Here is a 56,700-nt window from a genome sequence, read left to right as displayed (position 1 = left end):
ACCACGCAGCAGAACGCCGCAGTTCTCGCCAGCACGACCTTCGTCCAGCAGCTTGCGGAACATCTCAACACCGGTGCAGGTGGTGGTGGTGGTGTCACGCAGACCAACGATTTCCAGGGCGTCTTGAACGCGGACGATACCACGCTCGATACGACCGGTAACAACGGTACCACGACCCGAGATCGAGAATACGTCTTCGATTGGCATCAGGAACGGCTGGTCGATGGCACGAACTGGCTCAGGGATGTAGGCATCCAGAGTTTCTACCAGCTTCTTGACAGCGGTAGTGCCCATTTCGTTGTCGTCTTTGCCTTCCAGCGCCATACGAGCCGAACCGATGATGATCGGGGTGTCGTCGCCTGGGAAGTCGTAGGTGGACAGCAGGTCGCGAACTTCCATCTCGACCAGTTCCAGCAGCTCAGCGTCGTCTACCAGGTCAGCCTTGTTCAGGAAGACCACGATGTACGGAACGCCAACCTGACGGGACAGCAGGATGTGCTCACGGGTTTGTGGCATCGGACCATCGGCGGCCGAGCAAACCAGGATCGCGCCGTCCATCTGGGCAGCACCGGTGATCATGTTCTTCACGTAGTCAGCGTGACCTGGGCAGTCAACGTGAGCGTAGTGACGAATGTTCGAGTTGTACTCGACGTGCGCGGTGTTGATGGTGATACCGCGAGCTTTTTCTTCCGGAGCCGAGTCGATCTTGTCGAACTCAACGACGGCCGAACCGAAAACTTCGGAGCAGACGCGGGTCAGCGCTGCAGTCAGAGTAGTCTTACCGTGGTCAACGTGGCCGATAGTGCCGACGTTAACGTGAGGTAGCGAACGATCAAACTTTTCCTTAGCCATCGATACAGTCCTCCGCAGAAGAAATAGTCATACCGCTGATAAAACAAAGGCAGATATTTTCATATCTGCCTTGTTTATATGGAGCTCTTGAGCGGACTTGAACCGCTGACCTCACCCTTACCAAGGGTGTGCTCTACCAACTGAGCTACAAGAGCGAAACACTTTGTGCAACAACAGCAAACTTGGAGCGGGTAGCGGGAATCGAACCCGCATCATCAGCTTGGAAGGCTGAGGTTCTACCACTAAACTATACCCGCGGAGCTTGCGGCTCTCGCTAAAACTGGTGGAGGGAGAAGGATTCGAACCTTCGAAGCTCTCGCAACGGATTTACAGTCCGTCCCCTTTGGCCGCTCGGGAATCCCTCCAGATGTGGCCGGCATTATATTTGTCTGCCGTCCCAGTGTCAAGCGTTTTTTCAAATTTTTTCAATCAAATCTGAAACTTAGCTGCTTTGACACTGCCTCCAGATCTACCACCTAGGTGATGTTCCCTGTGAAGCGGGCGCCATTCTATCAAGCTATTCGGCAGTTGCAATACCCTCGCACAAAATAATTTTGTGTTTTAAGTCTTTGAAATCCTTGGAAAGAGTCGAGAGCACAGCCGGGTCCAGCAAACGCTCGCTTTCCGGGGCAACCTTGAGCCAGAGCCCGTCGGCACCCGGTAGCTGACCAACCACTGGCAGGGCAGCGATATCCAGACTGACCAGCCGCTGACGCAAGGCCTCGAGCTGCTCGGGCGCAGCCATGCCCCCAACCACCAGGCATTCGTCACGGCGCCGGACGGGCGGCGCAACTCCGGTTTCACGCAACAGGCGGATTTCCTGCTGAGAACCTTTGTACAAAGCCAACGGGGCGACTTCCTTGACCTTCAGGGGAGCTTCCTGCTGATGCCACACGTAATAAAAGACGTTGAGCACAACCAACAGCAGAAACAACCAGCGCATAGTCAGTCACCTCAGTTCAATGGACAGGCCATGGCCAAACCGACGAATACCAAGTCCGGCACGATCCGAGCCTTCGGTGCCGCCTCCTGTACCAAGGGCGCATCCCCACCGGTCAGAAACACAGTGAAGTCCTCACCCCACATCGCCCTGGCCTGCTCGATCTGGGTACGGGCGAAGCCCTGGAGCATCAGCACACAACCACGCTCGACCGCCTCGACGGTCGAGCGCCCCGGCGCCAGGCTGCTCAGGGCGCGCTCGGCCGACGCATCGTCATAGCGAATACGCCGGGTATGGGTGCGCAACTGGCTACGCATCAGCGGCATGCCCGGGCAGATGTAGCCCCCCAGGTGCTCACCATTGGCCGCGACGAAATCGGCCTTGGCCGCGGTGCCGAAATCGATGACCAGGCAAGCTCGCCCGGCCAGGTGATAGGCGCCCAGCGCGCCCAGCCAGCGGTCCATGCCCAGACGCTGATAATCGTCATAGCCATTGCGCACGCCGGCCATTTCCTGCACAGGCTGGGCCACGTTTACCTCGACCCCGAACGAGGCCTGGATCAATGCGCACAGCGATGAAGTTTCCTCCTCACTGCGCACGCTGACCATGCGGCAACCAGTCAGACTCAGGCTAGAGAGCCCTGCGACAGCTGCGACCAATGCCTGATCGGAGTCCACGATGCCGCCACCGTTGATGGTGCAGTCGGCTGCATGGATGACGCGCCACTTGATAAAGCTGTTTCCACAATCGAGCTCAAGAATCATCACGCAACCTCAGGCTCAGCTCGCCGCCGCTGAAGCTCTTCTCCACACCATCGACCTCCAGACGCAAGCCGCCCTGCCCATCCACCCCCAGCGCGACACCTTCGATACGCGAAGTGCCCGCGACAAGCGAAACTTTGCGCCCCTGCCACAGGTGCGCCTGCTCCCATTCCTCTTGGAACGCAGCGAAGCCATAGCGGCGATGGCGACCAAGTTCGTGTTGCAACTGCTGGCTGAGCACCGCCACCAGGTGGTTGCGATCCACCAGCTGCCCAGCTTCACCGCGCATCGAGGCCCATTGCTGATCGATCTGTTCGTTGCCCTGCATGTTTACATTGATGCCGATACCCAGCACCACATGGCAGACGTCCGCAGGATCCCCGACCAGCTCCAGGAGTATTCCGGTGATCTTGCGCCCGTCGGCAAGGACATCATTGGGCCACTTGAGCCCCACATCCTTTAGCCCGAACGCCTGCAGTGTACGCATCACCGCCAGGCCAACCACCAGGCTCAAGCCCTCCAGCTGACGCATGCCGCCATCAATGCGCAAGACCAGGCTGTAATAGAGGTTTTCCGCAAAAGGACTGACCCACGGACGCCCACGACGACCGCGACCTGCACTCTGGCGCTCGGCCAGCACCAGAAACGGCGCCGCTTGCCCTTGCGCAATCAGCCTCAGCCCTTCGGCATTGGTGGAGTCGATGGTGTCGTGAATGAACACCGGCCACGGCTCGCCCTGCGCGAACTTGGCGATTGCCTGCGCTTCGAGCAGGTTCAACGGCGCCGCCAGCTGATAGCCGCGGCCACGTACCTTGTGAATGGTCAGGTTCAGTTCGCTCTCCAGGTGCTGCAGCTGCTTCCAAACGGCGCTGCGACTCACCCCGAGGGCGGCCCCCAGGGCTTCTCCGGAATGGAACCGGCCATCCTTGAGGAGGTTCAACAACTTCAGCATGCCAATCTCGACTCGGAATAAGGCTGGCATGATAGCCACGCCCCGAGGGCTTGCATAGGAAAAGGGCTACCGCTGCCATTACAGGCGACGGGCTCCTACAAGGGTGGGTGTTAACTTGCCAAACGCGCAAAGACAAAACCCCTACCTGCTCGCGCAGATAGGGGTTTTGCGAAATGAATCTTGACGATGACCTACTCTCACATGGGGAAACCCCACACTACCATCGGCGATGCATCGTTTCACTGCTGAGTTCGGGATGGGATCAGGTGGTTCCAATGCTCTATGGTCGTCAAGAAATTCGGTTGCCAGTACGTCCTTGCAGACATGCCAGCCAATTCGGATATGTGATTTTGTGGTTCGTCGCGAACTTTCGGTTCGTTTCGTCTTCACCACCGCAATCTGCGTGAGCAAATTGCTTGGGTGTTATATGGTCAAGCCTCACGGGCAATTAGTATTGGTTAGCTCAACGCCTCACAGCGCTTACACACCCAACCTATCAACGTCGTAGTCTTCGACGGCCCTTCAGGGAGCTCAAGGCTCCAGTGAGATCTCATCTTGAGGCAAGTTTCCCGCTTAGATGCTTTCAGCGGTTATCTCTTCCGAACATAGCTACCCGGCAATGCCACTGGCGTGACAACCGGAACACCAGAGGTTCGTCCACTCCGGTCCTCTCGTACTAGGAGCAGCCCCTCTCAAATCTCAAACGTCCACGGCAGATAGGGACCGAACTGTCTCACGACGTTCTAAACCCAGCTCGCGTACCACTTTAAATGGCGAACAGCCATACCCTTGGGACCGGCTTCAGCCCCAGGATGTGATGAGCCGACATCGAGGTGCCAAACACCGCCGTCGATATGAACTCTTGGGCGGTATCAGCCTGTTATCCCCGGAGTACCTTTTATCCGTTGAGCGATGGCCCTTCCATACAGAACCACCGGATCACTAAGACCTACTTTCGTACCTGCTCGACGTGTGTGTCTCGCAGTCAAGCGCGCTTTTGCCTTTATACTCTACGACCGATTTCCGACCGGTCTGAGCGCACCTTCGTACTCCTCCGTTACTCTTTGGGAGGAGACCGCCCCAGTCAAACTACCCACCATACACTGTCCTCGATCCGGATAACGGACCTGAGTTAGAACCTCAAGGTTGCCAGGGTGGTATTTCAAGGATGGCTCCATGAGAACTGGCGTCCCCACTTCAAAGCCTCCCACCTATCCTACACAAGCAAGCTCAAAGTCCAGTGCAAAGCTATAGTAAAGGTTCACGGGGTCTTTCCGTCTAGCCGCGGATACACTGCATCTTCACAGCGATTTCAATTTCACTGAGTCTCGGGTGGAGACAGCGCCGCCATCGTTACGCCATTCGTGCAGGTCGGAACTTACCCGACAAGGAATTTCGCTACCTTAGGACCGTTATAGTTACGGCCGCCGTTTACCGGGGCTTCGATCAAGAGCTTCGCTTGCGCTAACCCCATCAATTAACCTTCCGGCACCGGGCAGGCGTCACACCCTATACGTCCACTTTCGTGTTTGCAGAGTGCTGTGTTTTTAATAAACAGTCGCAGCGGCCTGGTATCTTCGACCGGCGTGGGCTTACGCAGCAAGTGCTTCACCCTCACCGGCGCACCTTCTCCCGAAGTTACGGTGCCATTTTGCCTAGTTCCTTCACCCGAGTTCTCTCAAGCGCCTTGGTATTCTCTACCTAACCACCTGTGTCGGTTTGGGGTACGGTTCCCAGTTATCTGAAGCTTAGGAGCTTTTCTTGGAAGCATGGCATCAACCACTTCGCGCTCTAATGAGCACTCGTCATCAGCTCTCGGCCTTGAGATCCCGGATTTGCCTAAGATCTCAGCCTACCACCTTAAACTTGGACAACCAACGCCAAGCTGGCCTAGCCTTCTCCGTCCCTCCATCGCAATAACTGGAAGTACAGGAATATTAACCTGTTTTCCATCGACTACGCTTTTCAGCCTCGCCTTAGGGACCGACTAACCCTGCGTCGATTAACGTTGCGCAGGAAACCTTGGTCTTTCGGCGTGCGAGTTTTTCACTCGCATTGTCGTTACTCATGTCAGCATTCGCACTTCTGATACCTCCAGCAAGCTTCTCAACTCACCTTCACAGGCTTACAGAACGCTCCTCTACCGCATCACCTAAAGGTGATACCCGTAGCTTCGGTGCATGGTTTGAGCCCCGTTACATCTTCCGCGCAGGCCGACTCGACTAGTGAGCTATTACGCTTTCTTTAAAGGGTGGCTGCTTCTAAGCCAACCTCCTAGCTGTCTAAGCCTTCCCACATCGTTTCCCACTTAACCATGACTTTGGGACCTTAGCTGACGGTCTGGGTTGTTTCCCTTTTCACGACGGACGTTAGCACCCGCCGTGTGTCTCCCATGCTCGGCACTTGTAGGTATTCGGAGTTTGCATCGGTTTGGTAAGTCGGGATGACCCCCTAGCCGAAACAGTGCTCTACCCCCTACAGTGATACATGAGGCGCTACCTAAATAGCTTTCGAGGAGAACCAGCTATCTCCGAGCTTGATTAGCCTTTCACTCCGATCCACAGGTCATCCGCTAACTTTTCAACGGTAGTCGGTTCGGTCCTCCAGTCAGTGTTACCTAACCTTCAACCTGCCCATGGATAGATCGCCCGGTTTCGGGTCTATACCCAGCGACTAAAGCGCCCTATTAAGACTCGCTTTCGCTACGCCTCCCCTATTCGGTTAAGCTCGCCACTGAATATAAGTCGCTGACCCATTATACAAAAGGTACGCAGTCACCTAACAAAGTAGGCTCCCACTGCTTGTACGCATACGGTTTCAGGTTCTATTTCACTCCCCTCTCCGGGGTTCTTTTCGCCTTTCCCTCACGGTACTGGTTCACTATCGGTCAGTCAGTAGTATTTAGCCTTGGAGGATGGTCCCCCCATGTTCAGACAAAGTTTCTCGTGCTCCGTCCTACTCGATTTCACTGGCAAGAGATTTTCGTGTACGGGGCTATCACCCACTATGGCCGCACTTTCCAGAGCGTTCCACTAATCTCAAACCAGCTTAAGGGCTGGTCCCCGTTCGCTCGCCACTACTAAGGGAATCTCGGTTGATTTCTTTTCCTCAGGGTACTTAGATGTTTCAGTTCCCCTGGTTCGCCTCTTGCACCTATGTATTCAGTACAAGATAACCAGCTTGTGCTGGCTGGGTTCCCCCATTCAGAGATCTCTGGATCACAGTCTGTTTGCCGACTCCCCAAAGCTTATCGCAGGCTACCACGTCTTTCATCGCCTCTGACTGCCAAGGCATCCACCGTATGCGCTTCTTCACTTGACCATATAACCCCAAGCAATCTGGTTATACTGTGAAGACGACATTCGCCGAAAATTCGCACGTCGCTCTTTCGAGCAGAACTCACAAATTTTACCTTAGCCTGATCCACCAGCAGTGAAACTGGTGTTCAGTCTATTTCTATCACATATCCGAATTTTTAAAGAACGATCTGACAAAAGTCAGAAATCAACATTCATCACCGAATGTTCATTTCTAAGTTCTGAGCAGTGCTGCGAAACCTGAAAGAGTGGTGGAGCCAAGCGGGATCGAACCGCTGACCTCCTGCGTGCAAGGCAGGCGCTCTCCCAGCTGAGCTATGGCCCCATTTGACCAGCCGCACCAAGTAATTGGTAGGTCTGGGCAGATTTGAACTGCCGACCTCACCCTTATCAGGGGTGCGCTCTAACCAACTGAGCTACAGACCTATAACAGGGTCGCGTTACAGCATCGTCTTTACACAATGAATCAAGCAATTCGTGTGGGAGCTCATCAGCAGGCTGATGTCTTCGATTAAGGAGGTGATCCAGCCGCAGGTTCCCCTACGGCTACCTTGTTACGACTTCACCCCAGTCATGAATCACACCGTGGTAACCGTCCTCCCGAAGGTTAGACTAGCTACTTCTGGTGCAACCCACTCCCATGGTGTGACGGGCGGTGTGTACAAGGCCCGGGAACGTATTCACCGCAACATTCTGATTTGCGATTACTAGCGATTCCGACTTCACGCAGTCGAGTTGCAGACTGCGATCCGGACTACGATCGGTTTTGTGAGATTAGCTCCACCTCGCGGCTTGGCAACCCTCTGTACCGACCATTGTAGCACGTGTGTAGCCCAGGCCGTAAGGGCCATGATGACTTGACGTCATCCCCACCTTCCTCCGGTTTGTCACCGGCAGTCTCCTTAGAGTGCCCACCATAACGTGCTGGTAACTAAGGACAAGGGTTGCGCTCGTTACGGGACTTAACCCAACATCTCACGACACGAGCTGACGACAGCCATGCAGCACCTGTGTCAGAGTTCCCGAAGGCACCAATCCATCTCTGGAAAGTTCTCTGCATGTCAAGGCCTGGTAAGGTTCTTCGCGTTGCTTCGAATTAAACCACATGCTCCACCGCTTGTGCGGGCCCCCGTCAATTCATTTGAGTTTTAACCTTGCGGCCGTACTCCCCAGGCGGTCAACTTAATGCGTTAGCTGCGCCACTAAAATCTCAAGGATTCCAACGGCTAGTTGACATCGTTTACGGCGTGGACTACCAGGGTATCTAATCCTGTTTGCTCCCCACGCTTTCGCACCTCAGTGTCAGTATCAGTCCAGGTGGTCGCCTTCGCCACTGGTGTTCCTTCCTATATCTACGCATTTCACCGCTACACAGGAAATTCCACCACCCTCTACCATACTCTAGCTCGCCAGTTTTGGATGCAGTTCCCAGGTTGAGCCCGGGGCTTTCACATCCAACTTAACGAACCACCTACGCGCGCTTTACGCCCAGTAATTCCGATTAACGCTTGCACCCTCTGTATTACCGCGGCTGCTGGCACAGAGTTAGCCGGTGCTTATTCTGTCGGTAACGTCAAAATTGCACGGTATTAGCGTACAACCCTTCCTCCCAACTTAAAGTGCTTTACAATCCGAAGACCTTCTTCACACACGCGGCATGGCTGGATCAGGCTTTCGCCCATTGTCCAATATTCCCCACTGCTGCCTCCCGTAGGAGTCTGGACCGTGTCTCAGTTCCAGTGTGACTGATCATCCTCTCAGACCAGTTACGGATCGTCGCCTAGGTGAGCCATTACCTCACCTACTAGCTAATCCGACCTAGGCTCATCTGATAGCGCAAGGCCCGAAGGTCCCCTGCTTTCTCCCGTAGGACGTATGCGGTATTAGCGTTCCTTTCGAAACGTTGTCCCCCACTACCAGGCAGATTCCTAGGCATTACTCACCCGTCCGCCGCTGAATCAAGGAGCAAGCTCCCGTCATCCGCTCGACTTGCATGTGTTAGGCCTGCCGCCAGCGTTCAATCTGAGCCATGATCAAACTCTTCAGTTCAATACTGCTTGGGTTTTTAAGAAACCCTAAACTTGGCTCAGCAATCTCAAATGACTATGTGATTTCTCGCATGGCCACTTGTGATGCTGATAATCTTGGCGACTATCAGTCCATACTCACAAGCACCCACACGAATTGCTTGATTCAATTTGTTAAAGAGCGTTTGGTTAAGAGCGTTTCGTCTCAACCGAGGCGCGCATTCTACGCTTTCCTCATTGGCTGTCAAGCGTTTATTTTGAAGTATTTTGCGAGAAATCCGTTCAACTTCAAACACTTGACTCGCTGCGATCTCTCGTAGCGGGAGGCGAATCATACAGCGTTACAACCTGCTGTCAACTGCCTTTTTCACCGCTGCCGATCTGGCGATCGAAGCACCTCCGCAACCCTCTTGATCGATCAACTCATTGATATTCAAGGAATTTTTCGTTCCGATGTCGCTGGAAGTGGGGCGCATTATAAGGGGTTCTGAAAGCCCGTCAACCGTTAATTTCATAAAAATCAAAAAGATCGCACCAGGTGCTCGCCGACGCCCTACCATCCTGACACCTATAGTAAGCAGCGCTAAAACAAAAGCGGGGAGGCCTACCGGCCTCCCCGCTTCTATATAGCTACACCTGCAGGCAATCACTCAGCCTTGAGGGTAACCCGAGCAAACGCCTTCTTGCCCGCCTGGCACACGTGGGTCGCGCCGAGCACAAACATGAAGTCACGGTCGATCACCTCACCATCCACCTTGACCGCGCCAGCGCCGAGCAGATCCCGCGCCTGCGCCGAGTTCTTCACCAGGCCAGCCCGGTTCAGCACGGCGGCGATAGGCAGATTTTCAGCAGCGGCCACTTCGATCTCCGGCAGGTCTTCTGGCAGCTCGCCTTCCTTCATGCGGTTACCCGCAGCACGGTGCGCATTGGCCGCGGCCTCTTCACCATGGAAACGCGCCACGATTTCCTCGGCCAGCTTGATCTTGATGTCACGCGGGTTGGCACCGTTCTCGACATCCGCCCGGAACTGATCGATCTCTTCCATCGAACGGAAGCTCAGCAGCTCGAAGTAACGCCACATCAAGGTATCGGGAATCGACACAAGCTTGCTATACATCACCCCAGGGGCTTCCTGGATGCCGACATAATTGCCCAGCGACTTGGACATCTTCTTCACGCCATCCAGCCCTTCAAGCAGCGGCATGGTGACGATGCTCTGCGCCTCCTGGCCATAGGCGCGCTGCAGCTCGCGCCCCATCAGCAGGTTGAACTTCTGGTCGGTGCCACCCAGCTCGACATCGGCCTTCAAGGCGACGGAGTCGTAACCCTGGACCAGCGGATAGAAAAACTCATGGATCGCGATTGGCTGGTTGGTGGTGTAGCGCTTGTCGAAGTCATCGCGCTCGAGCATGCGCGCCACGGTGTACTGCGAGGCCAGACGAATAAAGTCGGCAGGCGTGAGCGTGTCCATCCAGGTGGAGTTGAACGCCACCTCGGTCTTCGCCGGGTCGAGAATCTTGAAGACCTGCTGCTTGTAGGTCTCGGCGTTGTCCAGCACCTGCTCGCGGGTCAGTGGCGGGCGAGTAGCGCTCTTGCCGCTGGGGTCGCCGATCATGCCGGTGAAGTCGCCGATCAGGAAGATGACCTGGTGGCCCAACTCCTGGAACTGACGCAGCTTGTTGATCAGCACCGTGTGCCCCAGGTGCAGGTCGGGCGCGGTTGGGTCGAAGCCCGCCTTGATGCGCAGCGGCTGGCCGCGCTTGAGCTTCTCCACCAGTTCCGACTCGACCAATACCTCTTCCGCACCGCGCTTGATAAGCGCCAGCTGCTCTTCAACCGACTTCATAGACAGACCCGCAACGCTAGGATTCAAGGGGAGCCAACCATACAAGATCGGCCATCAAATACAAGTTTCGCAACGGATTGTGACCCGAACGGCGCACCGCAACGTCTATGCGCCCTTGCGTGAGAATGGATTTGGTTATATTTTATACAGTTATTTCATCTTCATCATGTCATTCATCTTTTCCATTTCACCTTTTTCAAAGTCACCTTACCTATGACCAACGAAACGCCTAAAGCGCCCCCGCTTTATCCGAAAAGCCATCTGTTGGCCGCCAGCGGCATCGCCGCCCTTCTCAGTCTGGCTTTGCTGGTATTCCCGTCCAGCGAAGTGGAAGCCAAGAAAACCACCCTCAGCCTGGAGCTGGAAAGCCCGGCCGAACAGCTCAAGGACGAGTCCCGCGGCGCCCCGCTGGTACAGGCCGAGCAGAACAGCGACTCGCCCTTCGCCCAGATCGAAGGTGCAGAACCCGAAACGGCCAAGGCGGAACCCGCTCCAGCCCCTGCGGCCAAACCGGAGGACAAGGCCCCGGGTCACCGCGAAGTGGTCGTCAGCCGCGGCGATACGCTCTCGACCTTGTTCAACAAGGTCGGCCTGCCTGCCAACGTCGTTCACGACGTGCTGGCCAGCAACAAGCAGGCCAAGCAGTTCAGCCAGCTCAAGCATGGCCAGGTGCTGCAATTCGAGCTGGACAAGGACGGTCAGCTGGCAAGCCTGCACAGCAAGGTCAGCAACCTCGAGACCATCCGCCTGAACCGCACCGACAAGGGCTTCGCCTTCGAGCGCGAGGTCAGCAAGCCGGTGGTGCGCACCGCCTACGCCCATGGCGTGATCAAGAGCTCGCTGTCCGCCTCCGCCCAGCGCGCCGGCCTGTCCCACAGCATGACCATGGACATGGCGCGTATCCTCGGCTACGACATCGATTTCGCCCAGGACATCCGCCCGGGCGACGAATTCGACGTGGTCTACGAGCAGAAGATGATGGACGGCAAGGTGGTCGGCACCGGCAACATCCTCTCCGCCCGCTTCACCAACCGCGGCAAGACCTACACCGCCGTGCGCTACACCAACAAGCAGGGCAACACCAACTACTACACCGCCGACGGCAACAGCCTGCGCAAGGCGTTCATCCGCACCCCGGTGGATTTCGCCCGCATCAGCTCGCGGTTCTCCGCCGGCCGCAAGCACCCAATCCTCAACAAGATCCGCGCGCACAAGGGCGTGGACTACGCCGCGCCACGCGGCACGCCGATCAAGGCTGCAGGCGATGGTCGCATCGAGCTCGCCGGCCGCCGTGGCGGCTACGGTAACACCGTGATCATCGCCCACGGCAATTCTTACAAGACGCTCTATGGCCACATGCAGGGCTTCGCCAAGGGCATCAAGACCGGCTCCAGCGTCAAGCAGGGGCAGATCATCGGGTACATCGGCACCACCGGCCTTTCGACCGGTCCGCACCTGCACTACGAGTTCCAGGTCAATGGCGTGCACGTCGACCCACTGAGCCAGAAGGTGCCGATGGCCGATCCGATCGCCAAGGCCGAGCGCCAGCGCTTCAACCAGCAGAGCCAGCCCCTGATCGCCCGCATGGATCAGGAAAAGGCCACTCTGCTCGCAGCCAACAAGCGCTGAGCCCATGGCGCTCTACCTGGGGGTGATGTCCGGCACCAGCCTCGATGGCCTGGACATCGCCCTGATCGAGCAAGACGAGCAGCTGCGGCTGCTCGCCACCCACTACATCCCCATGCCCGTCGACCTGCGCCAGGACCTGCTCGGCCTCTGCGCCAGCGGCCCCGATGAGATCGCGCGTGCCGCCCTGGCAGAGAATCGCTGGGCCACGCTGGCCGCCCAAGGCATCAACAACTTGCTGAACGCTCAAGGGCTGGCACCCGAGGCCATTCGCGCCATCGGCAGCCACGGCCAGACCGTTCGCCATGAACCGGCTCGCGGCTTCACCGTGCAGATCGGCAACCCGGCCCTGCTGGCCGAGCTCACCGGCATCTGCGTAGTGGGCGACTTCCGCCGCCGCGACGTGGCGGCAGGCGGCCAGGGCGCCCCCCTGGTACCGGCATTTCACGAAGCCTTGTTCGGCCATCTTGGCCACAACCTGGCGATCCTCAACGTAGGCGGCTTCAGCAACCTCAGCCTGATCGAGCGGGATCAACCGGTACATGGTTTCGACTGCGGGCCGGGCAATGTGTTGCTGGATGCCTGGATCGAGCGCAAGCAAGGCCAGGCCTTTGATGCCAACGGCGCCTGGGCGGCCAGCGGCTGCGTGCAGAACGATCTGTTGAAGGCGCTGCTGAGCGATCCGTTCTTCGCTGGCAGCGGCCCGAAGAGCACCGGGCGCGAGGTATTCAACCTGCCGTGGCTGGATGCCCACCTGGCCCGGCTACCCGCTTATCGCGACGAAGACGTCCAAGCCACGCTGCTGGAGCTTACGGCCCACACCATCATCGACTCGCTACGCCAGGCTCAGTCAGGGACTGAAGCCCTGCTGGTCTGCGGTGGTGGCGCCCGCAACGGCGTCCTGATGGCTCGCCTGGCCGCCCTGCTGCCTGGGGCAAAGGTTGCCAGCACCGCCGCGCATGGCGTGGACCCCGACTGGGTAGAGGCCATGGCCTTCGCCTGGCTGGCCCACTGTTGCCTGGAAGGCATTCCCGCCAATCGGCCGAGTGTGACCGCCGCCATAGGCCTGCGCATCCTCGGCGCGATCTACCCCGCCTGAATGCAAAACGCCGCGCAAATGCGCGGCGTTTTTATGCCCGACCCGATCAGATCGAGAACGACGAACCGCAACCGCAGGTGGTGGTGGCGTTCGGATTCTTGATCACGAAGCGCGAGCCTTCCAGGCCCTCCTGGTAATCCACCTCGGCGCCGGCCAGGTACTGGTAGCTCATCGGGTCGACGACCAGCGCGACGCCTTCGCGCTCGACGATGGTGTCGTCATCGGCCACGTCCTCATCGAAGGTGAAGCCGTACTGGAAGCCCGAGCAACCGCCGCCGGTCACGAACACACGCAGCTTCAGCCGGTCGTTGCCCTCTTCGCTGACCAAGGTCTTCACCTTGTGCGCAGCCCCGGGGGTGAACTCCAAAGCCGTGGGGGTGAAGGATTCGACGCTCATGTTGATTCTCCCGGCGCAGTGCCGCCATAAAACTCGATGGGGCGTATTATCCGCTTGTCCGAGAAAATCGGTCAAGAATTGTGCGGCTTTAGTCGGCCCCACGAAAAAGGCCCGCACACGGCGGGACTTGGCAACGTACGCTGGCTTACGGCAGCAGGCCCGCGTGGGACAGGCCCATGCGTTCATCCAGGCCGAACAGGATGTTGAGGTTCTGCACCGCCTGGCCTGACGCGCCCTTGACCAGGTTATCGATCACCGACAGCACCACCACCAGGTCACCGCCCTGCGGCCGGTGCACGGCGATGCGGCAGACGTTGGCACCGCGCACGCTGCGGGTTTCCGGGTGGCTGCCGGCGGGCATCACGTCGACGAACGGTTCATTGGCATAGCGCTTCTCGAACAGCGCCTGCAGGTCGACAGAAGTGTCGGCGACCGTCGCATAGAGCGTGGCATGGATGCCGCGGATCATCGGCGTCAGGTGCGGCACGAAGGTCAGGCCGATGTCCTTGCCGGCTGCCTGGCGCAGGCCCTGGCTGATCTCCGGCAGGTGACGATGCCCCTTGACCGCGTAGGCCTTCATGCTTTCCCCAGCCTCGCAGAACAGCGAACCTACCGCAGCGCCACGCCCGGCGCCACTGACGCCCGACTTGCAGTCGGCGATCAGGCGCGACGGATCGGCCAGGCCAGCCTCCAGAAGGGGCAGGAAGCCGAGCTGGGTGGCGGTCGGGTAGCAACCCGGCACTGCGATCAGCTGCGCCTGGCGGATCTTCTCGCGATTCACCTCGGGCAAGCCGTAGACCGCATCCTTGAGCAGTTCTGGTGCACCATGGGGCTGGCCGTACCACTTGCCCCACTCGACAGCGTCCTGCAGGCGGAAGTCGGCGGACAGGTCGATGACCTTGGTCCCGGCGGCCAGCAGCTCACCGGCCAAGGCGTGGGCGACACCGTGGGGCGTGGCGAAGAACACCACATCGCAGGCCGCCAGGGTCTTGCTGTCCGGAACGCTGAACGCCAGGCCGTCGTAGTGGCCCCGCAGATTCGGATACATGTCGGCAACCGCCACGCCCGCCTCGGAGCGCGAAGTGATGACCGCCACTTCGGCCTGTGGATGCTGCGCCAGCAGACGCAGCAGTTCGACACCGGTGTAACCCGTGCCGCCGACGATACCGACCTTGATCATGACGCTTGCCCCTTATCAACGAGACCACTGGAAAGCGCACGATAATAGGGGGCCAAGGCGCCTGTAACAACTCTTGGGATGACCCTTCGGCCCCTTGGCCTCTACTATCTGACGACCGTGAAAACCTGAAGGAACTCCCCATGCTCTATCTATGGATCAAGGCGCTGCATATCGTCAGCGTGGTCTGCTGGTTCGCCGGCCTGTTCTACCTGCCACGGCTGTTCGTCTATCACGCCCAAAGCCAGGACAGCATCAGCCTCGAGCGCTTCGTCACCATGGAGCGCAAGCTGTACCGGGGCATCATGAACCCGGCGATGATCGCCACCTATGTGTTCGGCGGCTGGATGCTGTACCTGAACCCCGGCTGGCTGAGCCAGGGCTGGCTGCACGCCAAGCTCACCCTGGTCGCGCTGCTCACCGTCTACCATCACATGTGCGGCGCCCAGCGCAAACGCTTCGCCGCCGGCACCAACACCCGCAGCCACGTTTACTACCGCTGGTTCAACGAAGCACCGGTACTGATGCTGCTGGGCGTCGTAATCCTCGTGGTGGTCAAACCGTTCTGACGATATCCACCCGCCTACAGGAGTTTCGCCATGTCCCTGCCCGCCTCGCTCGCAAAACACCTGCGCTTGCCTCTGGTCGCGGCGCCGATGTTCCTGATCTCCAACCCCCGGCTTGTGCTGGCCTGCTGCGCCAATGGCGTGGTGGGCAGCTTCCCGGCCCTGAACCAGCGTGACAGTGCAGGGTTCAAGGCCTGGCTGGAGGAGATCGAAGCAGGGCTGGCCGAACTGCAGGCACCCGCTGCCTATGCGGTCAATCTCATCGTGCATCCGAGCAACCCGCGTCTACAGGCCGACCTCGCACTGTGCGTCGAGCATCGGGTCCCCATCGTCATCACCAGCCTTGGCGCGGTGAAGGAGGTGGTCGACGCGGTGCACGGCTATGGCGGCCTGGTGTTCCATGACGTGACCACCCGCCGCCACGCCGAAAAGGCCGCAGAGGCAGGTGTCGACGGGCTGATTGCCGTGGCGGCCGGCGCCGGGGGCCATGCCGGCACCTGGAGCCCGTTCGCCCTGGTTGCGGAGATCCGCCAGTTCTTCGACAAGACCCTGCTGCTGGCGGGCTGCCTCAACCATGGCCACGAACTGCTGGCCGCACAATTGCTGGGGGCGGACCTGGGCTACATGGGCACACGCTTCATCGCCACCCGCGAGAGCCAGGCCCAGGACGCCTACAAACAGATGATCCTGGGCGCGGGTGCGGCCGATATCGTGCATACCCCGGCGGTGTCCGGCATCCCCGCCAGCTTCCTGCGCCAGAGCCTCGAACAGGCCGGTTACGACCTGGCCGCGCTCAAGAGCAACCACGAGGCCGGTAAGCTCAAGCCGCTGGACGAGGAAGCCAAGGCCTGGAAGACGGTATGGTCGGCCGGCCAGGGTGTCGGCGAAATCCATGACCTGCCCACTGCCGGTGACCTGATCGCGCGCTTGCAGGACGAATACCGAGCGGCCCTCGAACGCAGCCAGCAGCTGCGCAGCAACGCCTTGTAGCAAAACGGCCACGCTGTACACTAGGCGCCCCTTTCGCCCCAGGAGCCTTGCATGACCCGTTACGCCATGATCACTGGTGCTTCCAGCGGCCTGGGCCTGGCCCTGGCGGAGGCTCTGGCGCGGCGCGGGCGCAACCTGATCCTGGTGGCACGCCAGCGTGAAACGCTGGAGCCGGTGGCCATCGAACTCACCCAACGCTTTGGCGTGGAAGTGCTGTTCCGTGCCTGCGACCTCAGCCAACCCTTGCGCCTTTCGGGCTTCGTGCTCGAGCTGGAGGAAGGCGAGCGGCGTATCGACCTTCTGGTCAACTGCGCGGGGCAGCGCACCTATGGGCCATTCCTGGCGCATGAATGGGCCGATGAGCAGGACCTGCTCGAGGTCAACATCCTCGCGCTCAGTCGCCTGTGCCATGCCATCGGCAACCTGATGGCGATCCAGGGTGGCGGGCAGATCCTCAATGTCGCGGGACTTGCCGGCGTCGCCCCCGGGCCGTGGATGGCCGCCTACGCGGCCAGCAAGGCCTATGTGCTGAGTTTTTCCGAGGCATTGCGCGAAGAGCTGAAACGCACCGGGATCAAGGTGTCGGTGCTGTGCCCGGGACCGGTGCGCTCAGCCAGACGTCGCATTCCCCGGCTGGAAGGCAACACCCGCTGCCTAAGCCCCGAGGAAATCGCCTTGTATGCGGTGCGCGCCCTGGACAAGAACCGCGCCCTGATCCTGCCCGGCAGGCGCAACCGCTGGCTGGCCTTCGCCCCACGCCTGCTACCGCGCTGGTTGGCGCGCAAGCTGGCCGGCGTTATCCATCGGCGCTACTGCCCGGTCGGCATGGAATAGCCACTGGGCGAGCAGCGTCGGGCTCAGTACACTCAGCCCCGACACTCACCATGGAGCACGTGCTGTGGACGATCTATTCCTCAAAATCATCAACCGGGAAATCCCGGCGGATATCATCTACGAAGATGACCAGATCCTGGCCTTCAAGGACATTGCCCCAGCGGCACCTGTGCATTTTCTGGTCATTCCGAAAAAACACATCCGCACCCTCAACGACCTGACCGAAGAGGACAAGGCCCTGGCCGGCCATATCCTGTTCACCGCCCAGCGCCTGGCCGTCGAGCAGGGCTGCGAGGAAGGCTTCCGCGTGGTCATGAACTGCAACCCGAAAGGCGGCCAGACCGTCTACCACATCCACATGCACGTGCTTGGCCAGCGCCAGATGAACTGGCCACCTGGCTGATCCAAGGCAAGCCCGTCCAAGGGGATTGAGGTAGACTGTCGGGCATCACTTCAGCGGAGGTGCCCGATGGCTACCGAACGTCACTACTCGCCGCTCGACCGCTTGTTGCTGCAGGCCGATACCGCCATGCGCACCTTGCTGCCCTTCAGCGGCCAACCCGCCCGCCCCTCGCCGGCCATCGTCCAGCCGGACGCCGAGCTCGATGAGCAGCAGTCCCGCCATATCGCCGGTCTGATGCGCATCAACCACACCGGCGAAGTCTGTGCCCAGGCGCTGTACCAGGGCCAAGCCCTGACCGCCAAGCTGCCCCAGGTGCGCAAGGCCATGGAGCATGCGGCCGAAGAAGAAATCGACCACCTGGCCTGGTGCGAGCAGCGTATTCGCCAGCTCAACAGCCACCCCAGCGTGCTCAACCCGGTATTCTACGGCCTGTCGTTCGGCATCGGCGCCCTCGCCGGGCTGGTCAGCGACAAGGTCAGCCTGGGCTTCGTCGCCGCCACCGAGCATCAGGTGTGCAAGCACCTGGACGAGCACCTTGAGCAGATCCCCGAGAACGACGGCAAGTCCCGCGCCATCCTCGAACAGATGCGCGTCGACGAGGAACACCATGCCGAGTCCGCGCTGGAAGCCGGCGGCTACCGCTTCCCCGCGCCCGTGCGCTTTGGCATGAGCCTGCTGGCCAAGGTCATGACCAAGAGCACCTACCGAATCTGAGACGCGCACCATGGAACGTTTCGACGCCAGGGACCTGGCACGCGCCGTAAGCGCCGGGGTGCTGCACCCGGGGCAGGACCAGGCCTTGCTGGCCTTCCTGCGCCAGCAGCCGGAAAGCCGCGCCAGCTTCCAGCTGGCCCATGTGGCGTTCTACTTCGGCGCACTGTTGATCATGGGTGCCATGGGCTGGTTGCTCACCGAGGCCTGGATGCGTATAGGCGACGGTGCACTGCTGGCCATCGCCCTGCTCTACATCGCCGGAATCACCCTGTTCGCCTTGTCGCTGCAACGACGCAACCAGCCTGTCGCCGCCGGCGTGCTGGCCGCCGTGGCGGTCAGCATCGTGCCGCTGGCGGTGTTCGCTATCGAGCGCCTGGCAGGCTGGTGGCCGCTGGACGACGCCCAGGGCGACTACCACCAGTACTACACCTACGTGCAGGGTGGCTGGTTGGCGATGGAGGCAGCGACGGTACTGGCTGGACTGCTGATGCTGCGCCTGATTCCCTTCCCTTTCATCGTCATGCCGATCGCGGTGGCCCTGTGGTTCATGTCCATGGACCTGAGCGAGTGGTTCCATGGCGACCTGTTCAGCTGGGAGCAACGGCGCACGGTCTCGCTGTGGTTCGGCCTGGGCCTGCTGCTGGTATTTCTGGTGATCGACGGACGCACCCGCCGGGACTATGCCTTCTGGGGCTATCTCGCCGGCCTGGCGGCGTTCTGGGGGGGGCTGACGCTGATGGACAGCGGCAGCGAGTGGGGCAAGGCGCTGTACTGCCTGATCAACCTGGGACTGATGGGCCTGGCCGTCCTGCTGCGCCGCCCCGTGTTCATGGTGTTCGGAGCGATGGGGGTGGCGGCCTATCTGGGCTATCTGTCCTACGAGGTGTTCGCCGATTCCCTGCTGTTCCCGGTCATACTGACCTTGATCGGCCTCGGCGTGATCGGTCTCGGCGTGCTGTACCAGAAGCGACGTGAGGCATTGAGCGAGCAGCTTCGGGCACAGCTACCCGAACGCCTGTTGCAACTGCTGCCGGCATTGCGTCGCTGAACATGGGACGATCGCTCACCCGGCTGCTGCAGGGCCTTGGCCTGATCCCGGTCGCCTATCTGTTCGTTTGTCTGATGGTCGCCAGTGTCGGGCACAGTACTTTCAGCCTGGAACTGCCGACGCTTACCGACCCTGACAGCAACAGCACCGCTGAGCTGATGCTCGGCACACTGCCCGCGCAATTGCTGTTCCTGCTGCTCAGCGTGTTTTTAGCCAGCCGCCAACTGCTGATCGGCACGTTCGTGCTCGCTGGCACGTTAGCTGCGTGGCTGCAGTGCCAGGTGTTTGCCGAACACTTCGGCACCACCTGGAGCAGCAGCGAAATCCTCATCCTGCTCGGGGTGAATACGCCCTGGCTGGTGCTTGCGCTGATCCCGGGGCTCGCGTTGCTGCTAGGTGTCGAACGCCTGCACAAGCAAAGCGCCTGACCGGCAGGCGCTGCCTTCGATCAACCGAGTTCGACGATTTCGTAACCGTGGGTGATCTCCACACCGGCACGCTCGAGCATGATCGACGCCGAGCAGTACTTCTCGGCCGACAGTTCCACTGCGCGCTTGACCTGCGCCTCTTTCAGCCCTCGCCCTTTGACCACGAAGTTCATGTGGATCTTGGTGAACACCTTGGGGTCTTCACCGGCGCGCTCGGCTTCGAGGAAGGCTTCGCAGCTTTCCACGGCCTGGCGGGATTTCTTGAGGATGCTGACCACGTCGAAGCTGCTGCAGCCACCCAGGCCAAGCAGGAGCATTTCCATCGGGCGCACGCCCAGGTTGCGGCCTCCGGCTTCGGGCGGGCCGTCCATGACCACGACGTGGCCACTCCCCGACTCGCCAAGGAACATCGCTTCACCGGCCCACTGGATGCGTGCCTTCATCTATCCGGACTCCCGATCTCGTAAAAGGGTGTCAGCTTAGACCTTGCGAGGCTGTCGGAAAAGCTCAAGCCGCGTCGCTTTTGTGCCGATTCAAGTTGAAGTGTCTGATAAGCTGGCGCCAAATGACTGGCGCGTACTGCCAGGCAGCCTCTATAAAAAGCCAATGCGTCGCATCGAACAGGATTTCGTGATGGTCTCCTCAGCCCTGCCACCCAAGATCAAGAACATCGACAAGCTGCTGGCCCACTGCCAACGCCGCCGCTACGCCGCCAAGAGCAACATCATCTGCGCCGGTGACCGGGCCGAGACCTTGTCGTTCATCATCAAGGGTTCGGTGACCATCCTGATCGAGGACGACGACGGCCACGAGATGATCATCGCCTACCTCAACAGCGGTGACTTCTTCGGCGAGCTGGGGCTGTTCGAACCCGCCGGCCAGGAGCATCAGCGCAGCGCCTGGGTCCGCGCCAAGACCGAGTGCGAAGTGGCCGAGATCAGTTACGACAAGTTCCGGGAGCTGGCGCGCCTGGAGCCGGACATCCTCTATGCCCTGGGTAGCCAGATGGCCCAGCGCCTGCGCAACACCACGCGCAAGGTCGGCGACCTGGCGTTCTTCGACGTCACCGGCCGCGTCGCCCGCTGCCTGCTCGACCTGTGCAAGCAGCCTGATGCCATGACCCACCCCGATGGCATGCAGATCAAGATCACCCGCCAGGAGATCGGTCGTATCGTCGGTTGTTCACGGGAGATGGTCGGCCGCGTCCTCAAGGACCTCGAGGAACGCAGCCTGGTGCAGGTCAAGGGTAAGACCATGGTGGTCTACGGCACCCGCTAGGCTCTGTACGTAATGTATCTGCACTCGCCCATACTGCGTTGAAACGGGGCTCGGAATGCTCATGTACTCCAGTACATTCCGCTTCCTCCCCCCGTTTCGCCTTGTCTGGCCTTCGCGCAGACACATTTCGTACAGACCCTAGTCCGTAGGTAGCGCCGCGAGCACTTGCGCATAGGCCTGGTTCAGACGCTCGAACCACGGCGCGGCGGGCGCCACTTCGTGCAGGGCGATATGGCTGTCGGCGCGGCAGCGCTGCTCCAGTTCGCAGCATTCATTGAAGCGATTGACCGCCGCCACCATCGATTCGCGTTCGTTGTCCAGCAGCAACGCTCCATGTACCAGCACCACCGGGCGCTTGCCGCCCAGGCCCTGGCGCCAGCGCTGGGCCGTGCCGACCAGCTTGCGACCGTTGAGGTTAACGTTGTAACGGCCGTCGCAGAAAGCCCCGTCGATCTCGCCCACCGACGCCACTCCACCCCATTCGCGCAGCACTTCGCACAGCGGCAGGCACAGGCGTTCGTAGGCATTTTCGATACGGCCATGGTCGCCTTCGCTACGCGGAGCCACATAGACCAGCGCGACGTTGACCGTCGAGTGCGACTGCGGCACCGGCTCGCCACCGGTTTCGCGCAGCAGTACCGGCCAACCGGCGATGGCCAGTTCCGCGCAGGCGGCTTCGAAGTTATCCAGTCGGCTCATGCGCCGGGGCATGACCAAGGCGTGGTCGGTGGGGCGCCAGAACAGCACGCCGGAATCGCGTTCGCCGCGGCAGACGGCGGCCAGCAGGTCTTGTTCGGCGTGCAGGCCCTGCTCGACGGTCAGGGCTAGAGGTTGATCGCTCATCGAGCCACCTTGCGTGTTGGATTCACCGGCCTCATCGCCGGGCAAGCCCGCTCCCACGCCAATACGGGACAACGTGGGAGCGGGCTTGCCCCGCGATGAGGCCGGTACAGGTATGAAAAAGCCGGCAAAAACGCCGGCTTTCGGTTCGATCAGTCCAGTTGCTGAACGGTCTTCTTCACTTGCTCGGGGAAGAACAGCCGCTGCAGCTCCAACCCTGGCTGCTCCGCGCGCATGAACGCCTCGCCGACCAGGAAGGAATACACCTCGTTGATTTCCATCAGCTCGACATCGGCCCGGTTGAGGATGCCGCTTTCGGTAATCGCCAGACGGTCACGCGGGATGCGCGGCAGCAGGTCGAGGGTGGTCTCCAGGCTGACCTCGAAGGTGTGCAGGTTACGGTTGTTGACCCCGACCAGCGGTGTGTCGAGGGTCTTCAGCGCACGCTCCAGTTCATCGCCGTCATGCACTTCGACCAGCACGTCGAGGCCGACGTCCTTGGCCGTGGCCGCCAACTCGGCCATTTTCACGTCGTCCAGCGCCGACACGATCAACAGCACGCAGTCGGCACCCAGGGCGCGGGCCTCGACGATCTGATAAGGATCGACCATGAAGTCCTTGCGGATCACCGGCAGCGAAACGGCGGCACGCGCCTGCTGCAGGTAGATGTCAGCGCCCTGGAAGTAGTCCACGTCGGTCAGCACCGACAGACAGGTCGCGCCACCCTTCTCGTAGCTGACGGCAATTTCCGCCGGCACGAAGTTTTCGCGGATCACGCCCTTGCTCGGCGAAGCCTTCTTGATTTCGGCGATGACCGCCGGCTGCTTGCGCCTGGCCTGCTCGATCAGGGCATTGGCAAAGCCACGCGGGGCATCGGCCACCTTGGCCAGGCGCTCGAGCTCGCCCAGGCTGACCCGCGCGCTGCGCTCGGCCACTTCCTGGAACTTGCGGGCGATGATCCTTTCCAGCACCGTCGGTACACTCATGCTTCGTTCTCCACCTTGAATACCGCGGTAAAGGCGCCCAGTTCCTGGAGTTTTTCCCAGGCCAAGCCGGTGTGCAGGACATCGTGAGCCAGCTCGACACCCTGGGCCAGGGTCATCGCGTGATCAGCGGCATACAGCGCCGCGCCAGCGTTGAGCACGATCATCTCGGCGGCCTTCTGGCCGTTCTCGGTCTTGCGTCGGCCCAGGGCATCGCGGATCAGTTCCAGCGAGGCCTGCGGGCCCTCGACCGCCAGGCCATGGAGGCTCTGGCTCTTCATGCCGAGGTCTTCCGGCTCGACCCAATACTCGGTGATCTGGCCGTTCTTCAGTTCAGCGACAAAGGTTGGCGCAGCCAGGCTGAACTCGTCCAGGCCATCCTTGGAGTGCACCACCAGCACATGCTTGCTGCCCATCCGCTGCAGCACTTCGGCCAATGGGCGGCACAGGGCCTGGGTGAACACGCCGACCACCTGGTGCTTCACACCGGCCGGATTCGTAAGCGGGCCGAGCATGTTGAACAAGGTACGCAGCCCCAGCTCGCGACGCGGGCCGGCGGCGTGCTTCATCGCGGTATGGTGGGTCTGGGCGAACATGAAGCCGATGCCGAGGCTGTCTATGCAGCGGGCCACCTGCACCGGGGTCAGGTTCAGGTAGATGCCGGCGGCTTCCAGCAGGTCGGCGCTGCCGCTCTTGCCGGAAACGGCGCGGTTGCCGTGCTTGGCCACCGTGCAGCCCGCAGCCGCCAGCACGAAGGCCGAGGCGGTGGACACGTTGAAGATGTTGGCGCCGTCGCCGCCGGTGCCGACGATGTCGACCACGCCGTCGAGGGTCTTGAGCTCGACCTTGTCGGCCAGCTCACGCATCACCGACACCGCGCCGACGATCTCGTCGATGCTCTCGCTCTTCATGCGCATGCCCATGAGGAAGGCGCCGATCTGCGCCTCGGTGCACTGGCCGGTCATGATCTGGCGCATGACGTCGCGCATTTCCTCTGTGGACAGGTCCAGGTGGCCGACAATGCGGCTCAAAGCGGTCTTGATTTCCATGATCGGTCCTTAACGGCGTCCGCCGGTCTGCTTGAGGAAGTTGGCGAACAGCTCGTGTCCCTGCTCGGTGAGGATGGATTCCGGGTGGAACTGTACCCCCTCCACGTTCAGGGTTTTATGACGCAGGCCCATGATCTCGTCGACGGAGCCGTCTTCATGCGCGGTCCAGGCGGTCACTTCCAGGCAGTCGGGCAACGTGTCGCGCTTGACCACCAAGGAGTGGTAGCGGGTCACGGTGAGCGGGTTGTTCAGGCCCGAGAACACACCCAGGTCGCGGTGGAACACCGGGCTGGTCTTGCCGTGCATCACCTGGCGGGCACGCACCACGTCACCGCCATAGGCCTGGCCGATGGACTGGTGACCCAGGCACACGCCGAGGATCGGCAGCTTGCCGGCAAAATGCAGGATGGCCTCGATGGACACACCCGCTTCGCTCGGCGTGCAGGGGCCCGGGGAGACGACGATGCGTTCGGGGTTCAGGGCTTCGATCTGGGCGATGGTCATTTCGTCATTGCGAATGACCTTGACCTCGGCACCGAGCTCGCCGAGGTACTGCACGACGTTGTAGGTGAAGGAGTCGTAATTGTCGATCATCAGTAACATCTGGAACGAACCTCTTGAATACTGACTTTTGATTCGAGCCTTCCCTGCTGCCGTGGGCGCGGGAAAATTCCGCGGTGGGCGGCGGTTAAAGCGAAGGGAAGGCAAACAGGAGCGGGCCGGGCATGCCGGCAAGAGATAAAGTCAGGCGCGCCAACGCCAACGGGCGACGGCCTTGATAACGCGCATCAAGAGTTTGCTGACGATCAACACGGGGTAGGTCTCGTTCATACGTCAGGGCACAGTAGCCTACCGGGGCGACGGGCGCAATACGCCCGTAAACACTGGGAAACCAATGCGATGGTGGGCGAAGACCGGCGATTTGCTAAGGTCATGCGGCTTGCTTCGATAAAAACAACGAAAAGGATATTCATGCATGCGCAAGACTCCCTTCCTGTACTCCGCCCTCGGCATCCTCGCCCTGGCTTGCAGCCAGGCGATGGCCGGCCCCTCCCCTTATTCATCGCTCATCGTCTTTGGCGACAGCCTCAGTGATGCCGGGCAGTTTCCCGACCTGACCGGCGGCACGCCAGGCATGCGTTTCACCAACCGCGATGCCGATGGCAACTACGCGCCCGTCTCGCCGATGATCCTGGGGGGCAGGTTGGGCTTTTCGGGAACTGCCCTGGGACCATCGACATCACTCACCAACCAGTTGCAAGGCACGCCCGACGGCAACAACTGGGCCGTGGGCGGCTACACCACCCAGCAGATCCTCGACTCGATCACCGACACCTCGAAAGCCGTCATCCCGCCCGGGCGCCCTGGCGCGGGGGTGGTCCTGCGCGAGCGTGACGGTTACCTGGCCAACGGCCTGCGCGCCGACCCCAATGCCCTGTACTACCTGACCGGTGGCGGCAACGACTTCCTCCAAGGCCTGGTCAACAGCCCCGCGACCGCAGCCGCAGCAGGTGCCCGCCTGGCGGCCAGCGCCCAGGCGCTGCAACAGGGCGGCGCGCGTTACATCATGGTCTGGCTGCTGCCAGACCTGGGACAGACACCGAACTTCAGCGGCACCCCCCAGCAAGGACCGCTGTCGCAGCTGTCCGGCGTGTTCAACCAGTCATTGGTCAGCCAGCTGGGGCAGATCAACGCCGAGATCATTCCGCTCAACATCCCAACCCTGCTGCAAGAGGCCCTCACCAGCCCCGCCCAGTTCGGCCTGGCCGCCGACCAGAACCTGGTCGGCACCTGCTACAGCGGCGACGGCTGCGTGGGCAACCCGGTCTACGGGCTGAACGGTACTACCCCGGACCCGACCCGGCTGCTGTTCAACGACTCGGTACACCCGACCATCGCCGGCCAGCAGCTGATCGCCGACTATGCCTATTCGATCCTGGCCGCGCCGTGGGAACTGACCCTGCTCCCGGAAATCGCCCACGCCAGTATCCGCGCCCACCAGGATGAACTGCGCAACCAGTGGCAAACACCCTGGCAGGCCGTCGGTCAATGGCAGGCCTTCGTCGCCACCGGCGGCCAGGACCTGGACTTCGGCAGCCAGCGCAGCGCCGCCAGTGGTGACGGGCGCGGTTACAACCTGACCCTCGGCGGCAGCTACCGGCTCGACGACGCCTGGCGCGTGGGGCTGGCGGCCGGCGTGTACCGGCAAAAACTCGAGGCGGGCCAGGATGACTCGGACTACAAGCTCGACAGCTACCTGGCCAGCGCCTTCGCCCAGTACCGCCAGGATCGCTGGTGGGCCGATGCGGCATTGACCGCCGGTCACCTGGATTACCGCGACCTCAAGCGCACCTTCGCCCTGGGTGTGAACGACCGCAGCGAGAAAGGCGACACCGATGGCGAGGCCTGGGCCGTCACCGGCCGGGTGGGCTACAACCTGGCGCCCGAGAGCAGCCACTGGCAACTGGCGCCGTTCATCAGTGCCGACTACGCGCGGGTCAAGGTCGATGGCTACGACGAGAAGAGCGGCCGCTCCACAGCGCTCGGTTTCGACGACCAGGAACGTACGTCACGCCGGCTCGGAGCCGGCCTGCTGGGTAGCGTGCAAGTGCTGCCGACGACAAAGCTGTTCGCCGAGGTGGCCCGCGAGCATGAGTTCGAGGATGACCAGCAGGACCTGCGCATGCATCTGACCAGCCTGCCGGCAAACGACTTCACCCTCACCGGCTATACACCACACAGCAACCTGACGCGGGCCAGCCTGGGGGTGAGCCATGAACTGGTGCCGGGATTGAACCTGCGGGGGAACTACAACTGGCGCAAGAGTGATGAGTTGCGCCAGCAGGGAGTGAGCGTGGCATTGAGCCTGGACTTCTGATTTGTCGGGGCCGCGTTGCGGCCCCGATCAATCTACTTGGAGCAGCTCTGCTCGGCCAGCGCCACCGCACGGAACATCGCCCGGCGCTTGTTGATGGTCTCTTCCCACTCCAGCGCCGGCACCGAGTCGGCGACAATGCCGCCACCGGCCTGCACATGCAGTTCGCCGTCCTTGATCACCGCAGTGCGGATGGCGATGGCGGTATCCATGTTGCCATTCCAGGCAAAATAGCCCACCGCGCCACCGTAGACACCGCGCTTGACCGGTTCGAGCTCATCGATGATTTCCATCGCGCGGATCTTCGGCGCACCCGACAGGGTGCCGGCCGGCAGGATCGCCCGCAGTGCGTCCATGGCGGTCAGGCCTTCCCGCAGCTGACCAGTGACGTTGGACACGATATGCATGACGTTCGAGTAACGCTCGATCACCATCTTCTCGGTCAGGCGCACACTGCCGGTGGACGATACACGGCCCACGTCGTTGCGCCCGAGGTCGATCAGCATCAGGTGCTCGGCGATTTCCTTGTCGTCCGACAGCAGGTCGTCTTCCAGGGCCCGGTCGGCTTCTTCGGTGGCGCCACGCGGGCGGGTACCGGCGATCGGGCGCACGGTCACCAGGTTGTCTTCGACCCGCACCAGCACTTCCGGCGAGCTGCCGACCACATGGAAGTCGCCGAAATTGAAGAAGTACATGTACGGCGTCGGGTTGAAGCAACGCAGCGCCCGGTAAAGGTCGATGGGCGCGGCCTTGAAGTCGATGGACATGCGCTGGGACGGCACCACCTGCATGCAGTCGCCGGCCAGGATGTATTCCTTGATCCGGCCCACCGCACTTTCGTAGTCGTCACGGGTGTAGCTGGAGCGGAACTCGGGCTCGGCCGCCTGCGGCCCGCTCAAGTCCAGGCCGCGCCGCGGGGTGATCGGCTGGCGGAGGGTGTCCAGCAAACCTTGCAGGCGGGCCTGGCCCTGCTCGAACGCTTGTTCTTCGGCCGGATCGACCAGCACGATCGCGTGCATCTTGCCGGCCAGGTTGTCGAACACCACCACCGCGTCGGAGACCATCAGCAGGATATCCGGCACGCCAAGCGGATCGGGGTTCGGGCTGGCACCCAGGCGTTTTTCCACATAGCGCACGCAGTCGTAGCCGAAGTAACCGACCAGGCCACCATTGAAGCGCGGCAAGCCTGGGATGTCAGCGACCTTGTAACGGTCCTTGAACGCCTCGACGAAAGCCAGCGGGTCTTCGACGTCGTGGCTTTCGACCTCGACGCCATCCTGCAGGATGCTCACATGGTAGCCATGCACACGCATGACGGTGCGCGACGGCAAGCCGATCATCGAGTAGCGGCCCCACTTCTCGCCACCTTGCACGGACTCGAGCAGGTAGGAGTTGGGCTGGTCAGCCAGTTTCAGGTAGATCGACAGCGGCGTGTCGAAGTCAGCCAGGGTTTCGCAGGCCAGGGGGATGCGGTTGTAGCCGGCAGCGGCCAGGCGCAGGAATTCTTCGCGGGTCATGTGTAGCCTCGGGGCAAGCAGCAATGGGGTCGGGCAAACGGATGTACCGGCAGGCGCCGGCGGGCGGGAGTCAGGCGCGCCAGCGCCAGCGGGCCAGGGCCTTGATGACTTTCATCCAGAATTTGCCAGTAACCACCACGTCGTTGTCTCTGCTTTGCGGGGCTTGAAGGTCCGCCAACGTTATCCCAGTGTCGGTGACTAAGCAACCGGGCAGCAGCAGGCGCAGGTCGCTGAGCACCAGGCTGGGCGACTCCTCGTCGATGGGGCGGCCATGGTTGTAGCCATAGCTCAGGCCGACGCACTGCACCCCCGCGGCCTTGGCGGCCAGCACGTCGCTGCGTGAATCGCCGACGAACAGCGCCTGCTCGGCGCTGACGCCGGCCATTTTCATGACAAACAGCAGCGCCGCAGGGTCGGGCTTCTTCTGTGGCAGGGTGTCGCCGCCGATGATCCAGCGGAAGTAGCGCCCGATCTTCATCTGGTCGAGCAAAGGGGCAACGAAGCGCTCGGGCTTGTTGGTGATCAGCGCCATTTCCACACCCTGCTTGCGCAACCAGCGCAGGGTGTCGCGCACACCGGGGTAGACCACGGTGAGTTCATGATTGTCGGCATAGGCCTCCATGAACAGCGCCAGCGCGCGCTCGGCCAGTTCGTCGTCCACTGCGGCGTGGTCGATACCACCGGCCAGCGCCCGGCGCACCAGCACCTGGGCACCGTTACCGACCCAGTGGCGCACGGCCTCAAGGCCTGCAGGCGGTCGCCCGAGTTCGAGCAGCGTTTGGTCGACGGCTGCGGCCAGGTCGGGTACCGAATCGATCAGGGTGCCATCCAGATCGAACATCACCAGCCTGGGCAGTGTCCCCGGGAACAGCTGCTCGAAGCCGCTCATGCGCGTGCCAGCGCCATTTCAGCACGCATCTTGTCGATGACTTCCTTGTAGTCCGGGGCATTGAAGATCGCCGAGCCGGCGACGAAGGTGTCAGCACCGGCGGCGGTGATCTCGCGGATGTTGTTGACGTTCACGCCACCGTCGATCTCCAGGCGGATGTCACGACCGCTGGCGTCGATCAGGGCACGGGCTTCGCGCAGCTTGTCGAGGGTGCCGGGGATGAACTTCTGGCCGCCGAAACCCGGGTTGACGCTCATCAGCAGGACCATGTCGATCTTGTCCATCACGTACTTCAACGCATCCAGGCTGGTGGCCGGATTGAACACCAGGCCAGCCTTGCAGCCGCCGTCCTTGATCAGTTGCAGCGAGCGGTCGATGTGCTGCGAGGCTTCCGGGTGGAAGGTGATGTAGGTGGCGCCGGCCTCGATGAAGTCACCGATGATGCGGTCGACCGGGCTAACCATCAGGTGCACGTCGATGGGTGCGGTCACGCCGTACTTGCGCAGGGCGCTGCAGACCATCGGACCGATGGTCAGGTTGGGCACGTAGTGGTTGTCCATGACATCGAAGTGGACGATGTCGGCCCCGGCGGCCAGGACCTTGTCGACGTCCTCGCCCAGGCGGGCGAAGTCGGCGGACAGAATGGAGGGGGCAATAGCGTAGGGCTGCATGGCGCACCTGTTGGGCAGAATCACGGTGGCGCGCATTGTAACTCAGGGAAGCGAATCGGGGCTGATTGGTATCAACGCCGGCGCAGCAGATGGTCGAACGGATGGCGCGGGAGCGGGTTTGCCCCGCGATTGCGATCGCGAATTCGGTATGCCATCGCGGGGCAAGCCCGCTCCTACGTCACCCGCGCCGAAGATTCAACCTGGCTGCTGGGTCCTCAGTTTTTCACTGCGCCCACGCAGCCACTCCAGGGTCAGCAGCAGGATCACCGAGAAGGCGATCAACAAGGTGGCCGCCGCCGCGATGGTCGGGCTCAGGTTCTCGCGGATGCCGCTGAACATCTGCCGTGGCAGGGTCGCCTGCTCGGGCCCGGCAAGGAACAGGGTCACCACCACCTCATCGAACGACGTGGCGAAGGCGAACAGCGCACCGGAGATCACCCCAGGGGCGATCAACGGCAAGGTCACCCGACGGAAGGCCAGTAGAGGCGAGGCCCCAAGGCTCGCCGCCGCGCGCACCAGGTTGTAGTTGAACCCCTGCAGCGTGGCCGACACGGTAATGATCACGAACGGCACACCCAGCACCGCATGCACCAGGATCAGCGAGGTGAAGCTGTTACCCATGCCCAACGGCGCGAAGAACAGGTAGCTGGCCACACCGATGATCACCACCGGCACCACCATCGGCGAGATCACCAGCGCCATCACCAGCGACTTGCCGGGGAAGTCGCCACGGGTCAGGCCGATGGCCGCCAGGGTGCCGAACACCATGGCCAGCAGCGTGGCTGCCGGGGCCACGATGATGCTGTTCTTCAGGGCGCGCATCCATTCGGCGGAGGCGAAGAAGTCCTGGTACCAGTGCAACGAAAAGCCTTGCAGGGGATAGACCAGGAAGCTTCCGCTGTTGAACGACAGCGGGATGATCACCAGCACCGGCAACACCAGGAACAGCAGGATCAGGCCGCACAGGATGCGCAGGCTGTAGAACCACACCCGCTCCACGGGCGACATGTAAGGGCTCAGCATGACAAGGCTCCTCAGCTCAGGCGCAGGCGGCTGGCGCCGACCAGCCAGCTATAGATCAGGTACAGCAGCACGGTGGCCAGCAGCAACAACCCGCCCAGGGCGGTGGCCATGCCCCAGTTGATGCTGGTGTTGGTGTAGAAGGCGACGAAGTAGCTGACCATCTGGTCGTTCGGGCTGCCCAGCAGCGCCGGGGTGATGTAGTAGCCGATGGCCAGGATGAACACCAGCAGGCAGCCGGCGCCGACACCGGCGTAGGTCTGCGGGAAGTACACCCGCCAGAAACTGGCGAACGGATGGCAGCCGAGGGAGATCGCCGCCCGCATGTAGCTGGGCGAGATGCCTTTCATCACGCTGTACAGCGGCAGGATCATGAACGGCAGCAGGATGTGCACCATGGAGATGTACACGCCGGTACGGTTGAACACCAGTTCCAGCGGCTGGTCGATGATGCCCACGGCCATCAGCGCACTGTTGATCAGCCCGCCTGACTGCAACAGCACGATCCATGCAGCCACCCGCACCAGGATGGAGGTCCAGAACGGCAGCAGCACCAGGATCATCAGCAGGTTGCTCTGCCGGGTCGGCAGGTTGGCCAGCAGGTAAGCCAGGGGATACGCCAGCACCAGGCAGATCACGGTGATCACCACCCCCATCCACAGGGTGCGAGCGAAGATGTCCAGGTAGATGGCCTGATCGGGGGTGGCCTTGGCCAATTCGCCCAGGTCGTCGATACGGTGGTCCAGCGCGGCCAGCAGGTAGAACGGCGTGACACTGCTGGTGTTGCGACGGATCGCCTGCCAGTAGGCAGGATCGCCCCAGCGCTCGTCGAGCGTCTGCAAGGCTTCTTTATAGGAGGCAGGCTCGGCCTTGAACGGCAGCGCCCGCGCGGTCTTGGCCAGCAGGCTGCGGTAGCCGGCCAGCTCCATGTTAAGGCGCTTGGAAAGGTCACCCAGGGTCTGGTTCTTGCGAGACTCGGCCAGGTCCTGACTCAGGGCCTTGTAGACCTCCTCGCCCGGCAGGCTCTTGCCATCCCACTGCGCGACTGCCTCGACGGTGCGCGGAAGGCCGGCGACAACCTCGGGGTTGCCGACGCTCTTGTACAACAGTGCCGCGATCGGCACCAGGAACACCAGCAGGAGGAACAGCGCCAGCGGCGCGATCAACGCCTGGGCCTTCCAGCGGTTGACCCGCTCGGCATGCTTGAGGCGCTGCTTGAGGCTTTTACCCGCGCCTTCGTTGAGGGGCACTGCAATGGCCATGGCGAACTCCGCGATACAGGCTGAAATTGGGGCTGCTGCGCAGCCCATCGCCGGCAAGCCGGCTCCCACAAGTACTGCACAGGTTTTATGGGAGCCGGCTTACCGGCGATGAAGGCTCCAGATGGTTTACTTCTTCGCCGCCCAGGCGTTGAAGCGTTGCTCCAGCTGTTCGCTGTTGTCGGCCCAGAAGGCCACGTCGATCTGCACCTGGTTGGCGATGTTCTCAGGGGTGGTCGGCATGTCCTTCTTCACCGCGTCGGCCAGCAGCGGGACGGCCTTGGAGTTGGCCGGGCCGTAGGCAATGTTCTCGGAGTAAGTCTTCTGCTGCTCGGGCTGGACGGTGTAGGCAATGAATTTCTTCGCCTCCTCCGCATCCTTGGCGCCTTTCGGGATGGCCCAGGCATCGAAGTCGTAGATGCCGCCGTTCCACACCACCTTGAGGTTGCTTTCCTTCTGCACCGCGGCGATACGACCGTTGTATGCCGAGCTCATGACCACGTCACCCGAGGCCAGGTACTGCGGCGGCTGGGCACCGGCTTCCCACCACTGGATGCTCGGCTTGAGTTCGTCGAGCTTCTTGAAGGCGCGGTCCTGGCCTTCCTTGGTGGCCAGCACCTTGTACACCTCTTTGGGTGCGACGCCGTCAGCCATCAGGGCGAATTCGAGGGTGTACTTGGCGCCCTTGCGCAGGCCGCGCTTGCCCGGGAATTTCTTGGTGTCCCAGAAATCGGCCCAACTGGCAGGCGCGCTCTTGAGTTTGTCGGCGTTGTAGGCCAGCACCGTGGACCAGACGAAGAAGCCCACGCCGCACGGCTGAATGGCCCCGGGCACGAAGTCGCCTTCATTACCGAACAGTGCGGGGTCAAGCTCTTCGAACATGCCTTCATCGCAACCCCGGGCCAACTCCGGCGACTCCACCTCGACCAGGTTCCAGCTGACGCTCTTGGTGTCGACCATGGCTTTGACCTTGGCCATCTCGCCGTTGTACTCCCCGGCGACAATCTTGCCCTTGCCCGCCTTTTCCCAAGGCTCGTAGAACGCCTTGGTCTGGGCCGCCTTGTTGGCGCCGCCGAAGGAAATCACGGTCAGGTCGGCCGCCATGGCCTGGCCGGCGGCGAACAGGCCAAGGGCCAGGGCGGTCAGTTTCAACTGCTTGCGCATTATTATTCTCTCCACAGTTCAGGGTTGGTGAAGCAAACCATCAATGGGCCTCGGCAATCGGATCGAGCGCGCGGGCGTGCTCCACCTCCCAGCCCAGCGGTACCACGTCGCCCACAGCCAGGGCCGGGTCGAGCTCGGCGATCGGCTGCTTGACGAAGAAATCGGCCTTGCCACAGACCTCCAGGCGTACCCGCACGTGGTCACCTAGGTAGATGAACTCGGCGACACGACCGGAGAAGCGGTTGACGCAGTTCTCGCTGTGGCCGTTCAAGCGTACCCGCTCGGGGCGGATCGACAGGGTCACCGGGTCACCGGCCTGGCCGACATTCACCGCCAGCGCATCGACCCGCTCGCCACGGGCCAGTTGCACCTGGCAACGATTACCGTCACTGGCCAGCAGGGTGCCGTTGATGCGGTTGTTCTCACCGATGAAGTTGGCGACGAAGGTGTTGCAAGGCTCTTCGTAAAGGGTGCGCGGGTCGGCGATCTGCTGGATCTCGCCCTGATGGAACACCGCCACCCGGTCGGACATGGTCAGCGCTTCGCCCTGGTCGTGGGTCACGTAGACCACGGTCACGCCCAGGCGCTGGTGGATGTGCTTGATCTCCATCTGCATGTGTTCACGCAGCTGTTTGTCGAGGGCGCCAAGCGGCTCGTCCATCAGCACCAGTTGCGGCTCGAACACCAGGGCGCGTGCCAGCGCCACGCGCTGCTGCTGGCCACCGGAAAGCTGGCCGGGATAGCGTTTGGCGAAGGCATCAAGCTGAACCATGCCGAGCACGCGCTTGACCCGCTCGCTGACGTCTGTCTTGCTGAGGTTGCGCACGGTCAGCGGGAAGGCCAGGTTCTCGGCCACGGTCATGTGCGGGAACAGTGCGTAGTTCTGGAACACCATGCCGATATCGCGCTTGTGCGGCGGCACATTGTTGATCGAGCGCCCGGCCAGCTGGATCTCACCGGCGGTGGGGGTCTCGAAACCTGCCAGCATCATCAGGCTGGTTGTCTTGCCCGAACCGGAAGGGCCGAGCAGGGTCAGGAACTCGCCCTTGCGGATGTCCAGGTTGAGGTCCTTGACGATCAGCGATTCGCCGTCGTAGCTCTTCTGCACACCTCGGAAGCTGACCAGCGTCTCGTTCGAATTCGCCTCGCTCATGCCCTGCACCTTCTTGTTGGAATGACTGCGTAGGCAAAAGCGTAGAAGACGCGTAAAGCCCCGGAAATCGGGGGCGCTGAGAGAATGCCATCATCCGGATGGAAGACTTGTTGTAGGGATCGCCCTACAAGGATGGCGTTTTCAGGTAACTCGAGCTTTGCAGAAGCGGCTTTAGCCGCTCCTGCGGTGAGATCGCGTAAAAGCCATTGTCGTAACCAGAACACTCACACTAACTTGTGCTCCATGGCGTATTTCACCAGCTCCGCCAGCGAGTTGACCTTGAGCTTCTGCATCAGCCGCGCCTTGTGGGTGCTGATGGTCTTGCTCGACAGCGCCAGTTGCAGGGCGATGTCGTTGACGTTGGCGCCTTGGGCCAGGCGCTCGAACACCGAGAACTCACGCTCGGACAGCAGGGTGTGCAGCGGCCGGGTTTCGGTCAGGCCCACCTCGAATACCATGCGGTCGGCCAGGGCCGGGTCGATGTAGCGCCCTCCCCCCGCCACTCGACGGATGGCCGTGAGCAACAGCGCCGGATCGCTGTCCTTGGTCGCATAGCCCGCCGCTCCGGCCTTGAGCGCCCGCGCCGCCATCTGCGCCTCGTCATGCATCGACAGCATCAGGATCGCCGGCGGGTTGTTCAGCGCGCGGATCCGCGGGATCGCTTCCAGGCCATTCACCCCAGGCATGGAGATATCCAGCAGCACCACCTCGCAGGGCGTGTGGCGCAGGGTCTCCAGCAACTGCTCGCCATTGCCCGCCTCGCCCGCCACCTGCATGTCCTTGGCCAGGCCGATCAATTGCTTGATGCCTTCCCGGACGATGGTGTGGTCTTCCGCCACCAGCACTCGAATCACGATTGTTTCTCCTGCTTCAAAGGAATCGCCACGCTCAGGCTGGTGCCCTCGCCCGGCTCGCTGTCCAGGCTCATGCTGCCACCGTGCATCAGCACCCGCTCACGCACACCCACCAGGCCGAACGAAGTCGGCCGCGCCGCCTCCATGGCAAACCCCACGCCGTCGTCGATCACGGTCATGCGCAACTGCCCGGCCTCGTGAACCAGCTCGATCTGCACCGTGTGCGCCTGGGCATGGCGCATGACGTTGGTCAGCGCCTCCTGCAAGATACGGAACAGGCCGATGGCCTTGGCATCGCTCAAGGGTGGCAGATTGTCCGGTACCTGCACCAGGCAGGGGATCTGCGTGCGAGCCTCGAAACGCCGCGCCTGCCACTCGATGGCCGAGGCGATGCCGGCGTCGAGGATAGGCGGGCGCAGGGCCGTAGCCACGTCGCGTACCAGCTGGAACAGCTGGGCGATCAGGCGCTTCATGCTGGCCAGGCGCTCGTTGAGGGCGGGATCCAGTTCGGCGAAGGCAAGCTCGCACATCGACACCTCAAGCTTGAGCACCGTGAGCATCTGCCCCAGTTCGTCGTGGACTTCGCGGGCAATCCGCGCCTTCTCCTCTTCGCGCACGCTTTCCAGGTGCGCCGACAACTCGCGCAATTGCTCCTGGGACCCGGCCAGCGCCAGCTCGGCCTGCTTGCCCTGGGTGATGTCCCAGACCACGCCATCCCACACCATGCGCCCATCGGCCAGGCGGCGAGTGGTCGCCTTGATGTCGGCCCAGCGCTGCTCGCCCTGGCGGGTGAGGATACGCCCCTGCCAGGACCAGTCCCGGTCGCTGGCCAAGGCCAGGTCCTGGACCCGATGGTAGTCGGCGCGATCCTCCGGGTGGACCAGGTTGCGCAGCCCCATCTGCGGGTGCTGGATCGCCGCCGGGGTGTAGCCGACCAGCGCCTCGCTGCCTTCGCTGATGTAGGGAAATTCCGGGTCGCCTTCGGCCGGATCGCGCTCCAGGCGGAACACCAGCCCCGGCACGTTGCCAGCGATCCCCTTGAGCCGCGCCTCGCTTTCGCGCAACGCGGCCAGGTCGCGCCGGCGCTCGGTGACGTCGGCGAGGAACACCACCAGGTACTCGGCATCGCGAAAACGCAGGAACGACAGCGACAACTCGACCGGGAACAGGCTGCCATCGGCGCGCCGACACTGGCTTTCGAACTGCTGTTCGCCGCCATCTCCGGTACGGGCACGCTTCCACAGTTCCAGCCAGCGATCCATCTTCAGGTTCGGCTCGATAACGACCAGTGGCAGCTCCAGCAACGCCCCCTCGGCAAAGCCCAGCATGCGCTCGGCGGCATGGTTGGCGTAGCGCACATGGCTGTCCCAGTTGACCCAGAGGATGCCCACCGTGCTCTGGTCGATGGAAAACTGACTCAGACGCAAAGCCTCCTCACGCACCTGGCGCTCGACCAGGCTCTCCCGGGCCGCCAGCAACCCACGCTCCAGGCCGCGCTGCTGACGACGCTGCCAAGCCAGGGTGGCCAAGGCGCACAGCAGCAGCAGGCCGAACAGCAAGGCCAGGTTCTGCCAGAACCCGGCGGATTCGGAGAACCGTGGATACCTGGGCTGCAACCAGCGCTGGTGCATCTGCTCCAGAGTCTTGGCCGGCAGGACCTGCAAGGCACGCTCAAGAATATCGGCCAGCATTGGCCAATCGCGCCGTGAGCCGACCCGCAGCAGTTGCGGCAGACCGATATCACCCACCACCGCGAGGTCGGCGAACTCGCCTTCGCGCGACAGCCGGCTGAGCTGCGCCTCGTCCAGCACGGCGAAGCTGGCCTGCCCGCCCAACACCAACTGCAGGGCCTCGCGCTCGTCGGGTACACCCTGCAGGTTCAGATTGCCGTAGTTGCCGCGCAGGTAATCCGCCAAGGTACCGGGCATGCGTACCGCCACGCGGTCATTGGCGTTCAGTTTTTCCAGTTCCACGGCTACCGCGCCGCTGCGCATCCCCACCACCAGCTGCGGCACACGCATGTAAGGGTCACTGAACAGCCACAGCCGCAGGCTGGTCGGCGTTTGCATAAGGCCTGGGGCGAAATCGATCTCGCCCGCCTGCAAGGCATGCTCAAGGGCGGCCTGATCGGCAAAGCCGCGCCAGGTCAAATCCAGGCCCAACGCCTGGGACAGGGCGCCGACCAGTTCGACGTTGGCCCCGTAGAATTGCTGCAGGCGGCGGTCGAACTGGGCATAGGGCGCCTGCAGTACCAGGCCGACGCGCAAGCCGCGGTGTTCGTCCAACCATTGCTGCTGGGCTGGATCCAGTACCACTGCGGGCGGCGCCGGCGGCTTGGCCAGGGCGATCAAGGGTAGACACAACCAGCCGATAACCCACAGGCAACGCACTCGCTTCATCTCTACGCTCGTCTTGGCAATGACGGCCACCTGGCGTGGCCGTCGCGGGCAAATACCATTAGGCTGCCAGTATGATTCTGGCCTTGGATTGATCGATGTTCACACTTTATCGCACGACGCTGGCAATGTTCTGCCTGGCTTCGGCCCTGCCGTTCGCGGCTCAGGCCGACGACGCCGAGAAACCCGAAGCGCCCGTCGAGGCGGCCGCCTCCGCCCCCGCTCCGCGCCCACCGCTGCTCGAGCGTAGCCAGGACGATGCACTGGCCCTCGAGCGCCAGGTACCCAAGGCAGAACAACAGACCTTGCAGGCCAATGGTGAAAACTTCCTGGCGCTGTGGAAGCCGGCCAACGACAGCGACCCGCAAGGCGCGGTGATCATTGTCCCTGGCGCGGGCGAAAGCGCCGACTGGCCGACCACCGTTGGCCCGCTGCGCCGTGGTTTCCCCGATGTCGGCTGGGGCACCTTGAGCCTGAGCATGCCCGACCTGCTGGCCGAGCGCCCGCAGGCGCGGGTCGAGGCCAAGCCTGCAGTCGAACCGAAAAAAGAGGACGGCGAGTCGGCTCCGGCCAAGGACACGCCTGCCGATGCCAACGCCAACGTCGCCCAGGCGACCGCGCCGGAAGCGGATACCGCCGAGAGCACCGACGCGGTCGAAGCCGACGAACACACCAGCGAGGAGGACGCCGAGCGTATCTTCGCCCGCCTCGACGCCGCCGTGGCCTATGCCCAGCAGCAGAAGGCGCGCAGCATCGTGCTGCTGGGCAGCGGCAGTGGCGCATACTGGGCCGCGCGCTATCTCAGCGAGAAGCAGCCGCCTCAAGTGCAGAAACTGGTGATGGTCGCCGCGCAGACACCGGCGCGGGTCGAGCATGACCTGCTGAGCCTGACGCCGACCCTCAAGGTGCCGACCGCCGACCTCTACTACGCCACCCGCACAGCCGATCGGCTCGCGGCCCAGCAGCGCCTGCAAGCTAGCAAGCGGCAGAAGAGCAGCCTGTACCGACAGCTTTCGCTGATGGCCGTGCCTGGCAACAAATCGGCGGAGCAGGAACAACTGTTGCGTCGGGTACGCGGCTGGCTGACGCCGAAGGCAGAGTAAGAGTGACCGCGCCTGCCTACTCCGGCAGGCGCGACCTTGCCCACAATGGCGTTACAAGCCCCGCCGCTTGCGGATCATGGCATAGGCCTGATGCAGCTCGCGGGTAAGCTCGGTCGCCTCGCGCACCTTCGCTTCGCTGGCGCCACTGCCCACCAGCTTGTCCGGATGATGCCGGCTGAGCAATCGCCGATAGGCCTGCTTGACCCGGTCGGCCTCGGTGTCCGGCTCCACCCCCAGCAACCTCAGCGCCGCCGCATAGGTCATGACGCCACCTTCTATCGACGACCGGCGAGGCTCATACTCCAGCGACAAGGCCTGCACCTGGTTGCGACTGAGCCCCAGTTGCTGGCCCCAGCCCAGCAACAGGTCGCGTTCCTGCCGCCCGGCCTTGCCGTCGGCCCAGACCATGCGCCAGCAGGCGCGCAAGGTACCTTCGGCGCCGTGGGGCTGCACCCTGATACGGCGCAGGTAGTGCCCCAGGCGCTCCTTGCCCGACTTCCCGCGGTTGAACGCGGCAATCGCTCGCATCCGAGCAGGTTCCGCCAGGTCCAGACGGGACATCTCCTGTCGCGCCTGCTGGATGTGACCCTCGACAACCCTGCCATCACTCTTGGCCAAGCGGCCGAGCAACACAAACAACAACTCTTCGTCACGCAGCGCCGGGCGCCCGCCCAGGCGCTCGCGCACGTCTTCCCAACCCTGCAGCCGCAGGCGCCGATCCATGGCCTGGCCCAGCAGCGCCCCCAGCAACGCGCCGGGGATGCTGGCCACGGCGAAACCGGCACCGGCACCAATCACTGTGCTCGGCCACCACATATCAGGCACGCTCCCCGATCAGGCGCTCGACATCGGCCAGACGCTCGAGGGTGCCGACATCGATCCAGTGGCCACGGTAGTGCTCACCACTCACTCGACCGTCGGCCATGGCCTTGCGCAACAACGGGGCCAGTTTGAATGCGCCGGGCTGGCAACCTGCGAACAGCGCCGGGTCCAGTACAGAGATACCACTGAAAGTCAGCGTTCCCGGGGCGTCATCGCCATCGCTCACCTGCCCGTCCGCCAGGCGGAAGTCGCCCCGGCCGTGGTGGCCGGGGTTGTCCACCAGCACCAGATGCGCCAGGCCGTGCAACGGCGCATTCAGGCCGGCGAAGTCGTAGTCGGTCCAGACATCGCCATTGACCAGGATGAACGGCGCATCACCCAGCAACGGCAGCGCCTTGAAGATCCCGCCACCGGTCTCCAGCGGTTCGCCCTCCGGCGAATAGCTGATCACCAGGCCGAAGCGGCTGCCATCGCCCAGGTGATCCTCGATCTGCTGGCCAAGCCAGGCGTGGTTGATGACCACCTCGCCAATACCGGCACGGGCCAGCGCCTCGAGGTGATACTCGATCAACGGCTTGCCGGCGGCTCGCACCAGCGGCTTGGGCGTGTGCAGGGTCAGCGGGCGCATGCGCTCGCCCTTGCCTGCCGCCAGGATCATCGCCTTCATGAACGCGCCCCGGCCTGGAGTTCGGCAATCAGCTGGCCCAGCTCGGCCAGCTCAGGCCGGCGGCTGATCACCTCATCTATATAGGCAAAGAAACGCGGCACGTCGGCCAGGTAGCGTGGCTTGCCGTCGCGGTGGCAGATGCGCGCGAAGATACCGATCACCTTGAGGTGGCGCTGCACCCCCATCAGGTCGCTGGCACGCTGGAAGGCTTCGAAGTCTGCCTGTACCGGAATCCCGGCGGCCTGCGCCTTGCGCCAGTAATCACGCAACCAGCCCTCGATGCGGGCCTGGGGCCAGCTGAGGAAAGCGTCCTTGAACAGGCAGGTGATGTCGTAGGTGACCGGGCCATAGACCGCATCCTGGAAATCCAGCACGCCTGGATTTTGCGCACTGTGCATCAGGTTGCGCGGCATGTAGTCGCGGTGCACCAGTACCTTGGGCTGGGCCAGGGCACTGTCGATCAGCAGCTGGCTGACCCGCTGCCAAATGGCCTGTTGCGCGTCGCTGAAGCTCAGGCCAAGCGCGCGGCCCACGTACCACTCGGGGAACAGCTCGACCTCACGGCGCAGCAGGGCGACATCGTAGCTGGGCAGTGCCGCGTCCATCGGCAAGCGCTGGAACGCCAGCAGCGCATCGATGGCGTCGGCGAACAGGGCATCGGCATTGCCCTGATCAATGATGTCCAGGTATGTCTGGCGGCCGAGATCCCCCAGCAGCAGGAAACCGCGCTCCAAGTCCTGGGCATGGATGACCGGCACGTTCACGCCGGCCGTGGCCAGCAAATGGTCGATGTCGACGAACGGGCGGCAGTTCTCCTGGGGCGGCGGCGCATCCATGATCACGAAGCTGTGCCCGGCGCCCTCCCAGCGGAAGTAGCGGCGGAAACTCGCATCGCTGCTGGCGGCGGTCAGGCTGCCGGCGGGCACTTCGCCCCAGGCATTGGTACGGAAGAGGTTCTCCAGTTGCCCGGCAAGCCAGGCGGTCAGTTGTTGCAGGCGTACATCGTGATCGGGCATTACAAGGGTTCTCCGACGGCCCTAGCCGTCAAGCGGGTCATGCTTTATTATCCAGCATCTTTTTCAGACCATCGAGAGGCGTGCGGCCCCCACACGCGGGCAGATGGCACGCAGGAAGCCCGGACTAATAAGATGGCATTGAAATCCCCCGCGTTTCGTAGAAAGTTTCCGTTGCTCGTGACTGGCGGTTTGCTGGCCCTGCAACCCCTGGCCACGTCGTACGTGGTAGCGGCCGAGCAGTTCGACTGCCAAGTGTCCGCTTCCGGTGGCTGGGACTGCAAGCCCAAGACCGCTGCCAACTTGCCTCCGCGCCCGGTACACCCGGGCGCTGCCGCGGCCAGCACGGGTGCCGAGGCATCCGGCGAAGTCGCCGCGACCGAGGCCGACAAGCCGATGCTGGTCACCGAGGCCAAGGGCCGCGGCCTGAAGTCGCGCAGCGAAGACTACAGCCATCTGGACTGGGTCCCGCGCGAGAAGCTCACTGCCGCGCAGCTGGCCGAGACCGGCCCGTACTGCGGCGGCGCCTACATCGAGCCGACCCGCCCGGGCATGAACGACTCCACGCCCAAGGACGAGTCGCCGACCTACATCAACGCCAAGGTCTCCAAGTACCAGCAGGAGCAGCAGATCGCCACCCTCGCCGGTGACGTGGTCATGCGCCAGGGCAGCATGCAGGCCGAAGCCGACGAAGCCAACCTGTACCAGGCCGAAAACCGCGGCGAGCTCAAGGGCAACGTCAAGATCCGCGACAACGGCTCGCTGGTGGTCGGCGACGAAGCGCAGATCCAGCTCGATACCGGCGAGGCCCGGGTCGACAACGCCGAATACGTGATGCACAAGTCGCACATCCGCGGCAACGCGCTGTACGCCAAGCGTGCGGAAAACGCCATCATCCGCCTCAAGGACGGTACCTATACCACCTGTGAGCCGGGCAGCAACGCGTGGCAACTCAAGGGCAACAACATCACCCTGAACCCGGCCACCGGCTTCGGCACCGCGACCAACGTGACGCTGCGGGTCAAGGATTTCCCGGTGTTCTACACACCGTACATCTACTTCCCGATCGACGACCGTCGCCAGTCCGGCTTCCTGCCGCCGTCGTTCAGCTCCAGCAGCGACACCGGCTTCATGCTGGTCACGCCGTATTACTTCAACCTGGCACCGAACTACGATGCCACGTTGTACCCGCGCTACATGACCAAGCGCGGCATGTTGATGGAAGGCGAGTTCCGCTACCTGACCAAGTCCAGCGAAGGGCAGTTCGGTGGCGCGTTCCTGAACGATCAGGACGATGACCGCAAGAAGCAGACGGACTACAAGAAAGACCGCTGGATGGTCAACTGGCAGCACAAGGGCGGCCTCGACGAGCGCCTGATGACCGAGGTGGACTACACCGACATCAGTGACCCGTTCTATTTCCAGGACTTGGAATCTGACCAGATCGGCATCAAGACCCAAGACATCGTCAACCAGCAGGGCGCGCTGACCTACCGGGGTGACAGTTATACCGCACGTCTGAACGTGCATGCCTACGAGATGGCGACCATTTCGCAGACCACTCCATACGACCGACTGCCGCAGATCACTTTCAACGGCATGCTGCCCTACCATCCGGGTGGCTTCGACCTGACCTACGACAGCGAAGCGGTACGCTTCGATCGTGACTTGAAGGACGACTTCGTTCTTGACAAGGACGGCAAACCCGACGCGTCTGCCGGTCGTGCAGGTCGTCGCCTGGACGAGAACATCTTCGGTGTTGCTCGCTCCAATGGCACTCGCCTGAATCTTGCACCGGCGATCAGCCTGCCCATGCAGGCAAGCTATGGTTTCATCACCCCGAAACTGAAATACGTCTACACCCATTACGATCTGGATCTGGACAGCAAGGGCAAACAGGACCTGATCGACAATCCAGGCCGGACTGAACTCTACGGCGACTTCAAGAGCAACCAGAATCGCGACATTCCGGTCTTCAGTGTCGACAGTGGCCTGTATTTCGATCGCAACACCCAGCTGTTCGGTACCAACTACCGCCAGACCCTGGAACCACGCCTGTTCTACCTTTATGTGCCGTACAAAGACCAGACCGATATCCCGCTCTTCGACACCGGCGAGAACACGTTCAACTACTCTTCGCTTTTCCGCGACAACCGTTTCGTTGGCACCGACCGTATTGGCGACGAGAACAAGCTGTCGCTGGGCGTAACCAACCGCTGGATCGAAGACAACGGCTTCCAACGCCAGCGCTTCAGCATCGGCCAGGCGTTCTACTTCAAGGATCGCAAGGTCCAACTGCCAGGGATCGACTACCGTACCCGAGTGGACAGCAAGTCGGATGTGTCGCCGTACGCGCTTGAATACGAATACGCTTTCAACCGCGACTGGCGCTTCAATTCGGCCTACAACTGGGACCCGGACACCCACAGCCCTCGCTCAGGCAGCGCGATGTTCCACTACCAGCCCGAGGACAACCCGAACAAGGTCGTCAATCTCGGCTATCGCTACCGAAACGACCTGATCACCTACGACTCGCAGACCGGTAACTGGAAGGTCGGCGGTGGTGACTACGGTACGCCGGGCACGCCGGGTTACATCAAGGACTACTACAAGATCCAGCAGCACGACTTCTCGGTCATCTGGCCGATCGTGCCGCAATGGAGCGTCATTGCCCGCTGGCAGCATGACTACAACCGTAACCGCACACTGGAAGCGATGGGCGGCTTCGAGTACGACAACTGCTGCTGGAAACTGCGCCTGATCAGTCGCTACTGGATGGACTACGACGACTTCAGCCAGGCCCTACCTGAAAACGAAAAGGGCGACCACGGCATCTTCCTGCAGATCGTGCTCAAAGGGCTCGGTGGTGTAGTCGGCAACAAGGTCGAATCGTTCCTGGACCAAGGCATTCAAGGTTACCGTACCCGTGAAGAGCAAGCTTATTGATCGTCTGCGCCCGCTGATGCTGGGCGCCGCATTGTTGAGTGGCGCGGTGCATGCCGCGGTACAACCCATCGACCGCATCGTGGCCACCGTCGACAACGACGTGGTCATGCAGAGCCAACTGGACCAGCGCGTTCGCGAAGTGCAGCAGACCATCGCCAAACGTGGCGGCGGCGTGCCGCCCACCAGCGCACTGGAACAGCAAGTGCTGGAACGCCTGATCGTCGAGAACCTGCAACTGCAGATCGGCGAGCGCTCAGGCATCCGCATCACCGACGAAGAACTGAACCAGGCCGTCGGTACCATTGCCCAGCGCAATGGCATGTCGCTGGAACAGTTCCGTGCAGCCCTGGCCCATGATGGCCTGTCGTACGATGACGCCCGCGAGCAGATCAAGCGCGAGATGATCATCAGCCGTGTGCGCCAGCGCCGCGTGGCCGAGCGCATTCAGGTGTCCGAGCAAGAAGTGAAGAACTTCCTCAACTCGGACCTGGGCAAGATGCAATTGTCAGAAGAATACCGCCTGGCCAACATTCTCATCCCGACCCCGGAAGGTGCCAACTCGGAGGCAATCCAGGCTGCAGCGCGTCAGGTAGGTGATGTCTACCAGCAACTCCGTCAAGGCGCGGACTTCGGCCAGATGGCCATCGCCCGCTCGCGCAGTGAAAATGCCCTGGAAGGCGGCGAAATGGGCTGGCGCCAGGCAGGCCAACTGCCTCCAGACTTCGCCAAGATGCTCAGCGGCATGGCGGTCGGCGATATCACCCAGCCAATCCGCATCCCCACCGGTTTCATCATCCTCAAGCTGGAAGAGAAGCGCGGCGGGAGCCAAAGCGTGCTGCGCGACGAAGTGCATGTTCGCCACATCCTGATCAAACCGAGCGAAATCCGCAGCGAAGCCGCCACCGAGCAACTGGCCGAGCGCCTGTACGACCGCATCCAGAACGGTGAAAACTTCGCCGATTTGGCGAAGAGCTTCTCGGAAGACCCGGGCTCGGCACTCAACGGCGGCGATCTCAACTGGGTCGACCCGAACAGCCTGGTACCTGAGTTCCGCGAGCAGATGGCCAATGCCGAGCAAGGCGTGGTGACCAAGCCGTTCAAGACCCAGTACGGCTGGCATGTGCTGGAAGTGCTTGGCCGCCGCGCCACCGACAGCACCGAACAGGCTCGCGAGCAGCAGGCCATGAACGTCCTGCGCAACCGCAAGTATGACGAAGAGCTGCAGAACTGGCTGCGCCAGATCCGCGACGAAGCCTACGTTGAAATCAAGCTGCCTGGCGCCGACCAGGCCGCCCAGTGAAACCCCTGCGCTTCGCCGTCACCCCCGGCGAGCCTGCCGGCATCGGTCCCGACCTGTGCCTGCTGCTCGCCACCGAGGTACAGCCCTACCCCCTGATCGCCATCACCAGCCGTGACCTGCTCGCCGAGCGGGCCACGCAGCTGGGCCTGGACGTCAAGCTGATCACGGTTGTGCCGACCGCCTGGCCGGAGCAACCGGCTGCCGCCGGCAGCCTGTATATCTGGGATACCCCCCTGGCCCGCCCGGTGACAGCCGGGCAGCTGGACAAGGCCAACGCCGCATTCGTCCTGGAAACCCTGACCCGTGCCGGGCAAGGCTGCCTGGACGGGCACTTCGCCGGGATGATCACCGCGCCGGTGCACAAGGGCGTGATCAACGAAAGCGGTATCGCCTTTTCCGGGCATACCGAGTTCCTCGCCGACCTCACCCACACCACGCAAGTGGTGATGATGCTGGCCACCCACGGGCTGCGTGTGGCACTGGTGACCACCCACCTGCCACTGCGGGACATTGCCGAGGCCATTACTGGCGAGCGCCTGGAGCGCGTCACCCGCATCCTGCATGCGGACATGCGCGACAAGTTCGGCATCGCCAACCCACGCATCCTGGTCTGCGGGCTCAACCCGCATGCCGGAGAAGGCGGCCACCTGGGCCGCGAAGAAATCGACATCATCGAGCCGGCGCTGCAACGCCTGCGTGCCGAAGGCATGGACCTGCGCGGCCCACTGCCGGCCGATACCCTGTTTACCCCCAAATATCTGGAGCACTGCGACGCGGTGCTGGCGATGTACCACGACCAAGGCCTGCCCGTGCTCAAGTACAAGGGCTTCGGCGCCGCGGTCAACGTGACGCTGGGCCTGCCGATCATCCGCACATCGGTCGACCACGGCACAGCCCTGGACCTGGCCGGCACCGGCCGGATCGACACCGGCAGCCTGCGCGTCGCCCTGCAAACCGCCTACCAGATGGCCGAGAACCGACCATGACCGAGCAATACCAACACCGGGCGCGCAAGCGCTTCGGCCAGAACTTCCTGCATGACGCCGGAATCATCGACCGTATCCTGCGGGCGATCAACGCCAAGGCCGGCGAACACTTGCTGGAGATCGGCCCGGGCCAGGGCGCCCTGACCGAGGGCCTGCTGGGCAGCGGCGCTCAGCTGGACGTGGTCGAGCTGGACAAAGACCTGGTGCCGATCCTGCAACACAAGTTCGCCGGGCGCGACAACTTCCGCCTGCACCAGGGTGACGCCCTGAAGTTCGACTTCAATCAGCTGGGTGTGCCGGAGCGCAGCCTCAAGGTGGTGGGCAACCTGCCCTACAACATCTCCACGCCACTGATCTTCCATCTCCTGGCCCACGCCAACCTGATCCGCGACATGCATTTCATGCTGCAGAAGGAAGTGGTCGAACGCATGGCTGCGGGCCCTGGCGGCGGCGACTGGGGCCGTCTGTCGATCATGGTGCAGTACCACTGCCGCGTGGAGCACCTGTTCAACGTCGGCCCGGGTGCCTTCAACCCGCCACCAAAGGTGGACTCGGCAATCGTGCGCCTGGTGCCCCACGAAGTGCTGCCCTTCCCGGCCAAGAACCCCAAGCTGCTGGAGCACGTGGTGCGCGAAGCCTTCAACCAGCGCCGTAAGACCCTGCGCAACACGCTCAAGGGCGTGCTCGACAGCCAGGCCATCGAGGCCGCTGGCGTCGACGGCAGCTTGCGCCCCGAGCAGCTCGACCTCGCCGCCTTCGTGCGCCTGGCCGACAAGCTGGCCGAATAGCAGGCCTGACCGAGCCTGCGCAGGACAAGCCCGTCCCACCCTGGGGGTGGGCTTGCCCCGCGCTCAGGCATGACTGGCCTCCACCCCCGCCAATGGCCTAGACTGCGTTATTGCGTCAGTTCGCCCAAGGCCCTTGCATGTCCGACCCCCGCTACCAGATCGACGTCAGCGTCGTGACCCGCTATCTCAAAGAACAATCCGACCCCGAAAGCAGCCGCTTCGCCTTCGCCTACACCATCACCGTGCAGAATAACGGCACGCTCAAGGCCAAGCTGATGTCCCGCCACTGGCTGATCACCAACGGTGACGGCGAAGTCGAGGAGGTGCGCGGTGCCGGTGTGATCGGCCAACAGCCGCTGATCGAGCCAGGCCAGAGCCACACCTACAGCAGCGGTGCGGTGATCAGCACCCGCGTCGGCACCATGCAGGGCAGCTATCAGATGTTCGCCGAAGACGGCAAACGCTTCGATGCCCAGATCGCCCCGTTCCGCCTGGCCGTGCCCGGGGCGCTGCACTGATGGCCACCTATGCCGTCGGGGACCTGCAAGGCTGCCTGCAACCACTCAAGTGCCTGCTCGAGCGCGTGCGCTTCGACCCGGCTGTCGATCGCCTGTGGCTGGTGGGCGACCTGGTCAACCGTGGCCCAGAGTCCCTCGAGACGTTGCGTTATCTCTACTCGATCCGCCATGCGCTGGTCTGCGTGCTGGGCAACCATGACCTGCACCTGCTGGCCGCCTGGCACAATGTCGAGCGCCTGAAGAAAAGCGATACCCTGCGCGAAGTCATCGAAGCCCCGGACGCCGACCATCTGTTCGACTGGCTCCGCCAGCAGAAACTGCTGCACTACGACGAAGCCCGCGGCATCGCCATGGCCCATGCCGGCATCCCGCCGCAGTGGACCCTGGGCAAGGCGCTGGAGCTGGCGGCGGAGGTCGAGGAGGTGCTGCGCGACGACAGTCGCCTGAAACTGTATCTGGACGGTATGTACGGCAACGAGCCGAACAAGTGGAGCAAGGATCTGGCCGGCGTCGAACGCCTGCGAGTGATCACCAACTACTTCACCCGCATGCGCTTCTGCACCGCCACCGGCAAGCTCGACCTCAAGAGCAAGGAAGGCGCCGACAGCGCGCCCAAAGGCTATAAACCATGGTTCGCTCACCCGGACCGCCGCTCGCGCCATGTGAAGATCATCTTCGGCCACTGGGCAGCCCTCGAAGGCCGGGTCGACGTCCCCGGTGTGATTGCCCTGGACACCGGCTGTGTCTGGGGGGGCGCGATGACCCTGTACAATGTCGACAGCGGCGAATTCCACCGCTGCGACTGCACCCGCGAAGGCACACCTCGCCCGCCGGCATCTCTCAACGATCAGCCATGAAGGAACCGCACCCATGAGCGAATTCAAGCGTATCTCCCCAGAACAAGCCCTCGCCCTGCGTGCCGAAGGTGCGATCGTTGTCGATATCCGCGACCCACAGGCGTTTGCCGCCGGCCATATCGCCGGCGCCACTCATCTGGATAATCACTCGGTAGCCGACTTCATCCGCAGCGCCGACCTGGACGCGCCTACACTGGTAGTCTGCTACCACGGCAATTCCAGCCAGAGTGCCGCCGCCTACCTGGTCGGCCAGGGCTTCTCCAACGTCTACAGCATCGATGGTGGCTTCGAACTGTGGCGTAACACCTACCCGGGGGAAACCGCCCAGGGCAGCGCCGAATAATTTTTTCATTTTTCCTGCAGCCCGCGCTTGGCGCGGGCTAGGGCCCGACCTGACGAACGGTCGTAGGCGTCTTCTCCGCTCCCCGCCCTTGACCTCTCGTATAACCAACTATCCTTAAGCCCAGGCCATCCAAAAAAGGGGAGAGCCGGTACACCGGCGTGCGGGTCATCGGTAGCGTTACAGGGTGTTCTGGGGGGTATACAGCAACCGACAAAACCGGTTGCATGCCAGCATCGGCTGACTGATCCGGCGTCGTCTCCACGTATCGAGCGAGGTGACGTCATGAGCATTTTTAGCCACTTCCAACAACGTTTCGAGTCCACCCGCCAGGAAGAACTTTCGCTGCAGGAGTACCTTGAGCTGTGCAAAGAGGATCGCAGCGCCTATGCCTCGGCGGCCGAGCGGCTGTTGCTGGCCATCGGTGAACCAGAGCTGATCGACACCTCAAGTAACTCCCGGCTGTCGCGGATCTTCTCCAACAAGGTGATCCGCCGCTATCCGGCCTTTGCCGATTTCCATGGCATGGAAGAGTGCATCGACCAGATCGTCTCCTACTTCCGCCACGCCGCTCAGGGCCTGGAAGAGAAGAAGCAGATCCTCTACCTGCTGGGTCCGGTGGGCGGCGGCAAGTCGTCGCTGGCCGAAAAACTCAAGCAATTGATGGAAAAGGTACCGTTCTACGCCATCAAGGGCTCGCCGGTCTTCGAGTCGCCACTCGGGCTGTTCAACGCCACCGAGGACGGAGCGATCCTCGAGGAAGAATTCGGCATTTCGCGCCGCTATCTGAATACCATCATGTCGCCCTGGGCCACCAAGCGCCTGCAGGAGTTCGGCGGCGACATCAGCAAGTTCCGGGTGGTGAAGCTCTATCCATCGATCCTCAACCAGATCGCCATCGCCAAGACCGAACCAGGTGACGAGAACAACCAGGATATCTCGGCCTTGGTCGGCAAGGTGGATATCCGCAAGCTCGAGGAGTTTCCGCAGAACGACGCCGACGCCTACAGCTACTCGGGCGCGTTGTGCCGGGCCAACCAAGGCCTGATGGAGTTCGTCGAGATGTTCAAGGCGCCGATCAAGGTGCTTCACCCGCTGCTCACCGCTACCCAGGAGGGCAACTACAACAGTACCGAAGGCCTGGGGGCGATCCCCTACACCGGTATCTTGTTGGCCCACTCCAACGAATCGGAATGGCACACCTTCCGCAACAACAAGAATAACGAAGCGTTCATCGACCGTATCTATATCGTCAAGGTGCCGTACTGCCTTCGCGTCAGCGACGAGATCAAGATCTACGACAAGTTGCTGATCAACAGCTCGCTGGCCAAGGCTCATTGCGCGCCCGACACACTGAAGATGCTCGCCCAGTTCACAGTGCTTTCACGCCTCAAGGAGCCGGAGAACTCCAACATCTACTCGAAGATGCGCGTCTACGACGGCGAGAACCTCAAGGACACCGACCCCAAGGCCAAGTCGATCCAGGAGTACCGCGACTCCGCCGGCGTCGACGAGGGCATGAACGGCCTGTCGACCCGCTTCGCCTTCAAGATCCTCTCCAAGGTATTCAACTTCGATCCACATGAGATTGCCGCCAACCCGGTGCACCTGCTGTACGTGCTGGAACAGCAGATCGAGCAGGAGCAGTTCCCTGCCGAAGTACGCGAGCGCTACCTGCGCTACCTCAAGGAGTACCTGGCGCCGCGCTACATCGAGTTCATCGGCAAGGAAATCCAGACCGCTTATCTGGAATCCTACAGCGAGTACGGCCAGAACATCTTCGACCGCTACGTGCTGTATGCCGACTTCTGGATCCAGGACCAGGAGTACCGCGACCCGGAGACTGGCGAAATCCTCAACCGCATCGCGCTCAACGAGGAGCTGGAGAAGATCGAGAAGCCGGCCGGTATCAGCAATCCGAAGGACTTCCGCAACGAGATCGTCAACTTCGTGCTGCGCGCCCGTGCCAACAATAATGGCAAGAACCCCAGCTGGCTCAGCTACGAGAAGCTGCGGGTGGTGATCGAGAAGAAAATGTTCTCCAACACCGAAGACCTGCTGCCGGTCATCAGCTTCAACGCCAAGGCCAGCAAGGAAGACCAGCAGAAGCACAACGATTTCGTCACCCGGATGGTGGAACGTGGCTACACCGACAAACAGGTACGCCTGCTGTCGGAATGGTACCTGCGGGTCAGGAAATCGCAGTAAAAGCCGCACGCACCGGCCGCTTGGCGGTGTGCCCCGGCACACCGCTGACCTGTGTCGGCAGCGATTGCTTTTACTTGCAGCTCGTAGCTTGAAGCTTGCAGCTGTACCCAGCTACCGGAGGGCCCATGAGCTACGTTATCGACCGACGCCTGAACGGCAAGAACAAGAGCACGGTCAACCGCCAGCGCTTCTTGCGGCGTTACCGTGAGCACATCAAGAAAGCCGTCGAAGAGGCCGTGAGCCGCCGCTCCATCATGGACATGGAACACGGCGAGCAGATCAGTATCCCGGGGCGTGACATCGACGAACCGGTGCTGCACCACGGCCGCGGCGGCAAGCAGACCATCGTTCACCCAGGTAACAAGGAGTTCACCGCTGGCGAACACATTGCCCGGCCCCAAGGTGGCGGCGGTGGAGGCGGGCGCGGCAAGGCCGGCAACTCCGGCGAGGGCATGGACGATTTCGTGTTCCAGATCACCCAGGAAGAATTCCTCGAATTCATGTTCGAAGACCTGGAACTGCCCAACCTGGTCAAACGCCACCTTACTGGTGCCGACACCTTCAAGACCGTGCGCGCCGGTATTGCCAACGAGGGCAATCCTTCGCGCATCAACATCGTGCGTACGCTGCGCTCGGCCCACGCCCGCCGTATCGCCCTGAGCGGCAGCAGCCGCGCGCTGTTGCGCGAGGCGCAAAAGGAACTGGAACGGCTCAAGGTCGAGGAGCCGGACAACTTCACCGACATCCAGGATACCGAGGCCGAGATCGAGCGCCTCAAGGCGCGCATCAATCGCCTGCCCTTCCTCGACACCTTTGACCTCAAGTACAACCTCCTGGTCAGGCAACCCAACCCCAGCTCCAAGGCAGTGATGTTCTGCCTGATGGATGTCTCAGGCTCCATGACACAGGCTACCAAGGACATCGCCAAGCGCTTTTTCATCCTGCTATACCTGTTCCTCAAGCGTAACTACGACCGCATCGAGGTGGTGTTCATCCGTCACCACACCAGCGCCCGCGAAGTGGACGAGGAAGAGTTCTTCTACTCCCGCGAGACCGGCGGCACCATCGTCTCCAGCGCGCTCAAGCTGATGCAGGAAGTCATGGCCGAGCGCTACCCGGCCAGCGACTGGAACATCTATGCCGCCCAGGCATCGGACGGTGACAACTGGAACGACGATTCGCCGATCTGCCGCGACATCCTCGCCAACCAGATCATGCCGCATGTGCAGTACTACACTTACGTCGAGATCACCCCACGCGAGCACCAAGCGCTGTGGTATGAGTACGAGCGCATCGGCGAAGCATTTCCCGACACCTTCGCCCAGCAGCAGTTGGTATCGGCCGGCGATATCTACCCGGTCTTCCGTGAACTCTTCCAGCGCAGGTTAGCCACATGACCGCCAGAGAGCAGAGACGCCAACCCATTTCCACCGGCTCCGAATGGACGTTCGAGCTGATCCAGACGTACGACCGCGAGATCAGTCGCCTGGCCGCCCGCTACGCCCTGGATACCTACCCCAACCAGATCGAAGTCATCACCGCCGAACAGATGATGGACGCCTACGCCTCGGTGGGCATGCCACTGGGCTATCACCACTGGTCCTACGGCAAACAGTTCCTCAGCACCGAGAAGTCCTATAGTCGGGGCCAGATGGGCCTGGCGTACGAGATCGTTATCAATTCCGATCCGTGCATCGCCTACCTGATGGAAGAAAACACCATGTGCATGCAGGCACTGGTGATCGCCCACGCCTGCTATGGCCACAACAGTTTCTTCAAGGGCAACTACCTGTTTCGCACCTGGACCGACGCCAGTTCGATCATCGACTACCTGGTGTTCGCCAAGCAGTACATTGCCCAGTGCGAGGAGCGTCATGGCATCGACGCCGTCGAGGACCTGATCGACTCCTGTCATGCGCTGATGAACTATGGCGTGGATCGCTACAAACGCCCCTACCCCATCTCCGCCGAAGAAGAACGGCGCCGGCAGAAGGAGCGTGAAGAGCACCTGCAACGACAGATCAATGACCTCTGGCGGACCATTCCCAAAGGCGTGGAAAAAGGCGGCGACAGGGACGATGCGCGATTCCCCGCCGAGCCCCAGGAGAACATTCTCTACTTCATCGAGAAGCACGCCCCGCTGCTCGAACCCTGGCAGCGCGAGGTGGTGCGCATCGTGCGCAAGATCGCCCAGTACTTCTATCCACAACGCCAGACCCAAGTGATGAACGAAGGTTGGGCGACCTTCTGGCACTACACGCTGATGAACGACCTCTATGACGAGGGCCTGATCACCGAGGGCTTCATGATGGAGTTCCTCCAGTCTCATACCAGCGTGGTGTTCCAGCCTGGCTTCGACAGCCCCTACTACAGCGGCATCAACCCGTACGCCCTTGGCTTTGCGATGTACACCGACATCCGTCGCATGTGCGAGGCCCCCACCGAGGAAGATCGCCGCTGGTTCCCGGATATCGCCGGCAGTGACTGGCTTTCGACCATCAAGTTCGCCATGAGCAGCTTCAAGGACGAAAGCTTCATCCTGCAGTACCTGTCGCCCAAGGTGATGCGCGACCTCAAGCTGTTCAGCATCCTCGACGATGACCAGCGTGACGACCTGCTGGTCCCGGCGATCCATGACGAAGCCGGCTACCGCACCATCCGCGAGCAACTGGCCGCCCAGTACAACCTGGGCAACCGTGAACCCAACGTGCAGATCTGGAGCATTGATCGCCGCGGCGACCGCTCGCTCACCCTGCGCCACCAGCAGCACAACCGCAAACCCCTGGGTGATTCCACCGAAGAGGTGCTCAAGCACCTGCACCGCCTGTGGGGCTTCGATATCCACCTGGAGACCGTTCAGGGCGACCAGGTGATGAAGACCCACCACATGCCGCCACGGGGCGAGCACAGCGAGGCCGGCGACTACGGGCGCATGGACCTGGCCGTGGTGCACCACCTCTAGCGGCAGCCCACCTCCATTGCCGTCGACAAGGTATCCTGTCGCCAGTAATGGAGGTTCCACATGCAGATCTACAAGGTTGGCGGCGCCGTGCGCGACCGTCTGCTCGGCCGTCCGGTCAGCGACGTCGACTGGCTGGTGGTCGGCGCCACGGTCGAACAAATGCAGGCCGAGGGCTTTCGTCCGGTCGGTGCCGATTTTCCGGTATTCCTTCACCCCAGGACGGGCGAGGAATATGCCCTGGCCCGTACCGAACGCAAGAGCGGGCGCGGGTATGGTGGTTTCACCTTCCACGCGAGCCCCGAAGTCACCCTCGAGGAGGATCTGGTTCGTCGCGACCTGACCATCAATGCAATGGCCGAGGACGAGCACGGCAACCTGCACGATCCCTACCATGGCAAGGCAGATCTCGAGCAGCGCCTCCTGCGCCATGTTTCCCCGGCATTCGCCGAAGATCCCCTGCGGGTGCTGCGCGTTGCCCGCTTTGCCGCGCGCTACGCGCCCCTGGGCTTTCGTGTAGCCGATGAGACCTTGCAGTTGATGCGCCAGATCGCCGAATCAGGCGAACTGCAGGCGTTGACCGCCGAGCGCAGCTGGAAGGAGATCGAGCGCGCATTGATGGAAAGCGAGCCGCAGGTGTTCATTGAGGTGCTACGCAGCTGCGGCGGGCTGAGCGAGCTGATGCCCGAGCTTGAGGGCGCCAGTACACTGGCCGCGCTGCACCAGGCGGCAAGGCACCAGCAGCCGCTGGCGGTGCGCTGGGCGTGCCTGCTACGCGGGCTGCAGCCTGCCGCGCTCAAAGCGCTGAACCAGCGCTTCAAGGCCCCGCGTGAGTGCCAGGAACTGGCGATGCTGGTGGGGGAGTTTGCCGAGCGAGCGGACCAGGCTCCGCAGCTGGAACCTGCAAGCCTGCTGGAGATGCTGCAGAAGTTTGATGTGTACCGACGGCCGAAGCGCTTCGAGGACTTCATCGCCGCCTGCGAGATGGCGGCGCTGGGTTCAGAGTATCCACAAGGCGAGTATTTGCGCGGGGCCGCTGAAGCTGCACGCGCCGTGGATGTCAAGCCGTTGCTTGAAGCCGGGCTTGCCGGCCAGGGCCTGGGTGAAGCGCTCAAAGGTGAGCGACTGAAGGCGCTCGAAGCCTACAAGGCTGCTTGATCTGCCCGGCCTCTTCGCAGGTAGAACCGCGAAGAGGCCGGGGCAGGCTAAGCGGGGGTCAACTGCAACCCGCGCCATTCGAACGGTACCGGCGCCAGTACCTGCTCGATGCGCGCCTCCCGCCACAACTGCCCCATGGACCTGCCCTCGCCCGGGTGCACCAACTCCGGGGCCAGCAAGGACAGCGGCCAGAGCACGAAGGCGTTCTTCAGGATCTCCGCGCGCGGCAGCACCAGGCCATCGAAGGTCCCGCACAGGTCATCGAACATCAGTACGTCGATATCCAGTGGCAGCCCCTTGCGGTCCGGCGCGTAGCGGCCATTGTCGGCCTCGATGAACTTGAGCCGGCGATCGAGTTCCAGCAGCGGCAGTTCGGTGCGCCCGCGCACCACCAGGTTGTAGAACGGGCCACTCTTGATCCCCACGGCCTGGCTCTCGAACACCGCGGAACACTGCATGTCTTTGAGGATGCCGGCGAGGGCATCGAGCCCGGCGCACAAGTGCCGCTCACGCTCGATGTTGCTGCCCAGCCCAAGGTATACCGTGCTCAGAGACATCCGCGCTCGATCTCCACGCCAACACCACCACGGGCCGCCGGTACCGCGCCCGGCTTGGTGAGTTTCAGGCGCACCCAGGGAATGTTGAATTCCGCCATCAACACCGCGACCAAGCGCTCGGCGAAGGTCTCGACCAGCTCGAAACGGGCCTGTTCGGCGAACGCCTGGATACGTGCCGAGACACTGGCATAGTCCAGTGCCAGCGACAGGTCGTCACCGGCCGCCGCCGGACGGTTGTCCCAGGCGAAGCTCAGGTCCAGGCGCAGGCACTGGCGAATATCCCGCTCCCAGTCATAGGCGCCGATCACGGTATCGACTTCCAGGCCTTCGATGAACACTCTGTCCAAGCACTTCTCTCCACAGCACGACAAGGGCGACAGGCGCCGTTAGAATCAGGGCGTCCTCGCCCGGAATAGTTAGCATGTTTTGGTCACTGGCGCTGCTTGCCTACCTGCTCGGCTCTCTGTCCTTCGCCATTGTCCTGAGCCGCCTCAGTGGCAGCCCCGACCCGCGCTCCAGCGGTTCCGGCAATGCCGGCGCCACCAACATGCTA

The 56,700-nt window shown here is 62.2% G+C and carries 50 protein-coding genes, 5 tRNA genes and 3 rRNA genes (2 of these 58 only partly in view); 24 read left to right on the top strand and 34 right to left on the bottom strand.

Annotation, left to right across the window (positions count from 1 at the left end; translation table 11 throughout):
* From tuf to tyrS, 13 genes are all read right to left on the bottom strand, one after another.
* Positions 1 to 852, bottom strand: partial view of an elongation factor Tu gene (gene tuf, locus LU688_RS02170; RefSeq protein ID WP_038707241.1) — the 5' portion only. The gene continues 342 nt to the left of window position 1, outside the view; only the first 852 of its 1,194 coding nucleotides appear in the window; it begins with the start codon at positions 850 to 852; its stop codon lies beyond the left edge, outside the window.
* Positions 853 to 931: 79 nt separating this feature from the next.
* Positions 932 to 1,007 (bottom strand) — tRNA-Thr (locus LU688_RS02165).
* A 28-nt stretch (positions 1,008 to 1,035) separates the two neighbouring features.
* Positions 1,036 to 1,109, bottom strand: a tRNA-Gly gene (locus LU688_RS02160).
* A gap of 24 nt (positions 1,110 to 1,133) precedes the next feature.
* Positions 1,134 to 1,217, bottom strand: a tRNA-Tyr gene (locus LU688_RS02155).
* 152 nt (positions 1,218 to 1,369) lie between these two features.
* Positions 1,370 to 1,795, bottom strand: a complete 426-nt coding sequence (locus LU688_RS02150) for a hypothetical protein (RefSeq protein WP_160291422.1) — start codon at positions 1,793 to 1,795, stop codon at positions 1,370 to 1,372.
* Between the two features lie 11 nt (positions 1,796 to 1,806).
* Complete coding sequence (locus LU688_RS02145) at positions 1,807 to 2,556, bottom strand: pantothenate kinase (RefSeq protein ID WP_023631085.1); 750 nt, start codon at positions 2,554 to 2,556, stop codon at positions 1,807 to 1,809.
* The gene (gene birA, locus LU688_RS02140) at positions 2,546 to 3,505 is read right to left on the bottom strand and encodes a bifunctional biotin--[acetyl-CoA-carboxylase] ligase/biotin operon repressor BirA (protein ID WP_023631084.1); all 960 of its coding nucleotides are present in this window, start codon (positions 3,503 to 3,505) and stop codon (positions 2,546 to 2,548) included. The genes LU688_RS02145 and birA overlap by 11 nt, the downstream gene beginning before the upstream one ends.
* 178 nt (positions 3,506 to 3,683) lie before the next feature.
* A 5S ribosomal RNA gene (gene rrf, locus LU688_RS02135) occupies positions 3,684 to 3,799 on the bottom strand.
* A gap of 133 nt (positions 3,800 to 3,932) precedes the next feature.
* Positions 3,933 to 6,826: ribosomal RNA gene (locus LU688_RS02130) — 23S ribosomal RNA — on the bottom strand.
* Between the two features lie 245 nt (positions 6,827 to 7,071).
* Positions 7,072 to 7,147: transfer RNA gene (locus LU688_RS02125), tRNA-Ala, on the bottom strand.
* Positions 7,148 to 7,171: 24 nt separating this feature from the next.
* Positions 7,172 to 7,248 (bottom strand) — tRNA-Ile (locus LU688_RS02120).
* Positions 7,249 to 7,334: 86 nt separating this feature from the next.
* Positions 7,335 to 8,871: ribosomal RNA gene (locus tag LU688_RS02115) — 16S ribosomal RNA — on the bottom strand.
* Together the 16S, 23S and 5S rRNA genes with 2 tRNA genes alongside form the textbook arrangement of a ribosomal RNA operon.
* Before the next feature lie 624 nt (positions 8,872 to 9,495).
* Positions 9,496 to 10,695 (bottom strand): tyrosine--tRNA ligase, encoded by a 1,200-nt coding sequence (gene tyrS, locus LU688_RS02110; RefSeq protein ID WP_232888114.1) that lies wholly within the window; start codon positions 10,693 to 10,695, stop codon positions 9,496 to 9,498.
* A gap of 213 nt (positions 10,696 to 10,908) precedes the next feature.
* On the opposite strand from tyrS, the gene LU688_RS02105 reads away from it, so the two are divergent.
* Both LU688_RS02105 and LU688_RS02100 read left to right on the top strand, forming a co-directional pair.
* On the top strand, positions 10,909 to 12,324 hold the full coding sequence (locus LU688_RS02105; protein ID WP_094011451.1) for a peptidoglycan DD-metalloendopeptidase family protein: 1,416 nt from the start codon (positions 10,909 to 10,911) through the stop codon (positions 12,322 to 12,324).
* 4 nt (positions 12,325 to 12,328) lie between these two features.
* Positions 12,329 to 13,420 carry an anhydro-N-acetylmuramic acid kinase gene (locus tag LU688_RS02100; protein ID WP_023629313.1) on the top strand — a complete coding sequence of 364 codons (1,092 nt, stop codon included), beginning with the start codon at positions 12,329 to 12,331 and terminating at the stop codon, positions 13,418 to 13,420.
* A gap of 46 nt (positions 13,421 to 13,466) precedes the next feature.
* Here LU688_RS02100 and erpA read toward each other — a convergent pair whose 3' ends face one another.
* Together erpA and argC are read right to left on the bottom strand one after the other, a co-directional pair.
* On the bottom strand, positions 13,467 to 13,817 hold the full coding sequence (erpA, locus tag LU688_RS02095; protein WP_023629312.1) for an iron-sulfur cluster insertion protein ErpA: 351 nt from the start codon (positions 13,815 to 13,817) through the stop codon (positions 13,467 to 13,469).
* A gap of 145 nt (positions 13,818 to 13,962) precedes the next feature.
* Complete coding sequence (argC, locus tag LU688_RS02090) at positions 13,963 to 14,997, bottom strand: N-acetyl-gamma-glutamyl-phosphate reductase (protein WP_023629311.1); 1,035 nt, start codon at positions 14,995 to 14,997, stop codon at positions 13,963 to 13,965.
* A gap of 140 nt (positions 14,998 to 15,137) precedes the next feature.
* On the opposite strand from argC, the gene hemJ reads away from it, so the two are divergent.
* The 7 genes from hemJ to LU688_RS02055 all read left to right on the top strand — a co-directional run bounded on the left by hemJ (position 15,138) and on the right by LU688_RS02055 (position 19,977).
* A complete protein-coding gene (gene hemJ / locus LU688_RS02085) occupies positions 15,138 to 15,563 on the top strand; it encodes a protoporphyrinogen oxidase HemJ (protein WP_023629310.1) in 426 nt (141 codons plus the stop codon).
* A gap of 30 nt (positions 15,564 to 15,593) precedes the next feature.
* Positions 15,594 to 16,550 (top strand): NAD(P)H-dependent flavin oxidoreductase, encoded by a 957-nt coding sequence (locus LU688_RS02080; RefSeq protein ID WP_094011452.1) that lies wholly within the window; start codon positions 15,594 to 15,596, stop codon positions 16,548 to 16,550.
* Between the two features lie 51 nt (positions 16,551 to 16,601).
* On the top strand, positions 16,602 to 17,384 hold the full coding sequence (locus LU688_RS02075; protein WP_023629308.1) for an SDR family NAD(P)-dependent oxidoreductase: 783 nt from the start codon (positions 16,602 to 16,604) through the stop codon (positions 17,382 to 17,384).
* 64 nt (positions 17,385 to 17,448) lie between these two features.
* Positions 17,449 to 17,787: a histidine triad nucleotide-binding protein gene (locus LU688_RS02070; RefSeq protein WP_003255518.1), complete on the top strand. Its 339-nt coding sequence runs from the start codon at positions 17,449 to 17,451 to the stop codon at positions 17,785 to 17,787.
* Positions 17,788 to 17,853: 66 nt separating this feature from the next.
* Positions 17,854 to 18,501, top strand: a complete 648-nt coding sequence (coq7, locus tag LU688_RS02065; protein ID WP_023629307.1) for a 2-polyprenyl-3-methyl-6-methoxy-1,4-benzoquinone monooxygenase — start codon at positions 17,854 to 17,856, stop codon at positions 18,499 to 18,501.
* A gap of 10 nt (positions 18,502 to 18,511) precedes the next feature.
* Positions 18,512 to 19,549 (top strand): DUF2157 domain-containing protein, encoded by a 1,038-nt coding sequence (locus LU688_RS02060; protein WP_094011453.1) that lies wholly within the window; start codon positions 18,512 to 18,514, stop codon positions 19,547 to 19,549.
* Between the two features lie 2 nt (positions 19,550 to 19,551).
* Complete coding sequence (locus LU688_RS02055) at positions 19,552 to 19,977, top strand: hypothetical protein (protein ID WP_094011454.1); 426 nt, start codon at positions 19,552 to 19,554, stop codon at positions 19,975 to 19,977.
* A 20-nt stretch (positions 19,978 to 19,997) separates the two neighbouring features.
* Here the strand turns inward: LU688_RS02055 and LU688_RS02050 are convergent, their stop codons facing one another.
* Positions 19,998 to 20,420: an OsmC family protein gene (locus LU688_RS02050; RefSeq protein ID WP_023532673.1), complete on the bottom strand. Its 423-nt coding sequence runs from the start codon at positions 20,418 to 20,420 to the stop codon at positions 19,998 to 20,000.
* Between the two features lie 190 nt (positions 20,421 to 20,610).
* Here LU688_RS02050 and crp point away from each other — a divergent pair, with 190 nt between their 5' ends.
* A complete protein-coding gene (gene crp, locus LU688_RS02045; protein ID WP_094011629.1) occupies positions 20,611 to 21,255 on the top strand; it encodes a cAMP-activated global transcriptional regulator CRP in 645 nt (214 codons plus the stop codon).
* A 138-nt stretch (positions 21,256 to 21,393) separates the two neighbouring features.
* On the opposite strand, the gene LU688_RS02040 is transcribed toward crp, so the two are convergent.
* The 4 genes from LU688_RS02040 to LU688_RS02025 form a co-directional block, all read right to left on the bottom strand.
* A complete protein-coding gene (locus LU688_RS02040) occupies positions 21,394 to 22,098 on the bottom strand; it encodes a lipoate--protein ligase family protein (RefSeq protein ID WP_094011455.1) in 705 nt (234 codons plus the stop codon).
* Positions 22,099 to 22,247: 149 nt separating this feature from the next.
* Positions 22,248 to 23,081 (bottom strand): indole-3-glycerol phosphate synthase TrpC, encoded by an 834-nt coding sequence (gene trpC, locus LU688_RS02035; RefSeq protein ID WP_023629302.1) that lies wholly within the window; start codon positions 23,079 to 23,081, stop codon positions 22,248 to 22,250.
* Complete coding sequence (trpD, locus tag LU688_RS02030; protein WP_094011456.1) at positions 23,078 to 24,127, bottom strand: anthranilate phosphoribosyltransferase; 1,050 nt, start codon at positions 24,125 to 24,127, stop codon at positions 23,078 to 23,080. Before trpD ends, trpC begins: the two co-directional genes overlap by 4 nt.
* 9 nt (positions 24,128 to 24,136) lie before the next feature.
* Positions 24,137 to 24,730: an aminodeoxychorismate/anthranilate synthase component II gene (locus LU688_RS02025; RefSeq protein WP_023629300.1), complete on the bottom strand. Its 594-nt coding sequence runs from the start codon at positions 24,728 to 24,730 to the stop codon at positions 24,137 to 24,139.
* Positions 24,731 to 25,103: 373 nt separating this feature from the next.
* Between LU688_RS02025 and estP the strand changes: the two genes are divergently transcribed.
* Complete coding sequence (estP, locus tag LU688_RS02020) at positions 25,104 to 27,005, top strand: esterase EstP (RefSeq protein WP_094011457.1); 1,902 nt, start codon at positions 25,104 to 25,106, stop codon at positions 27,003 to 27,005.
* Between the two features lie 32 nt (positions 27,006 to 27,037).
* On the opposite strand, the gene trpE is transcribed toward estP, so the two are convergent.
* The 9 genes from trpE to LU688_RS01975 form a co-directional block, all read right to left on the bottom strand.
* Positions 27,038 to 28,519 carry an anthranilate synthase component I gene (trpE, locus tag LU688_RS02015; protein WP_094011458.1) on the bottom strand — a complete coding sequence of 494 codons (1,482 nt, stop codon included), beginning with the start codon at positions 28,517 to 28,519 and terminating at the stop codon, positions 27,038 to 27,040.
* Between the two features lie 70 nt (positions 28,520 to 28,589).
* On the bottom strand, positions 28,590 to 29,408 hold the full coding sequence (locus tag LU688_RS02010) for a phosphoglycolate phosphatase (protein ID WP_094011459.1): 819 nt from the start codon (positions 29,406 to 29,408) through the stop codon (positions 28,590 to 28,592).
* Positions 29,405 to 30,079 (bottom strand): ribulose-phosphate 3-epimerase, encoded by a 675-nt coding sequence (rpe, locus tag LU688_RS02005; RefSeq protein WP_031315131.1) that lies wholly within the window; start codon positions 30,077 to 30,079, stop codon positions 29,405 to 29,407. Before rpe ends, LU688_RS02010 begins: the two co-directional genes overlap by 4 nt.
* 195 nt (positions 30,080 to 30,274) lie before the next feature.
* The gene (locus LU688_RS02000; RefSeq protein WP_023630658.1) at positions 30,275 to 31,102 is read right to left on the bottom strand and encodes an ABC transporter permease; all 828 of its coding nucleotides are present in this window, start codon (positions 31,100 to 31,102) and stop codon (positions 30,275 to 30,277) included.
* A gap of 11 nt (positions 31,103 to 31,113) precedes the next feature.
* The gene (locus LU688_RS01995) at positions 31,114 to 32,361 is read right to left on the bottom strand and encodes an ABC transporter permease (RefSeq protein ID WP_094011460.1); all 1,248 of its coding nucleotides are present in this window, start codon (positions 32,359 to 32,361) and stop codon (positions 31,114 to 31,116) included.
* 126 nt (positions 32,362 to 32,487) lie between these two features.
* Entirely contained in the window at positions 32,488 to 33,522 is a 1,035-nt protein-coding gene (locus LU688_RS01990; RefSeq protein WP_023630660.1) for an ABC transporter substrate-binding protein, read from the bottom strand.
* Between the two features lie 40 nt (positions 33,523 to 33,562).
* Positions 33,563 to 34,675, bottom strand: coding sequence for an ABC transporter ATP-binding protein (locus LU688_RS01985; RefSeq protein WP_046857370.1), 1,113 nt, complete (start codon positions 34,673 to 34,675; stop codon positions 33,563 to 33,565).
* Positions 34,676 to 34,899: 224 nt separating this feature from the next.
* Positions 34,900 to 35,532: a response regulator gene (locus LU688_RS01980; protein WP_172670942.1), complete on the bottom strand. Its 633-nt coding sequence runs from the start codon at positions 35,530 to 35,532 to the stop codon at positions 34,900 to 34,902.
* Positions 35,526 to 37,928: a PAS domain-containing sensor histidine kinase gene (locus LU688_RS01975; protein WP_094011462.1), complete on the bottom strand. Its 2,403-nt coding sequence runs from the start codon at positions 37,926 to 37,928 to the stop codon at positions 35,526 to 35,528. Before LU688_RS01975 ends, LU688_RS01980 begins: the two co-directional genes overlap by 7 nt.
* Positions 37,929 to 38,023: 95 nt before the next feature.
* Here LU688_RS01975 and LU688_RS01970 point away from each other — a divergent pair, with 95 nt between their 5' ends.
* Positions 38,024 to 39,028 carry an alpha/beta hydrolase family protein gene (locus LU688_RS01970; RefSeq protein WP_094011463.1) on the top strand — a complete coding sequence of 335 codons (1,005 nt, stop codon included), beginning with the start codon at positions 38,024 to 38,026 and terminating at the stop codon, positions 39,026 to 39,028.
* Positions 39,029 to 39,079: 51 nt separating this feature from the next.
* On the opposite strand, the gene LU688_RS01965 is transcribed toward LU688_RS01970, so the two are convergent.
* Genes LU688_RS01965 through LU688_RS01955 form a run of 3 tightly spaced genes read right to left on the bottom strand, consistent with a single transcriptional unit; the run spans position 39,080 to position 41,533 of the window.
* Entirely contained in the window at positions 39,080 to 39,844 is a 765-nt protein-coding gene (locus tag LU688_RS01965; RefSeq protein ID WP_038707236.1) for a TerB family tellurite resistance protein, read from the bottom strand.
* Position 39,845: 1 nt separating this feature from the next.
* Positions 39,846 to 40,517 (bottom strand): N-acetylmuramate alpha-1-phosphate uridylyltransferase MurU, encoded by a 672-nt coding sequence (gene murU / locus LU688_RS01960; protein ID WP_023632128.1) that lies wholly within the window; start codon positions 40,515 to 40,517, stop codon positions 39,846 to 39,848.
* Positions 40,514 to 41,533, bottom strand: coding sequence for an aminoglycoside phosphotransferase family protein (locus tag LU688_RS01955; RefSeq protein WP_094011464.1), 1,020 nt, complete (start codon positions 41,531 to 41,533; stop codon positions 40,514 to 40,516). The genes murU and LU688_RS01955 overlap by 4 nt, the downstream gene beginning before the upstream one ends.
* A 132-nt stretch (positions 41,534 to 41,665) precedes the next feature.
* Between LU688_RS01955 and LU688_RS01950 the strand changes: the two genes are divergently transcribed.
* From LU688_RS01950 to LU688_RS01900, 11 genes are all read left to right on the top strand, one after another.
* Positions 41,666 to 44,476 (top strand): LPS-assembly protein LptD, encoded by a 2,811-nt coding sequence (locus LU688_RS01950; RefSeq protein WP_094011465.1) that lies wholly within the window; start codon positions 41,666 to 41,668, stop codon positions 44,474 to 44,476.
* Positions 44,457 to 45,776 (top strand): peptidylprolyl isomerase, encoded by a 1,320-nt coding sequence (locus LU688_RS01945; protein ID WP_023630735.1) that lies wholly within the window; start codon positions 44,457 to 44,459, stop codon positions 45,774 to 45,776. The genes LU688_RS01950 and LU688_RS01945 overlap by 20 nt, the downstream gene beginning before the upstream one ends.
* Positions 45,773 to 46,762 carry a 4-hydroxythreonine-4-phosphate dehydrogenase PdxA gene (gene pdxA, locus LU688_RS01940; protein WP_094011467.1) on the top strand — a complete coding sequence of 330 codons (990 nt, stop codon included), beginning with the start codon at positions 45,773 to 45,775 and terminating at the stop codon, positions 46,760 to 46,762. Before LU688_RS01945 ends, pdxA begins: the two co-directional genes overlap by 4 nt.
* Complete coding sequence (gene rsmA / locus LU688_RS01935) at positions 46,759 to 47,550, top strand: 16S rRNA (adenine(1518)-N(6)/adenine(1519)-N(6))-dimethyltransferase RsmA (protein WP_094011468.1); 792 nt, start codon at positions 46,759 to 46,761, stop codon at positions 47,548 to 47,550. The genes pdxA and rsmA overlap by 4 nt, the downstream gene beginning before the upstream one ends.
* 137 nt (positions 47,551 to 47,687) lie before the next feature.
* Positions 47,688 to 48,068 carry a Co2+/Mg2+ efflux protein ApaG gene (gene apaG / locus LU688_RS01930; protein WP_023629263.1) on the top strand — a complete coding sequence of 127 codons (381 nt, stop codon included), beginning with the start codon at positions 47,688 to 47,690 and terminating at the stop codon, positions 48,066 to 48,068.
* A complete protein-coding gene (locus tag LU688_RS01925) occupies positions 48,068 to 48,925 on the top strand; it encodes a symmetrical bis(5'-nucleosyl)-tetraphosphatase (protein WP_094011469.1) in 858 nt (285 codons plus the stop codon). Before apaG ends, LU688_RS01925 begins: the two co-directional genes overlap by 1 nt.
* A gap of 13 nt (positions 48,926 to 48,938) precedes the next feature.
* Entirely contained in the window at positions 48,939 to 49,268 is a 330-nt protein-coding gene (gene glpE / locus LU688_RS01920) for a thiosulfate sulfurtransferase GlpE (protein WP_094011470.1), read from the top strand.
* A 282-nt stretch (positions 49,269 to 49,550) separates the two neighbouring features.
* Positions 49,551 to 51,473, top strand: coding sequence for a PrkA family serine protein kinase (locus tag LU688_RS01915; protein ID WP_023629260.1), 1,923 nt, complete (start codon positions 49,551 to 49,553; stop codon positions 51,471 to 51,473).
* A 125-nt stretch (positions 51,474 to 51,598) separates the two neighbouring features.
* A complete protein-coding gene (locus LU688_RS01910; protein WP_160291063.1) occupies positions 51,599 to 52,870 on the top strand; it encodes a YeaH/YhbH family protein in 1,272 nt (423 codons plus the stop codon).
* Positions 52,867 to 54,435, top strand: coding sequence for a SpoVR family protein (locus tag LU688_RS01905; RefSeq protein WP_023629258.1), 1,569 nt, complete (start codon positions 52,867 to 52,869; stop codon positions 54,433 to 54,435). Before LU688_RS01910 ends, LU688_RS01905 begins: the two co-directional genes overlap by 4 nt.
* 60 nt (positions 54,436 to 54,495) lie before the next feature.
* On the top strand, positions 54,496 to 55,590 hold the full coding sequence (locus LU688_RS01900) for a tRNA nucleotidyltransferase/poly(A) polymerase-related protein (protein WP_094011471.1): 1,095 nt from the start codon (positions 54,496 to 54,498) through the stop codon (positions 55,588 to 55,590).
* A gap of 47 nt (positions 55,591 to 55,637) precedes the next feature.
* Here the strand turns inward: LU688_RS01900 and folK are convergent, their stop codons facing one another.
* Together folK and folB are read right to left on the bottom strand one after the other, a co-directional pair.
* Positions 55,638 to 56,147: a 2-amino-4-hydroxy-6-hydroxymethyldihydropteridine diphosphokinase gene (folK, locus tag LU688_RS01895; RefSeq protein ID WP_023629256.1), complete on the bottom strand. Its 510-nt coding sequence runs from the start codon at positions 56,145 to 56,147 to the stop codon at positions 55,638 to 55,640.
* Positions 56,138 to 56,494: a dihydroneopterin aldolase gene (gene folB, locus LU688_RS01890; protein ID WP_046857386.1), complete on the bottom strand. Its 357-nt coding sequence runs from the start codon at positions 56,492 to 56,494 to the stop codon at positions 56,138 to 56,140. The genes folK and folB overlap by 10 nt, the downstream gene beginning before the upstream one ends.
* 74 nt (positions 56,495 to 56,568) lie before the next feature.
* On the opposite strand from folB, the gene plsY reads away from it, so the two are divergent.
* Positions 56,569 to 56,700 carry the start of a glycerol-3-phosphate 1-O-acyltransferase PlsY gene (gene plsY / locus LU688_RS01885; protein WP_046857387.1) on the top strand. Its footprint extends 438 nt past the window's final position, so only the first 132 of its 570 coding nucleotides appear in the window; it begins with the start codon at positions 56,569 to 56,571; the stop codon falls past the right edge of the window.

It is taken from the genome of Pseudomonas soli, from assembly GCF_021283165.2.
GTDB classification, from domain to species: Bacteria; Pseudomonadota; Gammaproteobacteria; order Pseudomonadales; family Pseudomonadaceae; genus Aquipseudomonas; species Aquipseudomonas soli.
Note: the sequence above shows the minus strand (reverse complement) of the source record. Positions and strands in the feature narration are given on the sequence as shown.

What these genes read in the sequence shown, in the direction of transcription:
- LU688_RS02145 (WP_023631085.1), bottom strand. Translation starts at nt 2,556, where the DNA reads ATGATTCTTGAGCTCGATTGTGGAAACAGCTTTATCAAGTGGCGCGTC.
- trpC (WP_023629302.1), bottom strand. Translation starts at nt 23,081, where the DNA reads ATGAGTGTACCGACGGTGCTGGAAAGGATCATCGCCCGCAAGTTCCAG.
- crp (WP_094011629.1), top strand. Translation starts at nt 20,611, where the DNA reads ATGGTCTCCTCAGCCCTGCCACCCAAGATCAAGAACATCGACAAGCTG.
- LU688_RS01995 (WP_094011460.1), bottom strand. Translation starts at nt 32,361, where the DNA reads ATGGCCATTGCAGTGCCCCTCAACGAAGGCGCGGGTAAAAGCCTCAAG.
- tyrS (WP_232888114.1), bottom strand. Translation starts at nt 10,695, where the DNA reads ATGAAGTCGGTTGAAGAGCAGCTGGCGCTTATCAAGCGCGGTGCGGAA.
- LU688_RS02025 (WP_023629300.1), bottom strand. Translation starts at nt 24,730, where the DNA reads ATGTTACTGATGATCGACAATTACGACTCCTTCACCTACAACGTCGTG.
- LU688_RS02055 (WP_094011454.1), top strand. Translation starts at nt 19,552, where the DNA reads ATGGGACGATCGCTCACCCGGCTGCTGCAGGGCCTTGGCCTGATCCCG.
- LU688_RS02150 (WP_160291422.1), bottom strand. Translation starts at nt 1,795, where the DNA reads ATGCGCTGGTTGTTTCTGCTGTTGGTTGTGCTCAACGTCTTTTATTAC.
- LU688_RS02000 (WP_023630658.1), bottom strand. Translation starts at nt 31,102, where the DNA reads ATGCTGAGCCCTTACATGTCGCCCGTGGAGCGGGTGTGGTTCTACAGC.
- erpA (WP_023629312.1), bottom strand. Translation starts at nt 13,817, where the DNA reads ATGAGCGTCGAATCCTTCACCCCCACGGCTTTGGAGTTCACCCCCGGG.
- coq7 (WP_023629307.1), top strand. Translation starts at nt 17,854, where the DNA reads ATGGCTACCGAACGTCACTACTCGCCGCTCGACCGCTTGTTGCTGCAG.
- apaG (WP_023629263.1), top strand. Translation starts at nt 47,688, where the DNA reads ATGTCCGACCCCCGCTACCAGATCGACGTCAGCGTCGTGACCCGCTAT.
- LU688_RS01915 (WP_023629260.1), top strand. Translation starts at nt 49,551, where the DNA reads ATGAGCATTTTTAGCCACTTCCAACAACGTTTCGAGTCCACCCGCCAG.
- LU688_RS02105 (WP_094011451.1), top strand. Translation starts at nt 10,909, where the DNA reads ATGACCAACGAAACGCCTAAAGCGCCCCCGCTTTATCCGAAAAGCCAT.
- LU688_RS01990 (WP_023630660.1), bottom strand. Translation starts at nt 33,522, where the DNA reads ATGCGCAAGCAGTTGAAACTGACCGCCCTGGCCCTTGGCCTGTTCGCC.
- LU688_RS02075 (WP_023629308.1), top strand. Translation starts at nt 16,602, where the DNA reads ATGACCCGTTACGCCATGATCACTGGTGCTTCCAGCGGCCTGGGCCTG.
- LU688_RS01910 (WP_160291063.1), top strand. Translation starts at nt 51,599, where the DNA reads ATGAGCTACGTTATCGACCGACGCCTGAACGGCAAGAACAAGAGCACG.
- LU688_RS01970 (WP_094011463.1), top strand. Translation starts at nt 38,024, where the DNA reads ATGTTCACACTTTATCGCACGACGCTGGCAATGTTCTGCCTGGCTTCG.
- LU688_RS02100 (WP_023629313.1), top strand. Translation starts at nt 12,329, where the DNA reads ATGGCGCTCTACCTGGGGGTGATGTCCGGCACCAGCCTCGATGGCCTG.
- LU688_RS01905 (WP_023629258.1), top strand. Translation starts at nt 52,867, where the DNA reads ATGACCGCCAGAGAGCAGAGACGCCAACCCATTTCCACCGGCTCCGAA.
- folK (WP_023629256.1), bottom strand. Translation starts at nt 56,147, where the DNA reads ATGTCTCTGAGCACGGTATACCTTGGGCTGGGCAGCAACATCGAGCGT.
- trpE (WP_094011458.1), bottom strand. Translation starts at nt 28,519, where the DNA reads ATGACCCGCGAAGAATTCCTGCGCCTGGCCGCTGCCGGCTACAACCGC.
- estP (WP_094011457.1), top strand. Translation starts at nt 25,104, where the DNA reads ATGCGCAAGACTCCCTTCCTGTACTCCGCCCTCGGCATCCTCGCCCTG.
- murU (WP_023632128.1), bottom strand. Translation starts at nt 40,517, where the DNA reads ATGAAGGCGATGATCCTGGCGGCAGGCAAGGGCGAGCGCATGCGCCCG.
- LU688_RS01925 (WP_094011469.1), top strand. Translation starts at nt 48,068, where the DNA reads ATGGCCACCTATGCCGTCGGGGACCTGCAAGGCTGCCTGCAACCACTC.
- LU688_RS02050 (WP_023532673.1), bottom strand. Translation starts at nt 20,420, where the DNA reads ATGAAGGCACGCATCCAGTGGGCCGGTGAAGCGATGTTCCTTGGCGAG.
- LU688_RS01950 (WP_094011465.1), top strand. Translation starts at nt 41,666, where the DNA reads ATGGCATTGAAATCCCCCGCGTTTCGTAGAAAGTTTCCGTTGCTCGTG.
- LU688_RS01975 (WP_094011462.1), bottom strand. Translation starts at nt 37,928, where the DNA reads ATGAAGCGAGTGCGTTGCCTGTGGGTTATCGGCTGGTTGTGTCTACCC.
- rsmA (WP_094011468.1), top strand. Translation starts at nt 46,759, where the DNA reads ATGACCGAGCAATACCAACACCGGGCGCGCAAGCGCTTCGGCCAGAAC.
- LU688_RS01985 (WP_046857370.1), bottom strand. Translation starts at nt 34,675, where the DNA reads ATGAGCGAGGCGAATTCGAACGAGACGCTGGTCAGCTTCCGAGGTGTG.
- LU688_RS02040 (WP_094011455.1), bottom strand. Translation starts at nt 22,098, where the DNA reads ATGAGCGATCAACCTCTAGCCCTGACCGTCGAGCAGGGCCTGCACGCC.
- trpD (WP_094011456.1), bottom strand. Translation starts at nt 24,127, where the DNA reads ATGGAAATCAAGACCGCTTTGAGCCGCATTGTCGGCCACCTGGACCTG.
- LU688_RS01965 (WP_038707236.1), bottom strand. Translation starts at nt 39,844, where the DNA reads ATGTGGTGGCCGAGCACAGTGATTGGTGCCGGTGCCGGTTTCGCCGTG.
- LU688_RS01900 (WP_094011471.1), top strand. Translation starts at nt 54,496, where the DNA reads ATGCAGATCTACAAGGTTGGCGGCGCCGTGCGCGACCGTCTGCTCGGC.
- hemJ (WP_023629310.1), top strand. Translation starts at nt 15,138, where the DNA reads ATGCTCTATCTATGGATCAAGGCGCTGCATATCGTCAGCGTGGTCTGC.
- rpe (WP_031315131.1), bottom strand. Translation starts at nt 30,079, where the DNA reads ATGCAGCCCTACGCTATTGCCCCCTCCATTCTGTCCGCCGACTTCGCC.
- birA (WP_023631084.1), bottom strand. Translation starts at nt 3,505, where the DNA reads ATGCTGAAGTTGTTGAACCTCCTCAAGGATGGCCGGTTCCATTCCGGA.
- argC (WP_023629311.1), bottom strand. Translation starts at nt 14,997, where the DNA reads ATGATCAAGGTCGGTATCGTCGGCGGCACGGGTTACACCGGTGTCGAA.
- glpE (WP_094011470.1), top strand. Translation starts at nt 48,939, where the DNA reads ATGAGCGAATTCAAGCGTATCTCCCCAGAACAAGCCCTCGCCCTGCGT.
- LU688_RS02060 (WP_094011453.1), top strand. Translation starts at nt 18,512, where the DNA reads ATGGAACGTTTCGACGCCAGGGACCTGGCACGCGCCGTAAGCGCCGGG.
- LU688_RS02080 (WP_094011452.1), top strand. Translation starts at nt 15,594, where the DNA reads ATGTCCCTGCCCGCCTCGCTCGCAAAACACCTGCGCTTGCCTCTGGTC.
- LU688_RS02010 (WP_094011459.1), bottom strand. Translation starts at nt 29,408, where the DNA reads ATGAGCGGCTTCGAGCAGCTGTTCCCGGGGACACTGCCCAGGCTGGTG.
- LU688_RS01955 (WP_094011464.1), bottom strand. Translation starts at nt 41,533, where the DNA reads ATGCCCGATCACGATGTACGCCTGCAACAACTGACCGCCTGGCTTGCC.